This is a genomic window from Ketobacter sp. (genome assembly GCF_003671495.1).
In the GTDB taxonomy this organism is placed as follows: Bacteria; Pseudomonadota; Gammaproteobacteria; order Pseudomonadales; family Ketobacteraceae; genus Ketobacter.
On the sequence record NZ_RCHN01000009.1, the window covers coordinates 1 to 57,671 of the forward strand.

Annotated in this window: 48 protein-coding genes (1 of these 48 running past the window's edge); 14 read left to right on the top strand and 34 right to left on the bottom strand. The window is 58.3% G+C overall.

What is annotated here, in order from left to right; genetic code table 11:
• The first annotated feature begins 89 nt into the window (after positions 1–89).
• Positions 90–1,268, top strand: coding sequence for a pyridoxal phosphate-dependent aminotransferase (locus tag D9N14_RS03475; RefSeq protein WP_290576955.1), 1,179 nt, complete (start codon positions 90–92; stop codon positions 1,266–1,268).
• A gap of 76 nt (positions 1,269–1,344) precedes the next feature.
• A complete protein-coding gene (sfsA, locus tag D9N14_RS03480) occupies positions 1,345–2,055 on the top strand; it encodes a DNA/RNA nuclease SfsA (protein WP_290576957.1) in 711 nt (236 codons plus the stop codon).
• Here the strand turns inward: sfsA and D9N14_RS03485 are convergent.
• Genes D9N14_RS03485 through D9N14_RS03495 form a run of 3 tightly spaced genes read right to left on the bottom strand, consistent with a single transcriptional unit; the run spans position 2,021 to position 3,285 of the window.
• Entirely contained in the window at positions 2,021–2,815 is a 795-nt protein-coding gene (locus D9N14_RS03485; protein WP_290576959.1) for a trypsin-like peptidase domain-containing protein, read from the bottom strand. The two genes, sfsA and D9N14_RS03485, sit on opposite strands and share 35 nt — an antisense overlap.
• A gap of 49 nt (positions 2,816–2,864) precedes the next feature.
• Positions 2,865–3,068, bottom strand: a complete 204-nt coding sequence (locus tag D9N14_RS03490; RefSeq protein ID WP_290576962.1) for a bacterioferritin-associated ferredoxin — start codon at positions 3,066–3,068, stop codon at positions 2,865–2,867.
• 28 nt (positions 3,069–3,096) lie between these two features.
• Positions 3,097–3,285 carry a hypothetical protein gene (locus D9N14_RS03495; protein WP_290576964.1) on the bottom strand — a complete coding sequence of 63 codons (189 nt, stop codon included), beginning with the start codon at positions 3,283–3,285 and terminating at the stop codon, positions 3,097–3,099.
• 93 nt (positions 3,286–3,378) lie between these two features.
• Here D9N14_RS03495 and D9N14_RS03500 point away from each other — a divergent pair, with 93 nt between their 5' ends.
• The 3 genes from D9N14_RS03500 to D9N14_RS03510 all read left to right on the top strand — a co-directional run bounded on the left by D9N14_RS03500 (position 3,379) and on the right by D9N14_RS03510 (position 6,445).
• On the top strand, positions 3,379–3,753 hold the full coding sequence (locus D9N14_RS03500) for an MAPEG family protein (RefSeq protein ID WP_290576966.1): 375 nt from the start codon (positions 3,379–3,381) through the stop codon (positions 3,751–3,753).
• A gap of 249 nt (positions 3,754–4,002) precedes the next feature.
• Positions 4,003–5,610, top strand: a complete 1,608-nt coding sequence (locus D9N14_RS03505; RefSeq protein ID WP_290576968.1) for a GMC oxidoreductase — start codon at positions 4,003–4,005, stop codon at positions 5,608–5,610.
• A gap of 52 nt (positions 5,611–5,662) precedes the next feature.
• Complete coding sequence (locus D9N14_RS03510; RefSeq protein ID WP_290576970.1) at positions 5,663–6,445, top strand: hypothetical protein; 783 nt, start codon at positions 5,663–5,665, stop codon at positions 6,443–6,445.
• Here D9N14_RS03510 and D9N14_RS03515 read toward each other — a convergent pair.
• On the bottom strand, positions 6,438–9,047 hold the full coding sequence (locus D9N14_RS03515; RefSeq protein ID WP_290576973.1) for a methyl-accepting chemotaxis protein: 2,610 nt from the start codon (positions 9,045–9,047) through the stop codon (positions 6,438–6,440). The two genes, D9N14_RS03510 and D9N14_RS03515, sit on opposite strands and share 8 nt — an antisense overlap.
• A 175-nt stretch (positions 9,048–9,222) precedes the next feature.
• Positions 9,223–10,125 carry an alpha/beta fold hydrolase gene (locus D9N14_RS03520; RefSeq protein WP_290576975.1) on the bottom strand — a complete coding sequence of 301 codons (903 nt, stop codon included), beginning with the start codon at positions 10,123–10,125 and terminating at the stop codon, positions 9,223–9,225.
• Between the two features lie 256 nt (positions 10,126–10,381).
• Between D9N14_RS03520 and D9N14_RS03525 the strand changes: the two genes are divergently transcribed.
• The 4 genes from D9N14_RS03525 (at position 10,382) to D9N14_RS03540 (ending at position 15,475) form a co-directional block, all read left to right on the top strand.
• Positions 10,382–11,653, top strand: a complete 1,272-nt coding sequence (locus D9N14_RS03525; RefSeq protein ID WP_290576977.1) for a serine hydrolase domain-containing protein — start codon at positions 10,382–10,384, stop codon at positions 11,651–11,653.
• Positions 11,654–11,724: 71 nt separating this feature from the next.
• Positions 11,725–13,953, top strand: coding sequence for an ATP-binding protein (locus D9N14_RS03530; RefSeq protein ID WP_290576979.1), 2,229 nt, complete (start codon positions 11,725–11,727; stop codon positions 13,951–13,953).
• The gene (locus D9N14_RS03535) at positions 13,940–14,347 is read left to right on the top strand and encodes a response regulator (protein WP_290576985.1); all 408 of its coding nucleotides are present in this window, start codon (positions 13,940–13,942) and stop codon (positions 14,345–14,347) included. Before D9N14_RS03530 ends, D9N14_RS03535 begins: the two co-directional genes overlap by 14 nt.
• 60 nt (positions 14,348–14,407) lie before the next feature.
• Entirely contained in the window at positions 14,408–15,475 is a 1,068-nt protein-coding gene (locus D9N14_RS03540; RefSeq protein ID WP_290576987.1) for an ATP-binding protein, read from the top strand.
• 16 nt (positions 15,476–15,491) lie between these two features.
• Here the strand turns inward: D9N14_RS03540 and D9N14_RS03545 are convergent, their stop codons facing one another.
• From D9N14_RS03545 to D9N14_RS03670, 26 genes are all read right to left on the bottom strand, one after another.
• A complete protein-coding gene (locus D9N14_RS03545) occupies positions 15,492–18,512 on the bottom strand; it encodes a CheR family methyltransferase (RefSeq protein ID WP_290576989.1) in 3,021 nt (1,006 codons plus the stop codon).
• A gap of 74 nt (positions 18,513–18,586) precedes the next feature.
• A complete protein-coding gene (locus D9N14_RS03550; protein WP_290576991.1) occupies positions 18,587–21,247 on the bottom strand; it encodes a putative bifunctional diguanylate cyclase/phosphodiesterase in 2,661 nt (886 codons plus the stop codon).
• Positions 21,248–21,340: 93 nt separating this feature from the next.
• Positions 21,341–22,312, bottom strand: coding sequence for a lipase secretion chaperone (locus tag D9N14_RS03555; protein ID WP_290576993.1), 972 nt, complete (start codon positions 22,310–22,312; stop codon positions 21,341–21,343).
• A 95-nt stretch (positions 22,313–22,407) separates the two neighbouring features.
• Entirely contained in the window at positions 22,408–23,679 is a 1,272-nt protein-coding gene (locus D9N14_RS03560) for a GGDEF domain-containing protein (protein WP_290576995.1), read from the bottom strand.
• A 119-nt stretch (positions 23,680–23,798) separates the two neighbouring features.
• Positions 23,799–25,076, bottom strand: coding sequence for an HD-GYP domain-containing protein (locus tag D9N14_RS03565; protein WP_290576997.1), 1,278 nt, complete (start codon positions 25,074–25,076; stop codon positions 23,799–23,801).
• 321 nt (positions 25,077–25,397) lie between these two features.
• Positions 25,398–26,246, bottom strand: coding sequence for a DMT family transporter (locus D9N14_RS03570; RefSeq protein ID WP_290576999.1), 849 nt, complete (start codon positions 26,244–26,246; stop codon positions 25,398–25,400).
• Between the two features lie 28 nt (positions 26,247–26,274).
• Positions 26,275–27,630, bottom strand: coding sequence for a bifunctional DedA family/phosphatase PAP2 family protein (locus tag D9N14_RS03575; protein WP_290577001.1), 1,356 nt, complete (start codon positions 27,628–27,630; stop codon positions 26,275–26,277).
• Between the two features lie 4 nt (positions 27,631–27,634).
• Complete coding sequence (gene lipA / locus D9N14_RS03580; RefSeq protein WP_290577003.1) at positions 27,635–28,675, bottom strand: lipoyl synthase; 1,041 nt, start codon at positions 28,673–28,675, stop codon at positions 27,635–27,637.
• A complete protein-coding gene (gene lipB / locus D9N14_RS03585; protein WP_290577005.1) occupies positions 28,672–29,334 on the bottom strand; it encodes a lipoyl(octanoyl) transferase LipB in 663 nt (220 codons plus the stop codon). The genes lipA and lipB overlap by 4 nt, the downstream gene beginning before the upstream one ends.
• Before the next feature lie 2 nt (positions 29,335–29,336).
• The gene (locus tag D9N14_RS03590; RefSeq protein ID WP_290577007.1) at positions 29,337–29,603 is read right to left on the bottom strand and encodes a YbeD family protein; all 267 of its coding nucleotides are present in this window, start codon (positions 29,601–29,603) and stop codon (positions 29,337–29,339) included.
• A 227-nt stretch (positions 29,604–29,830) separates the two neighbouring features.
• Entirely contained in the window at positions 29,831–31,009 is a 1,179-nt protein-coding gene (locus D9N14_RS03595; RefSeq protein ID WP_290577009.1) for a D-alanyl-D-alanine carboxypeptidase family protein, read from the bottom strand.
• Between the two features lie 174 nt (positions 31,010–31,183).
• Positions 31,184–32,044: a septal ring lytic transglycosylase RlpA family protein gene (locus tag D9N14_RS03600; RefSeq protein WP_290577011.1), complete on the bottom strand. Its 861-nt coding sequence runs from the start codon at positions 32,042–32,044 to the stop codon at positions 31,184–31,186.
• Positions 32,041–33,108: a lytic murein transglycosylase B gene (mltB, locus tag D9N14_RS03605; RefSeq protein ID WP_290577012.1), complete on the bottom strand. Its 1,068-nt coding sequence runs from the start codon at positions 33,106–33,108 to the stop codon at positions 32,041–32,043. Before mltB ends, D9N14_RS03600 begins: the two co-directional genes overlap by 4 nt.
• Positions 33,109–33,134: 26 nt before the next feature.
• A complete protein-coding gene (rodA, locus tag D9N14_RS03610; RefSeq protein ID WP_317622567.1) occupies positions 33,135–34,283 on the bottom strand; it encodes a rod shape-determining protein RodA in 1,149 nt (382 codons plus the stop codon).
• Positions 34,280–36,160 carry a penicillin-binding protein 2 gene (gene mrdA / locus D9N14_RS03615; protein WP_290577013.1) on the bottom strand — a complete coding sequence of 627 codons (1,881 nt, stop codon included), beginning with the start codon at positions 36,158–36,160 and terminating at the stop codon, positions 34,280–34,282. Before mrdA ends, rodA begins: the two co-directional genes overlap by 4 nt.
• A 7-nt stretch (positions 36,161–36,167) precedes the next feature.
• Positions 36,168–36,635, bottom strand: a complete 468-nt coding sequence (gene rlmH, locus D9N14_RS03620; protein ID WP_290577014.1) for a 23S rRNA (pseudouridine(1915)-N(3))-methyltransferase RlmH — start codon at positions 36,633–36,635, stop codon at positions 36,168–36,170.
• 35 nt (positions 36,636–36,670) lie between these two features.
• Positions 36,671–37,003, bottom strand: a complete 333-nt coding sequence (gene rsfS / locus D9N14_RS03625) for a ribosome silencing factor (protein ID WP_317622572.1) — start codon at positions 37,001–37,003, stop codon at positions 36,671–36,673.
• Position 37,004: 1 nt separating this feature from the next.
• On the bottom strand, positions 37,005–37,682 hold the full coding sequence (nadD, locus tag D9N14_RS03630; RefSeq protein ID WP_290577018.1) for a nicotinate-nucleotide adenylyltransferase: 678 nt from the start codon (positions 37,680–37,682) through the stop codon (positions 37,005–37,007).
• Positions 37,663–38,916: a glutamate-5-semialdehyde dehydrogenase gene (locus D9N14_RS03635; RefSeq protein ID WP_290577020.1), complete on the bottom strand. Its 1,254-nt coding sequence runs from the start codon at positions 38,914–38,916 to the stop codon at positions 37,663–37,665. The genes nadD and D9N14_RS03635 overlap by 20 nt, the downstream gene beginning before the upstream one ends.
• Positions 38,917–39,037: 121 nt before the next feature.
• Entirely contained in the window at positions 39,038–40,501 is a 1,464-nt protein-coding gene (locus D9N14_RS03640; protein ID WP_290577022.1) for an HD domain-containing phosphohydrolase, read from the bottom strand.
• Positions 40,502–40,633: 132 nt separating this feature from the next.
• Positions 40,634–41,776, bottom strand: a complete 1,143-nt coding sequence (locus tag D9N14_RS03645; RefSeq protein WP_290577024.1) for a DUF3570 domain-containing protein — start codon at positions 41,774–41,776, stop codon at positions 40,634–40,636.
• Positions 41,763–42,014, bottom strand: coding sequence for a DUF4266 domain-containing protein (locus D9N14_RS03650; RefSeq protein WP_290577025.1), 252 nt, complete (start codon positions 42,012–42,014; stop codon positions 41,763–41,765). The genes D9N14_RS03645 and D9N14_RS03650 overlap by 14 nt, the downstream gene beginning before the upstream one ends.
• Positions 42,015–42,025: 11 nt before the next feature.
• Positions 42,026–42,544, bottom strand: coding sequence for a TlpA disulfide reductase family protein (locus D9N14_RS03655; RefSeq protein WP_290577027.1), 519 nt, complete (start codon positions 42,542–42,544; stop codon positions 42,026–42,028).
• A 58-nt stretch (positions 42,545–42,602) separates the two neighbouring features.
• Positions 42,603–43,265: an outer membrane beta-barrel domain-containing protein gene (locus D9N14_RS03660; protein WP_290577029.1), complete on the bottom strand. Its 663-nt coding sequence runs from the start codon at positions 43,263–43,265 to the stop codon at positions 42,603–42,605.
• Positions 43,235–43,975, bottom strand: a complete 741-nt coding sequence (locus tag D9N14_RS03665) for an SH3 domain-containing protein (RefSeq protein WP_290577031.1) — start codon at positions 43,973–43,975, stop codon at positions 43,235–43,237. Before D9N14_RS03665 ends, D9N14_RS03660 begins: the two co-directional genes overlap by 31 nt.
• Positions 43,976–44,079: 104 nt before the next feature.
• Positions 44,080–46,908, bottom strand: a complete 2,829-nt coding sequence (locus D9N14_RS03670) for a hypothetical protein (protein WP_290577033.1) — start codon at positions 46,906–46,908, stop codon at positions 44,080–44,082.
• A gap of 397 nt (positions 46,909–47,305) precedes the next feature.
• Here D9N14_RS03670 and D9N14_RS03675 point away from each other — a divergent pair, with 397 nt between their 5' ends.
• From D9N14_RS03675 to D9N14_RS03695, 5 genes are all read left to right on the top strand, one after another.
• A complete protein-coding gene (locus D9N14_RS03675; protein WP_290577035.1) occupies positions 47,306–48,526 on the top strand; it encodes a hypothetical protein in 1,221 nt (406 codons plus the stop codon).
• A gap of 61 nt (positions 48,527–48,587) precedes the next feature.
• Positions 48,588–51,212: a LamG domain-containing protein gene (locus D9N14_RS03680; protein ID WP_290577037.1), complete on the top strand. Its 2,625-nt coding sequence runs from the start codon at positions 48,588–48,590 to the stop codon at positions 51,210–51,212.
• A gap of 10 nt (positions 51,213–51,222) precedes the next feature.
• The gene (locus D9N14_RS03685; RefSeq protein WP_290577039.1) at positions 51,223–52,803 is read left to right on the top strand and encodes a general secretion pathway protein GspF; all 1,581 of its coding nucleotides are present in this window, start codon (positions 51,223–51,225) and stop codon (positions 52,801–52,803) included.
• A 302-nt stretch (positions 52,804–53,105) separates the two neighbouring features.
• Positions 53,106–54,653, top strand: a complete 1,548-nt coding sequence (locus tag D9N14_RS03690; protein ID WP_290577041.1) for a lipoprotein insertase outer membrane protein LolB — start codon at positions 53,106–53,108, stop codon at positions 54,651–54,653.
• A 1-nt stretch (position 54,654) separates the two neighbouring features.
• A complete protein-coding gene (locus tag D9N14_RS03695; RefSeq protein ID WP_290577043.1) occupies positions 54,655–55,194 on the top strand; it encodes an FMN-binding protein in 540 nt (179 codons plus the stop codon).
• Between the two features lie 127 nt (positions 55,195–55,321).
• Here D9N14_RS03695 and D9N14_RS03700 read toward each other — a convergent pair whose 3' ends face one another.
• The 3 genes from D9N14_RS03700 to D9N14_RS03710 form a co-directional block, all read right to left on the bottom strand.
• On the bottom strand, positions 55,322–56,116 hold the full coding sequence (locus tag D9N14_RS03700; protein WP_290577046.1) for an ABC transporter ATP-binding protein: 795 nt from the start codon (positions 56,114–56,116) through the stop codon (positions 55,322–55,324).
• A 27-nt stretch (positions 56,117–56,143) separates the two neighbouring features.
• Positions 56,144–57,166 (bottom strand): ABC transporter permease, encoded by a 1,023-nt coding sequence (locus tag D9N14_RS03705; RefSeq protein ID WP_317622568.1) that lies wholly within the window; start codon positions 57,164–57,166, stop codon positions 56,144–56,146.
• A gap of 74 nt (positions 57,167–57,240) precedes the next feature.
• Positions 57,241–57,671, bottom strand: partial view of a CmpA/NrtA family ABC transporter substrate-binding protein gene (locus D9N14_RS03710; protein ID WP_290577332.1) — the end only. It continues 880 nt past the right edge of the window; only the last 431 of its 1,311 coding nucleotides appear in the window; its start codon lies beyond the right edge, outside the window — the gene reads right to left on this strand; the stop codon is at positions 57,241–57,243.

Below are 57,671 nucleotides of genomic sequence, written 5' to 3' on the forward strand. Positions count from 1 at the left end.
GCGCCCGATCATAACCCCATTTTTCGGGCTATGGAATAGTAAGAGGGTGTGATCTTTTACCACTTTTATGAAAAAACAATGACAAGAGGATGGCAGCTTTGCGAAAACTGGCGGACAGACTGGAGCGGATCACCTCCTTTCATGTGATGGTACTGATGGAGCAGGCCCAGCAGCTGGAACAGCAGGGCCGGGACATTATCCATCTGGAAGTGGGTGAGCCGGACTTCGCCACCCCGCAGAATGTGGTGGCCGCCGGGGTTGATGCCATGCAGGCGGGCAAGACCCGCTACACCACCGCCCTGGGGTTGCCGGCCCTGCGGCAGGCGATCGCGGATTTTTACCAAAGCCGCTTTGGTGTGGAGGTGCCGGCCAGCCGCATTCTGATTACACCGGGTGCCTCTGGCGCCCTGGGCCTGTTGAATACGCTGCTGTTCAATCCCGGTGACGGTGTCTTGCTGAGCGATCCCGGATATCCCTGCAATGATAATTTTCTGCATCAGGTGGGGGCGCTTCCCCAACGCATTGCGGTGGGTGCGGAATCGGCGTATCAGCTGTCGGCTGAACTGGTGCGCCAACACTGGCAGCCGCACACCCGGGGCGCCTGGGTGGCATCCCCTTCCAATCCCACCGGCACTCTGATTCCCATGGCGGAGATGGCGGCCATGAAAGCCGAAGTGGATGCGCGGGGAGGGGCCCTGCTGGTGGATGAGATTTATCACAACCTGGTGTATGAGCAGCCGCCGGCAACCGCCCTGGCCCTGGCAGACGAACAGGACAGCCTGTTTGTGATCAACAGTTTCTCCAAATATTTCAACATGACCGGCTGGCGCCTGGGTTGGCTGGTGGCGCCGCAACAGCATGTGGCCGCACTGGAGAAACTGGCCCAGAACTATTACTTGGCGGCTTCCACCGTCGCCCAGCATGCGGCCCTGGCGGCGTTCTCTGCTCAGTCCATTGCGCTTTACGAGGAGCGTCGGATCATCCTGGGACAGCGTCGGGATTTCCTGCTGGAGCGGTTGCCCGGTTTGGGTATTTCCATTCCCTGTACTCCTCAGGGAGCGTTCTATCTGTACTGCGATGTGTCGGCCATCACCGACGACAGCTTTGCGCTCTGCCAGCAACTGTTGCATCGCTGCGGTGTGGCGGTGACGCCGGGGATCGACTTCGGTGTACACCAGGCCCAGCGTTATATCCGCATTGCCTACAGTGCCAGCCTGGAGCGTTTGCAGGAGGCGGTTGATCGCATTGCCCGATTTATCGGTCGTTAGCCGATGGTTGTTCAGGATTGGTAACCAAAGGTTGGTTATTCAATCTAAATTCATTCAGTAACAGCAGATTCCTCACATGAAGTTTGATCCTCCCTTACAGCAGGGCACCCTGGTAAAACGTTACAAGCGTTTTTTGGCGGACATCACCCTGGCCGATGGCGGCGAATTAACGTTGCACTGTCCCAACACCGGTTCCATGAAAAACTGTAATGATCCCGGCAGTACAGTCTGGTTTTCCGATAGCGGGAATCCCAAGCGCAAGTATCGACATACCTGGGAACTGGTGACGGTAGGCAAAGGGGCGGAGCAGGCACTGGCCGGGATCAATACCGGGCGCGCCAACGGGTTGGTGAAAGAGGCCATCGAGGCGGGTGTGATTGGTGAGCTGCAGGGTTACACCACGATTCGAAGTGAAGTGAAATACGGGGCGGAAAACAGCCGCATTGATCTGTTGTTGGAGTCACCGCAGCAGCGTTGCTATGTGGAAATCAAGAACCTGACGTTGGGGGAAGGCCGTGTCGGGTATTTTCCGGATGCGGTCACCGAGCGCGGGCGCAAGCATTTACGTGAACTGGAAGCCATGGTACAGCAGGGGCATCGGGCCGTGTTGTTGTTTTGTGTGCAGCACAGCGGAGTGATAGAGACCCGGCCGGCGGATCACATTGATGCACGCTACGGTGCCGCGTTGCGCCAGGCGCATGATGCGGGGGTGGAGGTGTTGGCCTGGCAGTGTGACCTCAGCGCCGAGGAAATCAGGATTGCCCGTCCGCTGCCGGTGGTATTGTAAGGGTCAGCAGAATATCCGCATACCAGGCACAATTCAGGCCCAGGGCCTCGTCCACCTGCCGATCCCGGTTGCCCATGTCCAGTCGCGAGGAATGGACGCCCAATAACTGCCAATGAAACCCGGGATTGGATGCGGGGCCGGTTGCCACCCGCATCACCACCGGGCCGCCGCTGATGCCGCGATGGGTGCGGGCGTCGGTAAGAAAATACCCCATGCCCTGAAAACGCAGGCCGAAGGAGGACGCCACGATGGCCTGGCGCGCCACCGGCAGGTTGTGCAGCGTATCCGCGAACCCCAGGGGGAAACCCAGCACCATCAACGGGGAGCCGACTTCCACCGGGGTGTCCGGCTGGCAGATGGTGTCCGGAGTGAAGGCTTCGTACACCACGCTGTCTGGCATGGCCTGGGGTTGTAATGCAATGGCCACCACATCGATGGTGCCGGAGCTGTCCTCCGCCTGAGTCCACAGTGCCGGTTGCGTTGCCGGGTCCGGGCCTGAAGAGGAGCCGGGTGCCGCCCCATACAAGGGTATTGAAAAGGCAACGGTTTCGGCCAGGTTGTCGTTGTCGGTGAACAGGTCGATCTGAAGGCTGTCGGGAAAATGCCCGGCGGCTTCGTCAATCACCACGTGACGGCTGGTGATCAGGTAGAGGCGCTGATCCCGCCGGAAGAAAAAGCCAGTGGCATTGGACAGGGACTGGTCGCGAAGGCGGGTGGTGATCTGGGCGATGGAAAGCAGAATCGGTTCGACGGCAGACATAGGCAGGGCTTGGCGTAGTGAACATCAGGCAGCCCACCTTAGCAGATTCTCAGCCGTTACCACAGCTCATGGGAGCACATTGATCCTGAATCGACAGTTCATTCTGCACAATCATTCTGGCCTCCTGCATGCATTTTCCGCATTTGGCGCCCACCTGGCAGCGACGCCGGACCTGGCTGAAATCGCAGGCGCCCTGGCGGATGGATTCCCGCAATTGATGGTCGGTAATGTCCTTGCATAGACAGATGTACATAATCTGCTCTCACTCTCACGGCTGGTCTTCACTGGCCTTGGCACTCAGCAAGAGCAGGAGCAAAACTCACGCCAATGGCAAGCATTCGCATTTGTAATTTTATATTGTTGAAATGTCTGTGTTTTTTGGCGAGTATTTTGGGCGCAGCAGTGAATCGCCGGGAAGCTTGTGTTGCAAAGCCGACAGGGGGATTCGCCTTCCACTGTTTGCTGCGCATTCTTGTCGCCTTTGTAACAAGGAAGCGGATCGTTGTCGCTGAAAACAAAAGCTCAAAACAAAAACCGAAATCACAATAGAACGAGGGAAACCCATGACCATTGCTTACTGGTGTGTTCTGGTGGCGATTCTGCTGCCGTATCCGTTTACCGTAATTGCCAAGGCCAGCAAACGGGGCTTTGACAACAACAAACCCCGCACCTGGTTGGGTGAATTGGAAGGGCGGGGGGCCCGGGCCAACTGGGCGCAGATGAATACCTTTGAAGCCCTGCCGGGTTTCATCGGCGCCGTGGTGGTGGCCCATCTGGTGAATGGCCCCCAGTTCTGGATTGACCTGCTGGCGGTGAATTTCATTGCCCTGCGCTTGGCCTATGGCTATGCCTATGTGGCGGATCATGCCACGCTGCGTTCGATCTGCTGGTTTGCGGCATTGGGTTGTGTGGTGGCCCTGTTCGTGGTCAGCGCCTAGATGTAAATAGCCTGATGTAAAGCGTGCGAGAAGGCGGCGGTGGTCGCCTTTTCCCGTGATAAAAAGTTCTCTCCCACACCGGACAGCATTTAATTGGCCGTTTTGGTTGTATCGGGCCAACGCCCTACCTTATTGCCCCTCTATTAACAATCGAATCCCGTTTTCCCTGAGTATGATTGGCCGATCTGCATCAGAACCTGAAGCAGAGAATCCTGATCCAGCCAATCAACCATACGGATAACAACAATAATGAAACGTCGTGATTTGTTTAAGGCCGGAGCCGCCCTTGGGGCCTGCGCCTCCCTCCCCAAACTGGCGGCCGCCACCACCCCGGAAGAGAAATACCGTTTGCAGGTGCCGGAGCTGTTTGCGCCGGTCAGTCGGCCCCCTGCCTACACCCCGGCCATTGTCATTGGTTCCGGCTTTGGCGGCGCCATCTCCGCCTGGCGCCTGGCCCAGGCCGGTATTCAAACCACGGTGTTGGAGCGGGGCTGCCGCTGGCCCATCGACCCCTGGCGCAAGATTCATCCCAATGATTTTTTTCCGGACGGACGCGCCTACTGGCATCGCACCCGGGCCAGGCAGCTGACGGGCTTGACGGTGTCGTTCGATTCCTTTGCCGGCCTGTTGGATGTCACCGAATACGAGCACATTGATGTGTGGCGGGGTGCCTGTGTGGGGGGCGGATCGAAAGTGTTCAGCGGGGTGATGATCGAACCGGAACGCCAATATTTCGAAGCCATTTTCGGCGATGTGGTGGACTACGATGAGATGCACAGTGTTTATTATCCCCGGGTGCGGGAGGTGTTACGTTTGAGCCCGCTGCCCAGGGATCTGTATTACAAGCCGTCCTTCGGTCATTCCCGGGTCTGGGACAAGCAGGTGCGGCTGGCGGGTTATGAGCCGCAGCCCATCGACGGCATCTGGAACTGGGATGTGGTGCGCAAGGAATTTCATTATCGCAGCCGGCCTTCGGCTTCCATTGGCGAAAGCAATCACGGCAACAGCAATGGCGCCAAGTTTGACCTGACTCAGAATTATCTGAAATACGCAGAAGACAGTGGCTATACCCGCATCTATCCCGGTATGCAGGTCACCAGCCTGGGGCAGGACAGTAACGGCCGCTACCTGATTCAGGTGGAGCAGATGGACCCCATGGGTGAAATCATTGATCGGTTCACCCTGGCCTGTGATTACCTGTTTATGGCCGCCGGCTCCATCGGCACCACCGAGTTGCTTTTGAAAGCCCGTGAGCTTGGGGATTTGCCGGACCTGAATGAGTTTATCGGCGCAGGCTGGGGTAGCAATGGTGATACTGCCGTGGTGCGCACCGCCAGTGAATTGCAGGGGCTGTATCAGGCATCGCCGTCCGCCGGCATGATTCACGATAGCGGCTTTGGTACACCGATCACCATGGAAAACTGGTATGCACTGCACGTGCCGGTGAACCTCTCTGCCATTGGCTCCCTGGGCATGGGTTTCGATATGACCAACCGTTGCCGTTTCCAATACGATCCGGCAACGGATTCCACCACGCTGTTGTGGCCGAAGGAGGGTAACGCCGATGTGGTGGCGGCCACCCGTGAAATGAACAATCGCATCGCTGAAGCCAGCCTGACCCTGCCCGGTTTGTTGGGGGTGGTGCCGGACGTGAACGATTCCTTCACCGCGCATCCCCTGGGGGGTGCCATTCTGGGGCAGGCGGCGGACGCCCACGGTCGGCTGCTGGGTTATGAGCGCCTGTACGTGATGGACGGCGCGATGGTCAATGGCAGCACCGGTGCGGTGAATCCTTCGTTGACCATCTCCGCTCTGGCGGAGCGCAATATCGAACACATTCTGCAGAACGATTTTTAACGGTAAGCCCGACAACAATAACAACGAAGGTTTTGCAATGATGAATACAACAATGAAACTGCGGTGGGCGTTGCCCCTGGTGGCCGCGACGCTGTCGGTAAGCATGCTGCCCGGTTGTGGTGGCGAACAACTACCGCCGGATGATGTGGTACGAAAAACCAACGGCAGTGCGAATACCCAGGGGCTGTGGCGCATGATGGAGAATTTTCAGGGGGAGACGTTCTATTCCACTGTGCTGGTGCAGGGCACCGGCAATAACGTCACCATGACCGACTGCAGCCGCGCGTTTGAGAAAGACAGCATGACCCGGCAGGGCAACGCCTTTGCCGGATACAACCATGACCTGGCATCCCTGGTGATACAGAACAACGACACACTGCATTGGAACTATGACAATCAAGTGCGCCGGTTCGAGAAGATGGACAGGGTCGCCCAGTTCAATATGGGTGAATTTGAAGTCAGTTCACCGCTGTTGCCGGATGTGGTGGCATCGAACCTGGTGTGTGTGCAGTATTCGGAAACGGAGCGGGGGGATTCGCTGGTGCTGACCACGCAAGTGCTGGGGCGACCGCTGTTGGTAACCATTCGCACCGAAGGTCGATTGCAGGAGGGCCGTTATGACATAGAGCCCTATGGCAATGCCGATGCCATGGTGATCTTTTCCGGTTCCCACTGGGCCAACACCACGCTCACCGCCTATGATGAGATTTCCAGTGGCCGTCTGACTATTCTATCCCGTGGCAACGTCTGGGTGGAAGGGGAGCTGGAAGGTGTGCTCCGCAATGGGATCACACCGATCCGGGTAAGCTTTAACGTGGAAACGCCACTCAACTGATTTTAAAGAACGCGATCTGTTCTCCCAGCCGGCGGGCCTGGTCAGCCATGGCCTCGCTGGCGGCGGAGGCTTCTTCCACCAGGGCTGCGTTCTGTTGTGTCATCTCATCCATCTGGCTCACCGCCACATTGACCTGCTCGATGCCGGAGGTCTGCTCGTGGGCTGACTGCGCCAGCTCGGAAATCAGGGTGCTGACGTCGTTGATGGAGGCAATGATCTCGTTGAGCATGCGGCCGGATTCCTGTACCTGGGTGGTGCCGTTCTCCACCTGAGTGACGCTGAGGCTGATCAATTCCTTGATCTCCCGGGCGGCGTTGGCGGAACGTTGTGCCAGGCTGCGTACCTCCCCGGCCACAACCGCAAAGCCGCGGCCCTGCTCGCCGGCGCGGGCCGCTTCCACGGCGGCGTTCAGCGCCAGCAGGTTGGTCTGGAACGCGATCTCGTCGATCACGCTGATGATGTCGGCAATTTTTTTGCTGCTCTCGTTCACTTCGTTGATGGCGGACACCGCTTTCTGTGCAACCTCTCCGCTGCGCAGGGCGTTCTTGCGGGTGGTGGTGGCCAGTTCCTCCACCTTGCGGGCGTTGTCGGCACTTTGTTTCACCACGCTGGTCATCTCCTCCATGCTGGACGCGGTTTCTTCCAGTGAGGAGGCCTGTTCCTCTGTGCGCTGGCTGAGGTCGGCGTTGCCGTGGGCGATTTCGTTGGCGCCCTGTAATACCGAGGCGGACGCTTCACTGATCTCGCCGACGATGGCGACCAGGCGATGGATGGTGTTGTTGACGTTATCCTTGAGGCGGCCAAACTCGCCTTCATAGTTTTTCTGGATGGAATCCCGCAGATCCCCTTCCGCCATCTTCTCCATGATGTTGACCATCTCGCCCACCACATCCTCGCAGATGTCCAGCAACTGGTTGATACCCTGGCTCAACCCCAGGAAGAAGCCACTGCGACCTTCGGTGGTGGCGCGGTGGGTGAGGTTGCCGATGGCCGCGGAACGAATCATGTGGTCCAGCTCTTTTTCAATGGCCACTTCTTCGGTGCGATCCTCCCATTCCACCACCGTGCCGATGGATTCACCCTGGCTGTTGCGTACCGGGCTGGCGTACACCGTAAGGTGACGGCCCCCCAGTACAAAGCTGGAACTCACCGGCTCTTTCAGGTTGGCCAACAGGCGCCGCTGGTGGCTGGGGTCCTTGTGGAACAGATCGATGTTGGTGCCCATCAGTTTGTCCACCTGAAAATTGGGCAACTCTTTTTGAATGTCGGTCTCGGCGTTGCCCATCATCTCCAGCACCGCATGGTTGGTGTAGACAATATTCAGATCCGGGTCGGCCACCATGACATTGGCGGAGACGCTGTCCAGGGCCTGGCGGATGCGCAGGTTTTCATTGGCCACCCGGCGTTCGGCATCCTGCCGCGCCTGTTCGTCCCGTTCTTCCTGTTCCTGCTTGCGCAGTGCCTCGGTGCGGTCCAGCCATTCAATCACGGTGCCCAGGCGGTTCTTGTGATCATCGAACACCGGGGTGGCGGTGATCACAATGTGCCGGCCGGCCACCTCAACCTCCTGACTGTGGGTGGTGGTGGCCTGGTCCAGAATCTTGCGCTGGTGGGCCGGGTTTTTATGGAAGATGTCCATATTGCAACCCATCAGTTTTTCCGCATCAAAATGGGTGAGCACGGTTTTCAGATCCGCCTCTGCGGTTTTCATCATGCGGTTCAGGGATTCGTTCATGTAGATGATGTTGTAGTCTTCATCGGCCAGCATCACGTTGGTGTTACACACATCCAGGGCATTTTTGACCCGCAGGGCTTCGCTGGCGATTTTCTGGGTGTTCTCCAGCTCAAAGTTCAATTTGATCTTCATGCACTGCATGCCCTGCAGCACCCGGCCGGGCTCGTCGCTCTGATCAATGGGCAGATTGACGTCGAAGTTGCCGCTGCTGATTTTCTGCAGGGCTGCCGACGCCACCTGCATCGGCTGGATGACACAGTGGTGCATGAACTGGAACAGCGCAAACACGGCCAGGGCCAGGGTGATCAGGTAGGGCCAGGGCAGGGGGCGTCCGCTCACCAGAAAATCCGCCACCATAACAGCAGCAAATGCCCCCAGTATCCAGCTCAGTTTGCTGTTGAGGGAACCCTGGCGGAAATCATTCATGATGCGCTCAGGCAGGGCCGGCTGCACCGACTCCCCGGCGTTCAGCCGGGCGTAGAGCGCCTCGGCAGCGTGGATCTGCTGGGCGCTGGCGGCGTGTCGCACCGACATGTATTCCACGATTTCGCCCTTGTCCCAGATGGGGGTGACGTTGGCCTCCACCCAATAGTGATCGCCGTTCTTGCAGCGGTTTTTGACGATGCCGCGCCAGGGCCGGCCGGCCTGCACAGTTTGCCAAAGATCCTGGAAGGCCGCCTGCGGCATGTCCGGGTGGCGGATCAGGTTGTGGGCCTGGCCGATCAGTTCCGGCTCGGTGTAGCCGCTGATCTCGACGAAGTCCCGGTTGATGTAGGTGATGACACCCTTGGGATTGGTTTTGGAAACAATGGTTTGGCCTGGGGCCAGCTTGACCTCAGTCTGGGTCACCGGCATGTTGACGCGCATGATCAGTCCTTTCTCAGCAAAGTGAGTTCAGCAATAAGAGTTCCCTGAGGAAACTCGGTCCCTGTGTATTCAGTGTAGAAAAGGATTGCTGATGGGGAAGCAGAATGCCGTCAGCGGACGATAAAAGCTGGACCAGCCCGTGGGTTATGCACGTTTGGTTCTAAAAACGGGGGGGTTAAGTCCGCAGGAAGCGCCCGAACTCCCTTTGGAACTTCAGCGGCTGATCCACCATGGGGGCGTGACCGGCTTTATCGAAGATGATGACTTTGGCGTGGGGAATGTGTTCCACCAGCTCGTGTTGGGCCGCCAGGCTGAAGTAGCGGGATTGACGGCCCATCATCAGGGTGGTGGGCACCCGTATGGCGGACAGGGCATCCCGGGTGTCGCGCCCGGACATGAACGCCTGCATCACGTTCAGGTAGGTCTGCCATTTCTCCACCGGCATCATGTGGCGGGTGAGCAGCGGCTCCGCGTAACGGGAGGCCAACTCCACCACCCAGCGGGCCAGCCCGCGGTACATGGCGATGCTGTAGATAAAGGCCACAGTGTCGCGGAATCGCACCCGCACTTCCGTGGGCAGCTGCCAGTATTCCACGCCGGCGCCGGCCTCCCGGGCCAGGGTCAGCAGCTCCGCAAAGCGCTGGAACAGTTCCTCCTGCTGCGCACCGAAGATGCCGTTAAGTTTGCCGGGGCAGTGCACACTGTTGGGGCCGTGTTCGATGTTCAGGTATTTGCTGACCCGCTCAAACCCGTGCACCTGGTTGTAGGTGAGGCAGGTGTAGGCGCCGGTGGAGATGCCTCCCAGGATCACCTGGTCCAGTTCAAAGTGGTCCAACAGGTCCTGCAGGTCGTTGGCATAGGTCTCAAACACATCCAGGCCTTCCAGGTTGGCGTGGTGGGAGCGGCCGAAGCCCCGCAGGTCCGGCAGAAAGAACTCAAACTGGCGGGTATAGGGGAGCACGTTATGGACCCAATGGGAGCCCCGGGAGCCGAACCCGTGGAGCAGGACCACCGGTTTGCCCCGACCCATGCGAATGACATTGAGTCGTTCACCATCCCGCAACGGCACTTTGGCCATACATTTTTCCCCTCGAATGTTTATGCTTTCTGTTTTTTTCGTTTGAGGAGGAAATTAACCTTGCGGTGATCAAAAAGGAATATCCGCAGTGTATTGATTCTGTAATATCGGGGGTGTTCGTACATTACTTGTCCAATGTGGCCATGGGCGGCAGTCTGTCGGGTGGCGGGTTGTGCTCGTTGTTTAATCTGTTTACAGTGAGCACTTCAAATTCGGGGAAGTGGCAACTGGGGATGTCATGTTACGAAAAACAGGGATGTTTTTACTTCTTGCCTGTGGCCTTGGCGGCTGCGATTACGCCAAGGATCTGCCTATGTTGGGGCGCTATGTGGCCAAGAACGTCTGTGCTTCTATCTGGCAGGAGGGTTATGATCAGGCTGCCGCCGTGGGTTATGTCACCAACGTGGCGCCCCTGGTGCAACCCAGCTGGAAGGTGCTGGTAGGCGATCGCAGTGTCCAGGTGGACAACTACTGGTTTCCCTGGCTGGCCAGCAAACAGGCCTCGGTGGTGGGTACCGAAGCGCCCCGTGAGGACTGCCGCAATCACTATCTGGATCGCCAACTCGCCTATTATTATGCCTTGCCGCCGGCGCCGTCCTCCGGGCTGGTGACCCAGGTGGATCCCACTTCCGCCCTGCAGCGCTACGTGCAGTCGGTGGTGGCGGTGGGAGCACCGGAACACTCCACTGCAATCCTGGTACTGAAGGGTAACACCGTGGTGGCGGAAGCCTACCGCGACGGCCTGGGGCCGGATTCGCCGCTCAAGGGGTTCTCCATGTCCAAGAGCTTTGCCAACCTGTTGATCGGGCGACTGGTGGGGCGGGGGGCAATGCATCAGGACGATGCCATGCTGCTGACAGGCTGGGAGCAGGATCAGCGTGCCCTGATCAGTTACGACCACAGCTTGCGGATGAACAGCGGCCTGCAATGGCACGAGGCCTCCCTGGGGGCGAACAACGACCAGGGGCAGATGTTGTATAATAGCGCCGATCCGGCGGGCTACGCCGCCACCAAACCCTATGCGCAGGACCCAGAGCAGGTCTTCAACTATTCCAGCGGCGATTATATGAACCTGGCCTCGGCCCTGGTGCGGTTGGATGACTGGTTTGATCCGGGCTGGGATCTGGAATCCGCCTTCCATATGGAGTTTTCACCGGATGGCGCCACACCCTTGTTGGGGGAGGGCGTCTATCTCACTACCCGTGGTTGGGCCGCCCTGGCCTCGATCTATATGCATGGGGGTGAGCTCAACGGGCACGCCATTCTGACGCCGGACTGGGTCAGCTATTCGCTGACGCCGGGGGCGACCAACTACGATTATGGCGCGGGAATCTGGCTTAACCTGGGGCAGAACCTGTTCCCGGAACTGCCGCCGGATGCGTTTGCCTTTGCCGGTTCCTATGACCGCTATGTGGTGGCAATTCCCACTGCAGATGTTGTGGTGGTGCGTATCGGCTTCAGCGCTCAGCCCGGCGACTTCGCCATGGGCCGCTTTGTTTCAAATGTGCTGGAGTTGGTGCCCCAATAGCGCACCGGTGCTGGACGCGGCCAGACCGGTCTTTATAATCGGAACACTGTTCTGGCCCGGGATCAATAGCGGTGAAGAGTCTTTATCTTGGCAACAAGGCGTTTGTGGCTGGCTTGGTGTTGCTGCTCAGCGGGTTTGTGTTGCTGAGTGCGGTGTCCTATCGCAACGCCGGACAAATTGTGTATCGCGAAGCCGGGGAAAGCCTGGTCAGCGTATCCCAGTTGCAGGCGGACCTGATCAGGGCAACGTTTGCCGGTGCCGAGCGCCACGTGCGCTTCCTGCACGACACGCCGCCGGTACAGGGGATTATCCGTGCCTTGCAACACGCCGGCGTCGATCCCAAAGATGCCACTCCGTATCGGGTCTGGGTGCAGCGGCTGGAAACCATCTTCGCGTCCTATATTCTGAATAATCCCTCCATCGTACAGATCCGTTATATCGGTTTGGCGCAACAGGGCAGAGAGCTGGTGCGGGTTCAACGCCAGGGCGAGGCCATCAGGGTTATCCCTTCCGATGCCATGCAGCAGAAAGGCGAACGGCCTTATTTTCAAAAAGCGCTGGACTTGGGCCCGAACCAGGTTTACCTGTCCGAAATCAATCTGAATCGGGAGTGGGGTGAAATTGAGCGCCCCAGTTGGCCCACCTATCGGGTTATCCAGGCTGTGTATACGGCAGCCGGGGACATGTTCGGGATGATCGTTGTCAATCTGGATGCCCGCCCACTGTTGTCCGCATTAACCGAGTCTGCGGTTGATCGCACGGGTGTGTTCCTGCTGAATGACCGGGAGCAGTTCCTGCTGCACCCGGATGCCTCGCGCAATTTTGAACATGAGTTTGGTCGGGAGCGGCCCTGGTCCCAGACCTATGTTGAGTCCCTGGACCCGTTCAATCAGGCGTTTACCGTCGCCAAAGGGCGCCAGGCCGGTGAGCAGGATTACCTGGTGCATAAGCAGATGCTGACGTTTCCACAGGCGCGATCGGAATGGGGGTTGCAACTGATTTCGGTGCTGGAGCTGGATAAGCTGCAAGTCCAACTACGTCAGAATCAGGTCGGTGCATTAATGATTGATTCGGTGATGCTGGTGGTCGCACTGGCCCTGTTGAGCCTGTACTGGCTGTTCAGTCGCAAAGGCTTGGCGGAGCTGGCCGCCAGGGCCCAGTTTGATGCTATTGTGCGGGGTTCCAACGACATTATTTTAGGGGTGGATCGTCGCGGCAGCGTGCTTTCCTGTAATGATGCCGCGTTGCAATCGTTGGGCTGGACCCTGGATTCGTTGAGCCAGCGCAACCTGTGGGACCTGGCAGATGACAGCGCAGATAAGACCCGCAAAGACAGCGGGCAGTGGGCACTGAAGACCGCCCTGGATACCGTATTGCAGGCCGGCACATCAGAAACAGTGGAAATAAAAATGCGTGCCGCCCCGGGTACGCGGGGGGATCGTTACGCATCGGTGGCACTCTCACCCATTGCGTTGAGTGAGCAAGTGGTTACCGGGGTCGCCGTCATCATGCGGGACATCACCATTGCGCGGGAATGGCAGGCACGCCTGCAGTTGGCCAATCAGGTGTTGCTGGATAAAAACGCTGAAATGGAGCGCTTTATTTATACTGTGTCCCATGATTTAAAATCCCCGCTGGTGACCATCAAAGGCTTTGCTGAAAGTGTGCTCAGAGACGCGGGGGATTCCCTCGATCAAAAAGCCAGGCACCGGCTGCAGCGCATACTGGCCAATGTGGAGAATATGGGGGCCCTGCTGAATGACCTGCTGGCGTTGTCGCGGTTGGTAACCTTGCCATTGCAGCGGGAACGCTGCGATGTGCATGATTGTATTGAGCAGGCCAAATCCACCCTCAGCGAAAAGCTGGTACAGTCAGCCTGTGAACTGGATTTCAAACTGGCTGCACCCTGGTTGTGTGCCAACAGGAAGATGCTGATTCAATGTGTACAGAATCTGCTGGAAAACGCAGTCAATTATCGAGCTGTCGACAGCGTGCCCAGAGTTGAGATTCGCTCGTGGGAGGCGGATGGGTTCGGAATGCTCAGTGTAAAAGATAATGGCCCGGGTATTGAACCCCGGTATCAGGATAAGATATTCCGCATTTTCGAGCGCCTGGATACCCAGGTGGAAGGCACCGGAGTCGGATTGGCCATCGTGAAAACCATCATGGAAAAGCACGGCGGAAACGTCACCCTGCAGTCCCAGGCGGGGCAGGGGGCGGAGTTCATACTGCGCTTTCCGACCCAGCCTTGTTCAGCAGAAGCATGCACATCAGAGGAGCCGCTCGATGCAGGCCATTAGTATTCTGTTGGTGGAAGATAATGATGACCATGCAGAGCTGATAGTCGAGTCCCTGCTGGCGTTCAACCCAGGCAATCAGGTATCGCGCCTGGCGAGCGGGTCCGAAATGATCGCGCTGCTCTCGGCAAACGCAGCGGGCGGTGCGGTGGAATATCCTGATTTGATCTTGTTGGATTTGAAAATGCCAAAAGTCGGTGGTCTGGAGGTGTTGGATTCCTTGAAAAGTAATGTTTTATGGCAGCGGGTTCCGGTGGTAATGCTCAGCACCAGCGACCTGGCCAGTGATGCGGAGCTGTGTCAGCAATCCGGGGCCAGTGGTTTTATTTCCAAGCCCCTGACGCAGGCAGTGTTCCTGGACACCCTCAAGCGGATTGATGCGGCCTGGGGTCAGTAACCAATGGAACGCAATGTTATCGAACAGACGGCTGCGCTGAACAGAACAGGGGGATAATACGTGAAGATTCTGATCCTGGAAGACAATCCCGATCATGCAGAACTGATTGAGGATGCCTGCCAGTCCGCCTTCAAAACCAACACTAACCTGCAGGCCTTCACCACCCTGGAAGCAGGGCTTGCGGCGTTGCAGGCGCAGGCGTTTGATGTTGCCTTGTTTGATCTGGATTTGCCGGATTCCAATGTGGTGGACACGGTGGAGACACTCACCACATTGGATACGCCGGTTCCGGTGGTGGTGTTGACGTCGCTGAATGATGTGGATGTGGCGATGCGGCTGATACATCGGGGTATACAGGATTACCTGCCGAAGGAGGAGCTGAGTCCGGTGTTGCTGGAGCGGGTATGCCGCTACGCCATTGAACGCAAAAAGCAGCAACTTCGGTTGGAGGCGAGGGCGCAGGCTCAACAGATGTTTTGTCAGAGCCTGTCCCATGATTTCAAATCGCCGATTCGGAATATCGGGCAGCTGGCCACCATGCTGAAAGACAATCTGGCGGAACGGGGCCAGTTGACGGATCACGATCAACATTTGCTGCAACTCATGGAACAGCGCCTGGACAGCATGGATGATCTGGTGAATGGGTTGTACGACTATTTAAGCGTGGACGGCATGGGGCTGCAGATGGACAGGGTGGATCTGGATGCGGTGCTCAATCGGGTGCTGTCCGGCAGTGAGTGGGTGCAGAACAAGCAGCCGGTGATCCGACGGCAGCCGCTGCCCGGTGTGCAGGGCAACGCCTCCTTGCTCTACATCCTGCTGTTGAATCTGATTGAGAATGCCATTAAATATTCGCAGGGCGAGCCGATCATCGACATAGCCTGGAGCCGGCAGGGTGAGCACGCCCAGCTGTGCGTGAAAGATAACGGCATCGGTATTGCCGCCGAATATCAGGAATTCGTGTTTCAACCGTTCAAACGCCTCAACACCGGCCGCAGCATTGGCAGCGGCCTGGGTTTGGCCATCGTGTCCCGGATTGTGGAACACCACAAAGGCCGTATTGTTCTGCAAAGCCGGCCTGGCGAGGGCAGCACATTTTACGTGAGCCTGCCGTTGGCCGGTGATTAGTGCTGCCGTTGGCCGCCTATTCCATGTTGGACAGGTAGGATTCGCTTAATCGGTGGCGTTGGGTGTAGCGGATGCTGCGCTCCAATAACGGGGCAGAGACATCACTCTTGTCGATCATGTCGTAGATGCCCAGGCGCAGCGCATCATCCTGCATGCCCATCTCGATGAACCCGGAAACCACGATAAATGCCGGTTGGGCACTGAAGTTGCGCAGTCGCTCCACCAGTTCAAAACCATTGTGTTCACCCAGCCGGTAGTCCACCAGGCACACATCGAACCGCTCCCGGCTCAGCAAATCACAGGCGTCGTCAAAGTTTGCGGCTTCGCTGATCTGGTACTGCAGTTCGCCCCGCTTGATTCTGTTGATGGTGCTGCGGATGGCCATGCGGTCCACTTCGTTGTCGTCCACCAGCAGCAACTTGAGTGGCGTTTCCTGTTTCCAGAACGCCGTGGCAATGGTGTCCCTGAGGCGCTGATTGCTTTCGCTGAGTTGGTCTTTGAGCTTTTTCAGCTCGCTGATGTCGCTGAGCGAAATAACGCAGCCCATGGCGACGTTGCTGTCGTCAAAGTAGGGTGAGACTTTTACCCACAAGGGCGTGCCGCTCTCATGCAGGATCTCGGATTCAATGGTGAGTTCGTCGCTGATGGCCTTTGAAATGTCACCCAGAATGCCGTCGTACTCGAGGGAATGGGAAATGTGGTGGAACGGGCGGCCAAGATCGCTGTCGATCAGGTTCAAGAGCTTTGCCGCCAGGGGCGAGAAGCGTCGAATCAAGAGAGCGTGATCGAGAAAAACAAAGCCGATTTCCGCAGACTTGATGATGTTGTCCAGGTCCAGGTTAACCTGGGTCAGCTCTTCAATTTTCTCATGATACTCGCTGTTAACCGAGTACAGCTCCTCGTTGACTGACTGCAACTCTTCGTTCGTGCTTTGCAACTCTTCGTTGGCGGCCATCAGCTCTTCATTGGAACTTTGCAGTTCCTCATTGGTGGTCTCCAGCTCTTCGACGGTGAGTTGCAGGTCTTCCTTGCTTTGCTTCAGCGCTTTTTCCAGATCCAATATGCGCCGTTGGTGTTCATTATTGGGGTCAAAGTGAATCACTTCGAGTTGTTCGGTGTCCGCATCCTGCTTCAGGGGCTCGAACACCAGAGCGATATAGGGCGGTGACGTGTTGGTGGTGCGCACATAAACCGCCTGGATATTCAGGAGCAGTTCTTCGTTCTTGTCGGTTTTCAGGCTGACCCGGTGATAGGTAATGTTCTTCTGCTCGTTCTGGGCCCGGTGCAGCAGGTTGGAAACCGGTATCTTCAGGTTGTCGATAATGAAATCGTCGATGTTGGAACTGAATCGCCCGGCTTTCAGTTTTTGGGTATAGGCTTCGGTGTTGCCGTACAGGTGCAGAACATCGAGGTTGTCATCCAGCACGATGCAGCCATGCACGTACAGGTTCACCAGCTCATCCAGCACGGGAAAGTAAACTGGAGCCCGGTGGGTTAACTGATAATTGCGTACCAGGTTTTCCACGCTGGGAATGCGGCTGCCGGCAGTGCGCCCGGATTGCGTGTTACGGGTTGCCGGCGCGATGGATTCCGGCAGCAGGCGCACTTTGGAATTTTTACGATAAATCCGGTTGCGTTCGTCAATGACATCAAAATGCCGGTCCAGGTTGCCCGGGCTTTCTGAACCGCCCAGGAACAGATAGCCCGAAGGCTGCAGCGCAAAATGCAACATGGACAGGATGCGTTGTTGCGCTTTGTTCTGGAAATAGATGAGCACGTTGCGGCAGATTGCCAATTGGCAGTTGGAGAACGGAGGGTCCCGCAACAGGTTATGGGTGGCGAACACCACCATTTGCCGCAACGAGGGAGTCACGGTATACCCCAGCTCGCTCTGCAGGAAATAGCGCTTCAGCCGAGCCTCGCTGATGTCGGCCGCAATGTTCAGGTCGTACTCGCCGTTGCTGGCCACCGCCAGGGAATCCGGATCCACGTCGGTAGCGAAGATTTTTATGGCCCGGGTGGTCGCCCGCTGTTGCAGGGCCTCGTCCAACAATATCGCAATGGAGTACGCCTCCTCCCCGGTGGAGCATCCCGCCAGCCAGACCCGGATGGGCGTGTTGACGTCGGTTCCCTCCAGAATTGAGGGAATGACATTCTGCTCCAGGCTTTCAAAGGCCTCCTGGTCCCGAAAAAAACGGGTCACACCGATCAGCATGTTTTTGGCCAGCAGATCCAGCTCAGCCCGGTCTTCCTTCAGTACTTTGTAATACTCTTTGATGTCCCGCAATCCACGCAGGCTGATCTGGCGCTCCAGGCGGCGGGACACCGTGCTGCCTTTGTACTGGCTGAAGTCAACCTGGCAACTTTCCCGTAACAGTTCAAAAATGCCGTGCAGGGCATCTTCGGCGCCCACCAGCAGGGTGCCGACCGGCTCGCCCTCACCTCGAATTACCGGGTGGGAAATATACTGGATGAGACGGGCGGGCAGCTCCACTACGGGGGCAATGATGTCCGCACAACCGGATTTTTCCGCGCACATGGGCATGCCATCGAATTTCGCGTCTATCGGGTCCTGCACCATCACCAGGCCGCCGGCTTCCTTGATGGATTTGATGCCACGACTGCCGTCGCTGCCGGTGCCGGAGAGGATGATCGCAACACTGCGCTTGCCTTGGTCTTCTGCCAGTGAGTTGAAAAAGCGGTCGATCGGGAAGTTGTTAACGCGATCCTGCTGCTGGTCTTCCAGGTTCAGCTTGCCTTGCACAATGGTCATGGTTTTGCGGGGCGGCATCAGGTAAATGGTATTGGCGTTGACCACGGTGCCATGGACAGCATGTTGAATGGGAATGTTGGTTTGCCGCGCCAGCAGTTCATCCATGACGCTTCTGAAATCGGGGGAAAGGTGCTGGATCACCACAAAGGCCAGGTCGCTGTCCGTGGGGATACGTTGGAAAAAAGTTTGCAGCGGCTCGAGCCCGCCCGCAGAAGCACCGATGGCGACGATGTGGGTCGGATCCTGGTCGTTGTGCGAAGGCATGGTGTCCCCTTGTTGGCCTAAGCCGGAATGGTGATGGCTATTCTATCTCAATTTGTCGGTATTTGATCCCGGCTTCAGCCTTTTAAAGCTTTGCCTTCCGGGGCGCTGGAATAGTTGCAAAGGAACTGGCTCATGTCGCTGCCCTGCATGGGGCGGTTGATCAGGTAGCCCTGATAGTGATCACAGTTCCATTCCTGCAGCTGCGCCAGTATCAGATCCGAATCCACGCCCTCAGCAATGACTTCGAGGCTTAACGAATGCGCCAGTGCAAGCACGGCCTGGACAATGGCAGCATCATCGCTGTCCACCAACAGGTCTTTGATAAAACTGCGATCAATTTTAATGATGTCGATGGGGTACTTCTTCAGATAACTGAGCGAGGAATAGCCGGTACCAAAATCGTCCAGGGCAACTTTCGCCCCCAGTTTCTTGATTTTCTCCAAGGCTTTGCGCGTTTGTTCGTGATCCTGCAGCAGGGTGGTTTCGGTGATTTCAACCACCAGGTTCTCGCCGCTCAAGCCGGCATCCCGGATGGCACCTTCAATGCTGGGTATCAGCATAGGGTCATGGAATTGCTTGGGACTGATGTTGACCGACATGACCGTGTTGGGCGCGACCAGTCCCTGGTCGATCCACTGCTTCAGCGTTTGCATGCAAACATGCAGTGTCCAGCGGCTGACGCCGTTAATCAATCCGGTTTCCTCCAGCAGATACACGAACTCATTGGGCGGCAGCAGGCCCTGCTCGGGGTGCTGCCAGCGCAGCAGAGCCTCAAAGCCCACCACCTGTTTGTGCTGCACAGAGGCCTGGGCCTGAAAGTGCACATCAAATTCGGTTTTAAGTAACGCCTGATGCAGGCTGTTGCCCAGCTCCAGTTTGCGTTTGGAAGCCAGCTCCAGCTCGGGGGAAAAATACTGGAAGTTATTGCGGCCGGCATCTTTGGCACGATAGAGCGCCATGTCCGCCTGTTTGATTAATGTTTTGGCATCGGAGCGCTTTCCTCCCAGGGCAAAACAGATGCCGATGCTGGTTGAGATATACACTTCTTTATTCTGCAGCGTAAACGGATGCTCCAGGGCTTTCAGGATTTTTTCCGAGACGCTGGCGGCGGTCATGGCGTCCTGCAGGTCTTCCAACAGAATCATGAACTCGTCCCCCCCCAGGCGGGCGACCGTATCTTCCTGGCGCACGCAGGATTGAATGCGCTTTGAAACCTCCACCAACATCTCATCGCCGGTGTCGTGGCCCAGGGTGTCGTTGATGTTTTTGAAACCATCCAGGTCCAGTGCCAGTAACGCCAGGGCGCCATGGCGACGCATGCGTTTCAGCGCGTGATCCAGGCGATCAAAAAACAGCATCCGATTGGCCAGGCCCGTCAGAATATCCCGCTCGGCAAGGTGGCGCAGTTTTTCCTCGGATTCGTGGTAGTAGCTGTTGTCCAGCAGGGTGGAGAGAAAGCCACAGATATCACCATCCCGATTGAGCAGAGGCCGGGCATGGAATTGTACCCAGACCTCATGCCCCCCTTCGCGCACGATCCGGCAGTCCTTGCGGAATTCCTTGCCGCTGGACAGGTGTTCATGCAATTCCGTCAGAACCTGTTCTGCATCTTCATCGTGCAGGACCCGGCTCCAGTTCAAACCGTCGATATGGGGTTCATCGGTTTGGGTAATGTCCAGCCAGCGTTTGTTGACGTAATCCGTGTGCCAGTTGCCATCGGTCTGCAGAATGCCCATGGGCGAGAGATCGGCCAGCACCCGGAAGCGTTCCAGTTCGGATTGGTGACGGGCCTGGGCATAATGCAGGTCGGTCCGGTCCCACATCATCAGGATGGTGCGTTTCTGCCCGTGCTCCTGACAGTGAAACACCGACAACTCCAGTTCTATGAGCGTTGCATCCGCCCGCAGCCCGTGGATGTGAACGCTCTCGCCGGTGGCGCTGCCGGTCACATGGGGGTTAAAGGTCTGGGATTGGTGTTCCTGGTTGAAGCGTTCCGGAATCAGGTGTTGGATGGGGCGCCGGATCATGGATTCCGCCTTGTGCCCGAAAATGCGCTCGGCGGCCGGGTTGAAGCGGAGAATGTGGTAGTCCTTGTCCAGGGTGACCATGGCCACCGGCGAGTGCGCCTCCAGCCGGCAGAAGTTTTCTTTCCAGGAATCCTTGATCAGCAGAAGACGTTTTTCTTCGGGGCTCAGGGACTGCTGGTTGTCCAGAATCCGAATCAGGCTGGCGCACAGCGACAGCAGGGGCCAGGCCCGTTTGCTGAAGTCGGAATGATAGGGCGTTGTACTGTTGGCCACACAAATGGAGATGGAATAGTCGATCCCGGCTGGGATCGGCATCAGCAATGCGCGGGTGAGACCGGGCAATTGCGGCACGGATTTCGACAACACAGCCAGTGATGCTTCATCAAGTACCGTTCCTCGGCTGCGGTTCAAGGCCTCATAGATGGTGCGGGTATCGGCGGTAATGGGAAGTGGAAACGGGCTGGGGTCAAATTCGGGCGAGGTGGTACGCTGCAGTACGCAGGAGCCGTTGATGAAGCGGGTGCCGCCGGGGTCGAATGCCCCTTCGAGTATGAAGGCCAGCGGCGAATCGGAAAGTCGACACAGCTCTTCCATCACCATGGAGTAGACCCGATGGCCGGAGGAAAGGTCCCACATATTGGACTGGATTCGTTCAATTGAACGGCGCAGGAGCACGTCCTTGCGTCGACTTCCGTGTACTTCACCCATGGTGTTGGCGTTTCCAGTTGTCTGTATTTTATTATCCAACGCTTAGTTTATAGCACAATTTACCAACAAGGGCGGTAAATCCAGGGGGCAGCATCAATACATTTCGGCCCGGTCCAGGGTTTTGACCCGCAACAATTCCGGGCCCGAAAAGTAACGTTGGCGCAACGCCGCCAGTTCAGGATCGTCTTCTGACTGAATGCGGCCGGTGGCCAGCAGGTTTTGCCTGGCGCTCGTGTAGCGGTTGTACTGGCTCATGAATTCAGCGCTGGGCTCGCCGAAGGTAAAGTCCGGCTGCATCAGCGCACGGGCCGCCATTTGCTCGGCAATACCCTGGATCAGGTCGCGGTCGGCCCCGGTTGAGGTCGACAGGGCATTGAACAGATCCTGACTCTGGTCCAGCACTTTCTGGGCATTGGCCTGCACGGTGACGGGCAGGGCATAGACCTGCTCCTGCAGGGCCTGTTGCAGTTGGGCGACGTCCTGGCTGCTGCTGGTGACCTGTTCCACAAACTGGCGGGTGAAGGTTTCCATTTGCTGCCAGTCCTGAAACATGGCCGCGTTGGCCTCACCCAGATACTCTTGCCGGATCTGGCCTACGTGATCCAGTGCGGCCCCCAGGCTGGCAACGCCGTCCATGGGCAACAACTGCAGCGCCAGGTTGTATTCGATGTAACGGTTCAGTAAGGCTTCCAGTTGCGTGTAGGCCGGTTCTCCCAGGCGCTGGCGATAGGATTCCAGGATATGGTCTTTCCACTGGTCTGCAGGCAGTGGCCCCTGTTGCCGGGCCAGGCTGTCGAACAGGGCCCGGGTTTCCGGGCCCGGCAGCAGATTACCCTGGCCATCCCGTCGCACGGCAAACCCTTCGATCTTCACGGCAGCGGGTTTGTCGATGGCGGCAGGCTCATGGGCAGTCTGCTGGTCAAGTTCAACCGGACGTTGGGGGCGCAGTTCAGAGGGGGTGGATGCGGCGCCCGGCGGCGGTGGGCTGTCCTCGATGCTGCCCCAGAACAGAATCGCCAGGGTCAGCAGGATAACGCTGGCGGCGATGGCCATGACTCGCTTCATACAGAAACCTCTTTGCTGCTTCTTGTTGTTTGGCGCGTGGTTTTTTGGCAGCAAATATTACTATGGGCAGCGCGCGATCACCAAGCTGGGTGGCATCAGTTGAGTTGAATGAGGGTTTGTTGTTCTGGCTCGCAATGGGAAATCTGAGTACTGGACCAGCCGTTGCGGCCGTTCTCCTTGGATTTGTAGAGCATCTGGTCGGCGGCGCTCACCAGTTTCTCCGGGTCCAGGCTTTTCACCGGGAACACGGTGGCGGCCCCGAGGCTGGCGGTGAGGACCTTTTTCACCTGGGAGCTCTCGTGGGGGATTTCAAGGTCGACGATGCGTTGCTGGATGCGCATCAGGGTATTTTTGATCTGGGTTGCGTCGATGTTGGGGTACAGCAGAATGAATTCCTCACCCCCGTAGCGCCCCACCAGTTCCGCCGGGCGGCTGGCCTCTTTCTTCAGGGCCCGGGCCACCTGCACCAGGCAGTGATCCCCGGCCATGTGGCCGTAGTGGTCGTTGTACTGTTTGAAGTAATCAATGTCCAGCAGAATCACCGACAGCGGCTTTTTCTCCCGCAGGCAGCGATGCCATTCCATTTTCAGCCGTTCATCAAAGTAGCGACGGTTGGCCAGACCGGTGAGAGAGTCCTCCCGCGACAGACGCTCCAGATACTGGTTCAACAGGTCCTTTTCCGCTTTGTCGATATCCAGCAGCAGGCCCTGCAGAAACATGGCCCGTTCCCGGTGCTCGATGATGTAAGCGATGCCCATGCCGATGATGTTGGCAAACACAAAGAACGCCTGAAACTCAAACTGGGTGTAGTGGAGCGAGGTCACCTTGCTGATGATCAGCGTGGCCAGGCCGGCCAGGTGGCACCAGATCACCGTATTGTAGAAGCGCATCTTCGACATGGCGTAAATGATGATGACCACATAGATGTTGATGGCATGAATGCCGGCCTGGCCCAGCGGATCGTGAATGGTGGTGGAGCTGACCATGATGGCGGTGAGGGCGATCATGGCGGCCGCACCGGTATACCAGTGGAAGGCGTGGTCCAGGGCGGGCAGGCGGGCGCAGACGTTGATGGACACCAGGCCGACGCCGGTAATCACGTAAGCTGCGGCAAACCAGCCCTTGTCCAGCTCCGCGAACTGCACGAAGGCCACGATCCCCAGCAACACATAGAGCCCCAGCAGGTACAGGGCGTTGGACAGCATGTTCTTAAGGGCCAGTTTGCGATAGGAGGCGGCGAAGTGACGTTCCAGAAAATCCGGAAAGCGCAGCAAGCGAAAACCGGACGCCAGCACATCCTCAATCTCATGTTTGAGGGCCGGGTCGGTGATGATCAGGTTGTCGGTGCGGAGAATCAGCTGGGACATTCGCGGTCAGGTATTACCTGGGGCATCTTTGATTATTTTTTTATTAGGTTTAGCAGACTTTGCGTCCACCTGCCTGCCCTGGCCGATGGGCGGTTGAAAAACGCACTGAAACGCCGCGTCTAGAGCGCACCGGCGTGGCGGAAATAGTAGCGGTCGCGGTGTTCGCTGTCCGGCGGCAGGGCCGGTTGGCTGGCCACGATAAAATCCTCACCGCCGGAGGCTTCCAGATCAAGAATGCGGCGCTTGAAGACTTGCCAGGGCTTACGCTGGTCTTCCAGGATCAGCAGCTTGGGTTTCAGCCGCGCCTTGTTCTGGCCGATCACCACCGCCAGCCGGTCATCGTTCAGCGTCACCACCGAGCCGGTGGGGTACAGTCCGATGGCCTGGATAAACTCCTCCACCAGGGTGGCATCAAACAGGATATCGCGCTGGGAGAACAGCTCCCGCACCGCATCAGCGGAGGATAGGGGTTCATCCCGAAAATCGTAACTGACCAGGCTTTCATAATAGTCGGACAGGCCGATCACCTGGGACAGGAAGGGAATGTGGCGGCCGGAAACACCGCGGGGAAAGCCACTGCCGTCATGGCGTTCCAGGTGATGGGACACCAGCTTCACGATGCGGCTGCTGAACTGGTCGCTGGCCCGCAGCAGTTTGACCCCCTTCATCAGGGACCACTTGAGCATCTCGTTCATGTGGGGCGTGGGGGTGCCTTTGACCCGCAGGATCTCCTGGGGAATGGTGGTGTAGCCGATCTTGCACAGCAGCGCCGCCAGGGCCAGGTCCGACATGGCATCCCGGGTCAGATCCAGGTGACGCCCGGTGAGCACGGCCCAGGAGGCTACCCGGATACTGTAATTGAGGACGTCTTCGCTGTGGGAATCAATGCGCGACAGGTAGGCAAAGGCGTCCGGGTTGCGGATCACACTGTTCACCAGCTCGTTGGAGACATCCCGCAGATCCTGGATGCTGAGGCGGCCTTCACCGGCCATGGCCCGCAGGGTGCGTTTGATGCGATCGCGGATGCGCCGGTGCACCTTGCGCGCCTGCCGCATTTCGGCGTTCAGGTTCGTCAGCCGTTTATAGGGCCGGTCATTCTGCATGGTGCGAATACGCAGGTTCAGCAGCTCGCGGCCGTTCCTGCGCTGCTTTTCTTCGAAATACCCGGAGACGAAGGTGAATTCCTGCGCCGGGGATACACTGTTCAGGGTTCGGGATTTCTGTACATCCACGTACACCCACTTGCACAGGTGCTGGATCTTCTCCAGCTGCGCCCGGTTCTCAATGTGAAAGCCCTGAATCGGAAACGGCGTTTCGCGCCATGGGCGATCAATGCCCGAGACGAACATGCCTATCTGTATATCATCCGTTATCAGTTTCTGAGTTCGAACGGCCATGGAGCAGTCAGTGGTCAGTGTGTCAGGTGGAAGTAGAACGGTTGTTTATTGTATAAATTTTATGAATTGTAATCCCCAAGTTACAAAAAATGCAAAGCGGTTCGCGGTCATTTCGTGTTGATTTATGTAACCGGTTCAAGGGCTTTGGTCACATTTTCAATGCAAAATGGCAGCTTTGTCTCAGTGTTTCGGCCAAACAGGGGAGAAAAGGAGGTTTGGTCTCCCTCACATCAGCCATACGCTTTCTAGTGAATAGTTTCGGTACGGCTGATCCGAGGGAGTGGCGCGATCATATATACAAACTGTTACAAACGCAAGACATCAGGAACGATAGGTTTCGAAGGCCGCCGTGCCGATGATGATGGCCCCTCCCAGCAGGGTCATCAGCCCCGGTTCCTCCGCCAGCAGCAGGAAGGCCAGCAGGGTGCCGTACACCGGCTGCAGGCAACCGATCAAGCCCACGGTTTTCGCTTTCAGGTAGCGCAGGCTGTTGGCAAAAAAGCTGTGGGGCAGGGCGGTGAAGAGGGCGCCCAGCAACAGCAACTTCAACAGGTCATCGGCTGCCACTGCCCGGGGATCGGTGGTCATGAACGGTATGATCACCAGTCCAGCCAATACCCCCTGATACAGAATACTGGTCTCGCCGCTGTAACCTTTCAGGTAATGACCCTGGATCACATTACGCAGGGCAAACAGGGCGGCGGAGAGCACGCCCCAGCACACGCCCTGGGTGATGTTGTTGTCCAGGTCGAATTCCGGTACCAGCAGCACAATGCCCGCCAGCATCACCAGGGCACACAGCACGTCTGAGCGGTGCGGTCGGTGGCCTTTGAAGAGGGGTTCCAGGAACACGATCATGATGGGGTAGGTGTACATAGCCACCATCCCCACCGCCACTCCGGCCACCTGCATGGCCTGGAAGTAAGTGGCCCAATGCAGGCCCAGCAGGCTGCCACCCAGCGCCATGATCAGTGCATCTCTGGGGCGCTGTAACGCCAACGGACGGCGCCGGATCAGCAACAGCGCCAGGATGACGCCCACCGCGATGAAACTGCGCCACACCGTGATGTCGGTGGCCGGCAATGCGATCAATTTGGCGAACAGACCGGTGCCGCCGAATATCAGGATGGCGCTGTGCAGGAACAGCAGGCCTTTGCGTTTATCGTCCACGGAGTACCCGTTGCTTGGCGGATGGGAATCAGGTCAGGGTGACTGGCAGGTAGCGATCCAGGATGTCACGGTAGTCCGGCAGCACCCAGAGCAGCAGGCTGATCACCCAGGCGGCCAGCGAAGCCAGGGCGACAGGCCATGGCCGTATGGTACGGAATGGCTGTTTCAGCACAAGGGTGTAGAGCAGGGCCAGCACCAGGCCGCCCAAGAGCAATCCGCCCACAACATCGGTCAACCAATGTACGGTCAAATACAGGCGGGTGCAGGCCATGGTGGTGACCAGGATACACAGCCCGCTGAGTACGGCTTTCTGCCGGCCGGCGCTCACTCCTGGCAGGCACAGGATGGCCAGGGTGCCGAGGAACACCAGGCTCATGGTGGTGTGGCCGCTGGGGAAGGCATAGGAATCCGGAGGGATTGCCACCAGGCTTGGCCGTGGCCAGGCGAACAGGTTTTTCAAACCGAACAACAGGGTTTGCGCCAGCAGCAGGGTGCCGGCCCAGAGCCCGGCAGCATAGGCGTTGCGCTGCAGCAACAGGGCCAGGGTCACCAGCACGCCCCACAGGGTCATGGGGGCACGATAGCCCAATTGGGTCAGGCCAATGAAGAAATCATCCAGCCAGCTGTGGCGCAGACTAAGTGCCCACAGGCTGAAGCGTTGGTTCAGGGCCATGACGGCGTCCAGTTGCATGAGCTGCGACACCATGACAAACAGGGCCAGGCAGGCCGTGCCTGACACCAGGGCCAGCAGCAGTTTGTTGCGTCGTTGCCGGATGTGGTCATGGCTCCACCACAACAACTGGGCCAGCAGCCAGCCACTGACCACCATGACCGCCAGGAACATCAGGTGACTGCCGGACAGCGCCCCTTCGCCCTCCAGGCTGGCCCCCACCAGGTAACCCGGCATCAGATAAAACGGTGCCCAGGCCAGTGCGCTCAGCATGTTGACGGTGAGGAACGAGGTCGGCTTCATCTGCATAAAGCCGGCCACCAGGGGCATGATCGGCCGAATCGGCCCCACGAAGCGCCCGATGACGATGCCCATTAATCCGTACTGGCGGAAGAAGCGTTCACCCTTGGCAATCCACTCCGGCCGGGTTTTGAAGGGGGGCACCTGGCGGATTTTGGTGTGATAGCGGTAACCCAGCAGAAAACTGAGGCCGTCCCCCGCCACGGCCCCTGCAAATGCCGCGAACAGCACCCACGCCGGATTGAGGCCGGTGCTGCCGGCGGCGGTGCCGGCGGCGAACAGCAGGGCCACCCCGGGTACCACGATGCCCACCAGGGCGAGGGATTCCAGAAACGACACCAGGGCGATGGCAATCAGAATCCAGTCCTGATGTTCCCCCAGCCAGTGGACCAGGGGCTCAAAGGAGGCTTCCATGGGATCAGGTGGTGGGTTTCAGGCTGGCTTTGTGGATCGCGTTGACGTCCTCGCCCTTGTGCTGCAGGTCGGCGTGGTAGGAGGAGCGGACCATGGGGCCGCTGGCCACGTTGACGAAGCCCAGTTCCTCACCAAAACGGCGGAATTCCTCGAACTCATCCGGGTGCACAAAGCGATCGACCGGGGCATGCTGCTTGCTGGGCTGCAGGTACTGACCGATGGTGACCATGTCCACATCGTGAGCCCGCAGATCCCGCATCACCTGCATGACCTCTGCGTTGGTTTCCCCCAGGCCCACCATCAGGCCGGACTTGGTGGCCACCTGGGGCATGCGCTGTTTGTAGCGCTGCAACAGGTCCAGGGACCATTGGTAGTCGGAGCCGGGGCGGATGGCCTTGTACAGGCGGGGCACGTTTTCCAGGTTGTGGTTGAACACGTCCGGTGGATCGGCGGCCAGCAGATCCAGGGCGATGTCCATGCGGCCGCGGAAGTCCGGCACCAGCACTTCAATCCGGGTGTTGGGGGAACGCTCCCGAATGGCGCGGATGCATTCCCCGAAGTGGGCGGCGCCGCCGTCCCGCAGGTCGTCTCGGTCCACTGAGGTGACCACCACGTATTTGAGATTCAGGGCTTCCACCGATTCCGCCAAATGGGCGGGTTCGTCCGGGTCGAGCGGATTGGGGCGGCCGTGGGCTACGTCACAGAAGGGGCAGCGGCGGGTGCAGATATCCCCCATGATCATGAAGGTGGCGGTGCCGCCGCCGAAGCATTCCGGCAGGTTGGGGCAGGAGGCCTCTTCACATACGGTATAGAGCTTTTGTTTGCGCAACAGGCTTTTGATGCGTTGCACCTCACCGTTGGCGGGCACCCGTACCCGAATCCAGTCCGGTTTGCGGGGCAACTCGGTGGTGGGAATCACCTTCACCGGGATGCGGGCCACCTTGTCGGCGCCCCGGAGTTTCTCCCCCTGGACGACTTTTTTGCGGGCTCCGGTGGGTTGGTTGGCTCCGGAGTGGCTGGCGTTGTCGGGTGTGTGCTGGCTCATACTGCGGTTTCGAATCCTGTTGAATGATGGCAGCCAGTATATCCCAGCTGCTGATGTAAATGGTGGGCCAATCGTGAGCTGATGTGTCCGAAGTCGGGGTTGGTGTGGTATTCCCGCACCTGGGTCATTTGCATGCCCTGATAGCCACAGGGGTTAATGCGCAAAAACGGCTCCAGGTCCATGTCGATGTTGAGGGCCAGGCCGTGGAAGGAGCGGCCCTTGCGGATGCGCAGTCCCAGGGACGCGATCTTTTTGCCATGAGTATACACGCCGGGGGCGTCCGCCCGGGGAGCGGCCTCAATGTCCAGCTCGGCCAGGGTGGCGACAATGGCATTTTCGATACGGGTTACCAGGTCGCGGGCCCCGAGCTTGCGGCGTTTGATGTCGATCATCAGGTAGCCCACCAGCTGGCCGGGGCCGTGGTAGGTCACCTGTCCGCCCCGGTCCACCTGGATCACGGGAATGTCCCCGGGGGCCAGTACGTGTTCCGCCTTGCCCGCCTGGCCCTGGGTAAAGACCCGGGGGTGCTGCAGCAACCAGATTTCATCCGGGGTCTGCTCCTGGCGGCTTTCGGTGAAGTCTTTCATGGCCTGCCAGGTGGTGGAGTAGTCCACTTCCCCCAGGTCCCGCAGAATGAGTGTGTCGGTTGCCTGGCTCATGCTCAAAGGGTCATGGCCACTTCTTCACGTTCGTGAAGTTCCAGGAACACTGCCTCCACCTGTTCTTTGTGGGTAAAGCGCACGGCGACGGTGACGGAGGTGTACTTACCGCTGCCGCTGGCTTTGCAGGTGATGCTGTCACGATCAAAATCCGGCGCGTGTTTGCCGATGATCTCGGTGACGATATCCACCATGGGATGGCTGGATAAGCCCATGATTTTCAACTTGTGAACACAGGGAAATTCCCACAGGTGTTCCTGAATGCCCATTGCGTTTACCTATTCCTGTCTGTGCTGTGACGGTGCTGTGCCTTGGTTGTGCTCGTCGGCCTGCGGTGGCCGCAAAACGCTATTGTACGTCAGCCACTGCTGGCAGGCCATCCGCGCATTAGCCGGGTAGCCGTTCTGTATAAGTGGGGGCGGCAGCGAACTAATGAAACTAGGGGGGGCAGGTGAAGGGGGAAGTCGGTGCCCGGCGGGCGGGCACCGAGTGGGGATCAGCTGAACAGCCCCTTGATCAACAGCAGCAGCCAGTGCCAGACGCGCTTGAAAATGCCGCCTTCTTCCACGTTCTCCAGGGCCACGAGGGGTTTGGTGGCGATGGTCTCACCGTTGAGGGAGAGGCGAATGGTACCCACCTTCTCACCTTTGACGATGGGTGCCATGATCAGCTCCGGTACTTCCAGCTCCGGCACGATGTCGGCGGCGGTGCCGCGGGGAATGGTGAGCCAGATGGCCTCTTCGGTGCCCAGCTTGACGGCGTTGTTGCGGCCTTTCCAGACTTCCGGCTCCAACAGTTCCTGGTTCGCCTGGTACTGATTGATGGTTTCATAGAAGCGGAAGCCGTAGGTGATCAGCTTCTGGCTCTCGGCGGCCCGGTCCTTCTCCGACCGGGTGCCCATCACCACTGAGATCAGCCGCATGTCGTCTTTCCTGGCGGACGCCACCAGGCAATAGCCGGCTTCTTCCGTGTGTCCGGTCTTGATACCATCCACGGCGTCATCCTGCCACAACAGCGTGTTGCGGTTGGGCTGGCGGATGTTGTTGAAGGTGAATTCCTTCTCGGAATAGATGGCGTAATCTTCCGGGTGATCGTTGATGATGGCACGTGCCAGCAGGGACAGGTCCCGTGCGGTGGTGTAGTGGTCGTCAGCCGGCCAGCCGGTGGCATTCTGGAAATGGCTGTTGCTCATTCCCAGGCTGTGGGCGGTCTGGTTCATCAGGTCGGCAAAGGCGTCCTCACTGCCGGCGATGTGTTCCGCCAGGGCGATGCTGGCGTCGTTGCCGGACTGGATGATGATACCGCGCATCAGGTCCTCCAGCTTGACCTCGGTGCCTTCACGGATATACATCTTGGAGCCGCCTTTGCGCCAGGCTTTCTCGCTCACCCGCACCATATCCTCGTAATGGATGTTGCCACTGGTCAACTGCTCAGAGGCAATGTAGGTGGTCATCATTTTGGTCAGGCTGGCGGGGGGCAGGCGCTGGTCGGCGTTGTATTCGGTGATGATGTGGCCGGTTTTGGCGTCCAGCAGCAGCCAGGATTTGGCCGACAGGGTGGGTGGCGCCGGAATCATGGGCGCGGACCAGGCCAAGGTGGAACAGAGGCTGAGGACAAGCAACGCCATGGCGATGAGGGCGTGCAGCCCCGTAATTCGTGGATTCGTTATAGTCATAGTTACGATAGTGTTGTGTTTAGTGTGTTGCGTTCAGAATTTTGCGTTCCGCGCTGTGGGTATGAACAGAGCGCTATGAACGGCACGTTGATTTACAGCAAATAGTGTTTACAGCAAAAAAGGGTCTTGAAATTCAAACAGTCAGGTTCCGCGGATGGTAACACACTCCCTGCATTAACGCCTGATCAATAAGGGTTCTGACACCGTGCCCTGCAGTTGGTTCTGCACCAGCAACGCAGCCTGTTCGGTGGTGAAGGGCCCGATGCGAACCCGGTGTACGCCGCTGCTGCCCCGCTCCGGAGAAGAGTGAATGCCCACCGGCGCGTTGGTTACCGTGATCATCTGCTGCTGCATGGATTTGGCGGTGCCCAGATCTTTATAGGCCCCCACCTGGATATAGTAACGTTCGTTGCTGTCCTGGTAGGGTTGCGGTGCCGTCGCGACAGTGGGTGCGTTGGAAGGTGTGCCGGATGGCATGCTGGCGGGTGTGCCGCCCTGCGTCACCGGAATGGCCTCCACCAGCACGCGGGCGGTGCCCTTGTTGGCGTACCCGATCTTGTGGGCGGCAGCGTAGGACAGGTCGATGATGCGGCCATCGTGGAACGGCCCACGATCGTTCACCCGTACGATGATCTGTTTGTTGTTCTCCAGGTTGGTGACCCGCACGTAACTGGGAATCGGCAGGGATTTGTGGGCGGCGGTCATGGCGTAGGGGTCGTAAGGCTCCTGGCTGGAGGTGGGCCGCCCGGCGAATTTCTTGCCGTACCAGCTGCCAATGCCGGTCTCCCGGTAGCCGCTGGCGCTCTTCATCACATAGTACGTCTTGCCGAACACTTCATAGGGCGAGTGGTTGCCATAACGGGCCCGCGGTTCCCATTTGGGCTCGGCGTCCGGAATGTTATGCCAGTCCAGCACCTGATGGGGGGCGCTGTCTTTTTCCTCGAAGGGGCCTGCATTATAGGGTTTATGGGAGGTGCAGGCCGCCAGCAGGGACAGCAGGGTCAAAGTGCTCAGGGGGCGGAGAAATGACATCATAATGACAAACGTTGTTTCAGCTCTTCACTCAGTTGGTAAACGGCCATGGCATACAGTGGGCTGTGATTGTAGCGGGTTATGACGTAGAAATTCTGCAGACCAATCCAGTATTCCACACCTTCGGCACCCTCGAACGCCATGGCGGTGGCCGGTTCCTGCCCGGCGAACTCCGCGTCCGCCACCAGGCCGGCCTGTTCGATCTCCAGTATAGTCAAATTGGGCTTCTGTGGCTTGGGGCCGGGGCTGATGACCTTGGCCAGTTGTGCCTGTTGTTGCTCGTCCCCCAGAAAGCGGGCCAGGCTGGCCACCGGCCGCCCCGGTTGCCAGCCGTGCCGCTTGAAATAATTGGCCACGCTGCCGATGGCGTCTACCGGGTTGTTGAGCAGGTCCCGGTGACCGTCGTTGTCGAAGTCCACCGCATAATGGCGGTAGCTGCTGGAAATGAACTGGCCATAGCCCATGGCGCCGGCGTAGGAGCCTTTGGCACTCATCAGGTCAATGCCGGCTTCCTGTTCCAGGTGCAGGAAGTGTTTCAGTTCGCTGCGAAAGAACCGGCTGCGGGGTGGGTAGTCGAAGGCCAGGGTGGCCAGGGCATCCACCACCCGGTAGTTACCCATGTGTTTGCCGTAGCGGGTTTCCACGCCCATGATGGCCAGAATCATAAAGCGCGAGACACCGAATGTCTGCTCCGCCTGCAGGAAGGTGTCCTGGTGTTGCTGGTAGAACGCCACCCCCTGGTCGATGCGATCCTGGGTCAGAAAGATGGGGCGGTACTCGGCCCAGGTTTTGGTTTTTTCTGCCGGGCGGGCAATGGCATCCAGAATGGACTGGCTCTTCTGTGCGCTGGCCAGCAGCGCTTCCAGCTTGGCTTTGGGGTAGGTCTGCTCCCCGGTGACCTCGGCCACGAACGCTTTGCCGGCAGGGTGCTCAAGGTAATAGCCCGCGGCCTGGGGTTCGCTGGCCTGGGTTGCAGAGGCCGCTTGCGCCTGCATGCAGGTCAGGCCGCCGACGTAGAGCAGGGCGCAGGTGCGGAACAGGGTGACGGAGATTCTGTTTATATACATGTCAGTACCTGGAATTCGGGGCCCGGTCAGGTGGAGACCAGTTTGCGATGGGTGTGAATGGACATCAGGATGCCGAAGCTGGACATCAGTGTGACGATGGAGGTGCCGCCGTAGGACACCATGGGCAGGGGCACGCCCACCACCGGCAGAATGCCGCTGACCATGCCGATGTTCACAAACACATAGACGAAAAACGTGAGGGTCAGCGATCCGGCCAGCAGGCGGGAATAGGTGTCCTGGGCGTTCATGGCGATGTACATGCCGCGGGCCACGATTGCAAAATAGATCAGTAGCAGGGCGCAGACCCCCAGCAACCCGAACTCTTCCGCCAGCACCGCAATGATGAAGTCGGTAGAGCTTTCCGGCAGAAAATCCAGGTGGGCCTGGGTGCCGTGCAGCCAGCCTTTGCCTTCCCAGCCGCCGGAACCGATGGCGGTCTTGGACTGGGTGATGTTCCAACCGGCGCCCCAGGGGTCGCGCTCCGGGTCCAGGAACGTCAGTACCCGTTGCCGCTGGTAGTCGTGCATCACCATCCAGACACCGGCTCCGGCAGGGACCGCCGCTGCGGCCAGCCCCACGATGTATTTCCAGTCCAGGCCCGACAGGAACAGCACCAGAAAACCGGAGCTGGCAATCAGCAGCGAGGTGCCCAGGTCGGGCTGCTTGGCGATGAGCAGGGTGGGCAGCAGGATCAACACCGCCGCCAGCAGCACCGGCTTCCAGCCCGGTGGCAGGGCCCGCTCCGCCAGGTACCAGGCCAGCATCATGGGCACCACCACTTTCATGATCTCCGACGGCTGGAAGCGCACACCGGTTCCCGGGATGGCCAGCCAGCGCTGGGCGCCTTTGGCCTCGGTACCGGTGACCAGAACGCCGATGAGGAGAATGATGCCGATGCCGAACAGCCAGGGGGTCCAGCGTTTGTAGGTGCGGGGCGGGATGAACGCCATCACCATCATGGCCGCGAAACCGGCCACAATCCGTAGCAGTTGCCGAAGCAGGGTATCGGTGCTCTGACCGCTGGCACTGTAGAGCACAAACAGGCCCACACACACCAGCACCAGCAGACCGCCCAGCAGGGGGGCGTCCAGGTGGATGGCCTGCATCAGGCTGATGCGGCGGGTGACGGGGGATTGGCTGGTGCCCAGCTGGTGTTTGTAGTCGTATCGGCTCATGGTGTTTGTACCGCCCTGGTGGTGGGCACATTGGCGTCCTGACGCAGGGATTCAAAATAGGCATCCAGTACCAGGCGGGCTACCGGTGCCGCGGTGGAACCACCACCACCGCCGTTCTCCACCAGTACCGCAATGGCAATCTTCGGATTCTGCACCGGGGCGAAACCCACGAACAGGGCATGGTCCCGGTGCCACTCCGCAATTTTCTCAGCGTCGTACTCTTCGTCCTGCTTGATGCCCAGCACCTGGGCGGTGCCGGTTTTGCCGGCGATGTCATAGCCCGGCAGGTCTTTGGCGATGCCCCGGGCGGTGCCTTTGGCGCTGTGCACCACATCCCGCATGGATTTGATGATCCGGTCCCAGTTTTCCGGGTTTTTCAGGGTGATCGGCGGGCCCACTTCCGGCGCCGGCAGCGGGGTGCCTCCGATGGCTTTCACCATCCGCGGCTGTACTTTATTGCCGTGGTTGGCGAGGATCGCGGTGGACAATGCCAGCTGCAGTGGTGTGGCCAGCATGTAGCCCTGGCCGATGCCGGTGATCAGTGTTTCACCCGGGAACCAGGGCATATTGCGGGTGGCCTTTTTCCAGAACCGGGATGGCAACAGTCCCTTGCTTTCGTTGATGAGATCCACCCCGGTGCGATCACCAAAACCGAAGGGCGCCATAAAGTCATGGATGCTGTCGACGCCCATATTGAATGCCAACTCATAGAAGTAGGTGTCGCAGGATTCAACGATGGCACTGTGCAGATTGACCACGCCGTGGCCCCATTTCTTCCAGTCCCGATAGAAGCGGGAGTCGTTCTCCAACTTGTAGAATCCGGGATCATAGATGGAATATTCCCAGGTGGTGGCGCCGGTTTCGATGCCCCCCAGTCCGACAATGGGCTTGATGGTGGAACCCGGTGGGTAGCGACCCTGCAGGGTGCGGTTGAACAGGGGGCGGGCCTTGGAATTCTGCAGCGCATTATAGGTGGCGTAGTCGATGCCGGTGACAAACAGGTTGGCGTTGAAACCGGGTACGCTGGCCAGCGCCAGGATGCCTCCGGTTTCCGGTTCAATGGCCACCACCGCGCCCCGGCGACCTTCCAGCGCCTGCATGGCCGCCAGTTGTGTGCTCAGATCCATGAACAGTTGCAGGTTTTCGCCGGGTACCGGGTCGGTGCGTTCCAGCACCTTGGTGATGCGGCCGCGAGCGTCGGTTTCAATGGTCTGAAATCCCACTTCGCCATGCAGTCGCTCTTCGTAGAAGGCTTCGACGCCGGTCTTGCCGATGTGTTCGGTGGCGCTGTAGCGGGTGGCATTGAGTTTCTGCAGTTCGCTTTCATTGATGCGCCCCACGTAGCCCACCGCATGGGACATGGCCTCGGCGTGGGGATAGTGGCGGACCAGGTTGGCACTCAGGCTCACCCCGGGCAACAGATGCTGGTTGACGGCAATGATGGCAATCTCGGCCTCGGTGAGTTTGAATTTCACCGCCACCGGAGTGAAGGGGCGTCGGCGTTGGGCCAGGCGTTTGTGAAAGTCATCCAGGCGGCTGTCGCTGATCTCCACCAGGCGGGACAGTTTTTCCAGGGTGTCGTCGATGTCCGGGCACAGTTCCCGGGTGATGCTGACGGAATAACTGGGGCGATTGTCTGCCAGCAGGTGGCCATTACGATCCACAATCAGGCCACGGGTGGGGGCCACCGGCTCCACGCTGACCCGGTTGTCATCGGACAGGCTGGAGTACTTTTCGTATTGCAGCACCTGCAAATACACCATGCGCGCAATCAACGCCACAATCAGCAGGATCACCACAAACACCGAGACCACGGCACGGCGTGCGAATACCCGGGTTTCGCGGTAATGGTCTTTGAGTGTGATGGGTTTTGGCATGGGTTATTTATCGATGATAAGGGTGGCCTTTTAAGATAGACCACGCCCGATACAATTGTTCCGCAATTAAAACACGAACCAGGGGATGAGGCAGCGTCAGATCCGATAAAGACCAGCTTTCCCGGGCGCTTTGCTTGCATTGCGGGGCCAGACCTTCCGGGCCACCGATCAGAATGGAGATGTGCTGCCCACCCTGCAACAGTTGCTCCAGGCGCGCAGCCAGGTGTTCGGTGCTGATGCGTTTGCCCGGCACATCCAGGCTAATGACATGATCCCCCTGGCCGATGGCGGCCAGCATGAGTTCACCTTCTTTGTGGGTGATGCGCTCCACGTCCGCGTTTTTGCCGCGCTTGCCGGCGGGAATCTCCACCAGTTCCAGGGTCACATCCTGGTTCAGGCGTTTGCTGTATTCTTCGTATCCCTGGGTAACCCAGTTGGGCATTTTGGTGCCCACGGCGATCAGGCGAACGCGCATGGCGAACTATCCTTGCAAGACATCACTGAATGGCATCAAACCTGTTGGTCCGGTGACATGCTCCAGAGCTTTTCCAGGTCGTAGAAGCGGCGGGTGTCCGGCAGCATGATGTGGACGATGATGTCGCCCAGATCCACCAGCACCCACTCAGCCACATCCTCACCCTCGACACCAAGGGGTTGGATGCCGTGCTGTTTGACTTTTTCACGCACGTTGTCGGCGATGGATTTGACGTGACGGTTGGAGGTACCGCTGGTGACGATCATCAGGTCGGCCACGCTGGTGAGGGGTTTGACATCCAGGGTGACGATGTCTTTGGCTTTCATATCCTCCAAAGCATTGATCACGATGTCTTTTAGTGTCTGCAGGTCAGTCATTGGATCTGTTGTCGTTCCTGTAACCGTAGAGTTTGTTTTGTTGAATATAGGCCCAAACCGCATCCGGTAACAGAAAGCGCGGGGTGATGCCTTCGGCGATCTGCTGGCGCAGTTTGGTGGCGGATATATCCAGGGCCGTGGTTTCGTGGACGTGGATCTTGCCGGACGGACAGCCTTTCAGCGCATCCGCCTCGGTTTGAAGTTGCTGTAGCAACTGGTGTTCGGTGGTGTCGTCCTCGGGTAACTTGTTACCGGGGCGGTGGGCCACCCAGAGGTGTGCGATCTGGAGGATGGTCTGCCATTCGTGCCAGCTGCTGAACTGGTTGAAGGCGTCCATCCCCATGATAAAGACCAGAGGTGCGTCGTCGCCAATCTGCTCCCGTACGTGCTGCAGGGTGCTGATGCTGTAGGACGGCTCATTGCGGGTGATTTCCCAGTTATCCACCTCAAAACCCGGCACCCCGATGCAGGACAGTTCCGCCATGGTCAGGCGATGCTTGGCGGTGGTGTCGGGGCTTTCCCGGTGGGTGGGCAGATGGCACGGCACCAGGCGCACAAAATCCAGGTCCAGGCGCGATTTCGCCTCCCAGGCCAGGCGCAGGTGGCCGGTGTGGATCGGGTCGAACGTGCCGCCCAGAACGCCGGTGGCGTTAGTTGCGGATATGACCATCGCCCAGCACTATGTATTTCTGCGAGGTAAGCCCCTCCAGGCCCACCGGGCCGCGGGCATGAATCTTATCCGTGGAAATGCCGATTTCCGCACCCAATCCGTATTCGAAGCCGTCGGCGAAACGGGTGGAGGCGTTCACCATCACCGAGCTGGAATCCACTTCCGTCAGGAAGCGGCGGGACAGGGTGTAGTTCTCGGTAACAATGCTTTCTGTGTGCTGGGAGCTGTAGGTGTTGATGTGTTCGATGGCCTGGTCGATGTCATCCACCACCCGAATGGCAAGAATGGGCGCCAGGTATTCGGTGCTCCAGTCGGCCTCCGTCGCGGCTACGCAATCGATGATGCGGCGGGTTTTATCGCAGCCCCGCAGTTCCACACCCTTTTCACCATAGAGCTCCGCCAGTTTGGGCAGGATCAGGTCGGCCACGGTATCGTGCACCAGCAGGGTTTCCATGGCGTTGCAGACGCCATAGCGGTGGGTTTTCGCGTTGACGGCGATGTTGATGGCTTTTTCCGGATCGGCTTCGGCATCGATGTAAACGTGGCAGATGCCGTCCAAATGTTTGATCACCGGCACCCGGGCGTCGTTGCTGATGCGCTCGATCAGCCCTTTGCCGCCACGGGGCACGATCACGTCCACGTACTGGGGCATGGTGATCAGTTCCCCCACGGCAGCGCGGTCGGTGGTTTCCACGATCTGCACAGCCGTTTGCGGTAAACCGGCCTGCTCCAGCCCGTCGGCGATGCAGCGGGCGATGGCCTGGTTGCTGTTGATGGCCTCGGAACCACCCCGCAGAATAGTGGCATTGCCGGCCTTCAGGCACAGGCTGGCGGCCTCCACGGTGACATTGGGGCGGGATTCGTAAATGATGCCGATGACCCCCAGGGGGACCCGCATTTTGCCCACCTGGATGCCGCTGGGGCGGTAATTCATGTCGGTGATGGCGCCCACCGGGTCGGGCAGGGCAGCCACCTGATGCAGGCCTTCAATCATGGTGTCGATGCGGGCTGGGGTCAGCTCCAGCCGATCCAGCATGGCGGGCTCCAGGCCATGGCTGCGGCCGTTGTCCAGGTCGATCTGATTGGCGGCCGTTAACGCCGCCCGATTGGCCTCAATGGCGTCGGCAATGGCGAGCAGCGCAGCGTTCTTCGCCCCAGTGTGGGCTTTCGCCATCGCACGGGACGCGGCGCGGGCCTGTTGACCCACCTGGGCCATGTAGGCTGTTACATCCATCTAATGGTAACCTTGTTTACGAAATGCAGGTGTCAAAGGCGGGATTATACCGCTAAAGCACGGGCACTGCTATGCGGTGCCTTGCTCGGTGAGCCCGGGGGTTTGCGGCTGGGATGGGGGTTTAGCTGGCCAGGGCGCAGCGCTGACTGATGCGCTCCAGCTCCCCGGACCGGCCCAGTTTCAGAAACTCGGCCACCAGAAAGGGGTCCAGGTGATGGCCCGACAGGTTGGTGAGCTCCTGAAATGCCTGCTCCAGCGGCCAGGCTTCCTTGTAGGGCCGGCGACTGGTGAGCGCATCGTAGATGTCCACAATGGCAACGATGCGGGCGCTTAAGGGAATCTGCTTGCCTTCGATGCCATAGGGGTAGCCGCTGCCGTCAAAACGCTCGTGGTGCGCCACCGCAATATCCGCGGCGTGTTTGTAGAACGGGCGTTGCCCCAACAACTCCTTGCCCTGGATGGGGTGGGTGCGCATGATCTCCCACTCTTCGTCGTTGAGGGGGCCGGGTTTGCGCAGAATCGCGTCCGGAATGCCCAGTTTGCCCACATCATGCATCATGCTGGAGTAACCGTACTCGCGGGCGGTCCGGGTGTCGATGCCCAAGTGCAGGGAGAAGGTCTCCACATAGTCTCTGACCCGGGCGATATGATGGGCGGTATCCACGTCTTTCAGGTCGCAGGCGGTGGCCAGTTTGTAAATGGTCTCCACATTGGCCTCGTAGATTTCCCGGGTGCGTTCTGCGATTTTTTCCTCCAGCAGTGCGCTCAGCTCGATCAGCTCCTGATTCAGATGAAACTGCTCCTGCACCAGCACCCGGTTACGCAGGTGGGCCTGCACCCGGCTGCGCAGCTCCATCTCCCGGAACGGCTTCTGGATAAAGTCACTGACCCCCAGGCTCAGCAGGTCATAGAGCACCGACTTTTCCTGTTCCGTGGTGATGACGATGATCGGCGTCTGGTCGTATTCGTGATGGGAGCGGATCAGGTTGCACAGCTCCTTGCCGTCCATCACGGGCATGAACAGGTCGGTGATCACCAGATCGAATTCCTGGCTGCCTTTCAGCTTCTGCCAGGCGCTGCGCCCGTTATCACAGAGGGTGACATGGCAGTTGAGTTCACCCAGCACGGCGGAGTAAAACTGCTGCAATGATGGACTGTCTTCAGCGATGAGTACCTGGTACTGATATTCATTCATACGATTGGTCAGGGAGTAACGTTGGCTTTCGTTGAGCACGCAGAGAATGCGTTCCCGGGTGAAAAAAGGTGAGCTGATACGCTGGATCAGGTCGATCGCCCCGGCGGCTGTGGCGCGCTGGCGCTGCTCCAGATTGGGGGCATCCGCCAGCATCAATACCGGGATCATCAGGGTTTGCCGGTTTTGCTTGAGCTGTTGGCAGAGCTGGTAACCGTTGTGGTTGAATTCGGTGTGCAGCAGAATCAGGTCGGGGTGCAGGTTGAGGGCCAGGGCGCGGGCTTTGCCGGGATCGTTGCAGCCGACGACTCTTATGGGCTCACCGGCCAGAATGTGGCTGAATATGCCCTGCAGTTCGCTGTCCCTGTCGTAGAGGAGAATGGTTTTGTCCATAAGCCGATCCATTGCGCACCCAACTGCCGCGTCCTGCGGCAGTTATTCCATTTAATGAATCAGTGTATGTCGTCGGTACTGAACTGTCAGCTTGGTGAGCGCTAAAACCCTTGTGTTATAGGGTATCGGTATTTAAAACCACGCTGATATGAAGAATCGGACTACATCTGCATCAAAGTTGTACAGCGGCTCCGTGCCGGGGGGAAGGTCATCCCGGCGCGCGTCGTGGAAGTTCTCGTAGTCCAGGCTCAGAATGTCCCAGGCCAGGGTCACTGAGGCTTTCTCCAGCCAGTCATGGCTCCAGCCAGTGTCGATCTCATAGCTGACTTTAAAGCCGATGGTGTTGTTGGTGAAGGTGCTGAGCTCCTTGTCCCGCCCCATGTAATTCTGGAAGTCGGCGCTGGGGAAGAGGTCGGAATAGAAATCCGCATCACTCTGGGAGTAATAGCGATAGTGCACATCGAAGATCCAATGCTCGCCCCAAGGATGGGTGTAGCTCAGGTCCATGTTGTAGGCATTGATGCCCCAGGTATCGTTAAAGCGTCGATATTCGAAGCCGAACGCTGCCCGGTAGGGCATAAAGTAGCGACCGCGCACCGCAAAGGCGTGACTGGTGCGGGTTTCCGGGTATTTCTCTGTCAGCCAGCCCACCGAGCCATTGTTCATAAACCGGTAGGAACGGTAGGGGTTGTTGAGATAGCCTTCGTCGGTGATGACGTGATAGATGAAGTTCATCAGCAGGTTTTTGGTCATCACCTGGGTCCAGCTGAACTGATAGGACTGGGTGGTTTTGTCCTCTTCGAACAAGGGGTCGGTGCTTTTCTTTACCGTGTCATTGCCCAGGGCAAAGCTCAGGCTCAGGGTGCTCAGATCCCCGAAAAAGTCCTGGCTGATGCCGAGGGAATAGGTATCCGCCTCGTAATCGTTTTCGGTACTGTTGGAGTAGCCCAGGCTGATGATGGTTTTATTCAGCAGGTAGTCGGCGCCCACGTCATACTGGGTGCGCTCCTCGGCGTATTCACTGGCCAGCACCTCCACGTCGATGGACGCCCCGGAAATTTCGTCCACATAATACTGGGCACTGACGGAGACATCGTCGGTGACGCTCTTGCGCACCAGCACCGCCGGGCCGTCGATTTTGACGCCGCCACCATCGTAGCTGTGGTACATCACATCGGCACGGTCCTCAGGCAGCACCGCTGCCCGGGCCGGGGTGAGCGCGCTCAGTAACAGGCTGATGCAGACCAGCAGGCCCAGGGGTTTAGTTACAGCCACAACCGCCTCCACCGCCGCCTTCTGCGCCCCGAGCCGCCTCACGGGCCTGATACACGTGATGCATGTAACCGGCTTCCACCGGGTCCATGCTGAAACTCATGATGGGATCGGCCAGGTTGTTGCGCTCATAGGGTTTGACCCAGGGCTTGATGGGGCTGCAGCCGGACAGGATCAGCAGCCCCAGCAATGCCAGCAGGGGATACAGGTGGGAATGTTTTATACGACGACGTGCAGGCATGGTGTTCAGCATCACTCGCGAATCAGTTGACGAATCTGTTTCTCGTAATCTTTCTCATAACCGGGCTTGTAGCCGCGATGCAGAAACCGCATGTTGCCTTTGCGGTCCACCATCACGGTACTGGGCATGGAGTCAACGGAATACAGTTGGCTCACCTTGTTCTTGGTGTCATAGCCCACCGGGAAGCTGACGCCGCTTTCTTTGAGCAGGGCCTGGGCATCCTGGGGGTTGGCGTCCACGTTCACGCCATAGACGACGAAGCCCAGTTTTTTGTATTTCTGGAACAGGTCTTCGATCAACGGCATTTCTTCACGGCAGGGCCCGCACCAGGAGGCCCAGAAGTTGATCATGACCACATTGCCCTGCAGTTGCGACAACTTGAGTTTTTTCTTGCCCGCCAGGGGCAGGGTGAAGTCCGGTGCGGCGCCACTCAGTGGCTCGGTTTTGGCAAAGCTTGCGGAAGTCACCAACAGACCGGGAATCATCATTGCGGCTGCTATCCAGCGGATCAGGTTGCGTCTCGTCATCATGGTATGCCTCATATGGTATGCCTAATACGGTATAGGGAGCCCCATTGCCTACTGGATGTCAGAAAAAGTACGTCAGGCTGGCGCTGTACTGCATGTTGTGTGCAGAGCCGTCACTGCCGTCGCTCAATTGTTTTAGTTTGTCGGTCATGATGTCCTGGAACGTCAGGTGCAGGGCCAGCGAATCGGTGGCCACCACCCTTAATCCCATTCCAATATTGAGGGCGAACTCCTTTTCACCCAGGAAGTCCACTGTGCCGCCCCCGGCCAGCAAATAGAACGATGAGTTGAAGGCCCAGTCGCTGGTCATGAAGACTTCGCCGGGCAGAATGTTGAAGCCCAGGGAGAGGTTGTAATAAATGAAATCCCGATCATCGTCGGTGAACAGGTTGAAGTCGCCGGCAGCGTATTCCGCCGGGGTTTGGTCCACGCTGGTCATGCCGTAGTTGGCTTCAAAGAACAGGTCTTCGTTAACGTGCCAGGCGCCGCGGATACCGTACACCTCGTGGGTGCCGAAATGCTCCACGCTCATGAAGCCGATGAACGCCCCCACCTCGAAATTCTCATCGTCAATGTCGGCGTCTTTCAGGCCCAGGCGCACCACATTGGGATCGATCACCGGAGGGTCCTCCAGGATGCTTTGCTCCTCTGCGAAGACAGCCCCGGTGGTGCCCATCGCCAATACCACTGCGCTCAGAAAAAGGCGGATAAACCGATTGTCCATTCGTCACTCTCTTCGTTTTGTTCTTGGTCGGTGAGTATCACGGTATTGCGATACTCCGCCCGGGCCATCAGTTGCCGGGTCAGGTACACGCGCAGCCCCAGGCCCGCGTGCAGGGTTTGATCGGTACGACTGCTGAGTTGTACTTCGGTGCTGGCATAGCTGGTCTGCTTGGCACCACCGCCCAGGGTGATGTAGGGGGAATAGCGCCACTGGGGCCAGGGCTGGTGGGTCAGGCTCAGGTTCAGGAACTGGAAGTCCACGCTGGTGCCGAAGGCTTCCCCCACGGTCACTTCCGCTGACAGGTTGTCGGTGAAATAGTAGCCCAGGTAGGCGTCGCTGGTGCGGGCCCCGGCGAAGGTGCCCACCTTGAAGCCCACTTCCCAGCGCCGGTGCACAAACTCGCCTTCCCCTACCGTGCTGATCTGGGTGGGTTCGCCGTCCGGGTCCAGGGTTTTGGCCATGTCATCCTGGTGCGCCCAGCCTTCAAAGCCTTTGCGGGTGCGTACTTTGATCCAGTCGGTGCGTCGCATCATGACTTCCACCCAGTCCCCCCGTTCCACAATCTGGGTCTTGGGGTAGCCACGGCCAGGGCCGGTGCGCAGATCCAGATAGGGCTCCGCCACTTTGACGGAAGGGTATTCTGCCGCCTGTACGTGCCCGGCGCCCGCGCAAAACAGGATTAAAATACTTAATAGAATCCGTACAGTCATGTTGTGGGTGGGACGCCTTCTTTATTGTCGGGAGGTTCTAAGGTCTTGTTTTGTCGCCATTCTATAGCATTGCGGTGGGAGCAGCTACCCACCGCAATGCATTCTCAGTTGGCTTCCGGCGCGGCAAAGAGGTCATTATAGTACTGCCCGCCAATGTCCAGCCACTCGGCGATCAGCCGCAATTCCGCCGGGGTCAGAAAGTCCTCATGACTGGCTCCCGGGGCGAACAGGTTAAAGAACCGGCTGCTGGCGAAGGCGCCGTTGGCGGAGACGTAGGGGCCTTCGGTGGCGGGACACTGAACGGGAACGTCCACAATTTCAGTGATCGGATTGCCATCGTCGTCAAAGGTGGGGTTACCGTCGCCATCCAGCACCGGTTGCTCCACTTGTTCGGTGCAGACAATATCCTGCAGCGAGTTTTCGTCGTTAATTTCCTGGGTAATATCCGCAAAAAACAGCTCCTCATAGGAGCGCATGCGGATGCCGGTGTCCACTTCGCTGGTCAGTTCCAGCTGGCCGGCCGGCACTTGTGGGGCTGCCATGGCATCCACACGGCTGTGACAGGTGGTGCACTCGGTGGGGGTGGCGGTCATGCCGTCGCCCCCCAGGCTGGCTGGTATGGTGAGGGTGCGGGTGAACTCCCACAGGGGCTGGATGTGGTTGGGGTAGTTGATGCGGATGCGGCAGCGGTAGTTCCAGTTGGCGCAATGATTATTGGTGGGCAGATTGTAGCCACCGGCCACGTAGGTGGGCAGGTTGCTGTACCAGGGGGCGGCCGCCAACCGGTCCACGCTGCTGCTTTCCAGCTCCATATCGGTTTCCGTGAGCGGGGTGCCGGGGTCGTCATCGCTGAGCCAGGTAAAGGTGAAGCGCGGATCCTGGTTCAGTTTGATGATGTCCTGGGCGGAGGAGTTCATCTGGTTTTCCACGTAATAGAATTTTGCCTCCGCCATGGTGGCGTTCAGGATCTCGCCGCTCACCGTGTAAGAGTAGGGTGACAATACCTCAGTGGTGGCGCCGGGGTAGGTACTGCCGTTGGTTGCACCCGGGTTGGTGGTGTCCGGCTGGGCATAGAAGCGGCCGTGGGGTTCGGTGCTGTTGCGGGTATGGCAACCTTTACACTCCAGGATCTCACCGGGGCGTACACTGAGCCAGTTCTGATGACGGGCGGTGAGGCGCTTGCCGTCGGCGTCGGTGATGCTCACCATCAGTGGCACGTTGGCAGGCACCCGCACCTTCACTGAACCATCGGGCTCAATGGGGGCGTAGCCGAGAATTTCCTTCATGCGCTGGGCGCCGGCCCGGCCGAAGGCGGCACCGTCCGGCTGGCGGATGTCCCGGTCCGGTTCCGGTACGCCTTTGACAATGCGCAGGAAGCGGGCGGGGCGACTGTCCGCGTCGGTGGTGGTCGGGTTGGCAACGTCGGCATAGGTGCCGCTCATGTCGGTGCCGGCAAAGCTCAGCAGGCCATCGGTTTCATAAATGTTGCGGATGTGGATCACCCCTTCCTGGCCCGCGCACATCTCGGTCTGGGTGGTGGCACCCAGCTTGAAATTGGCGCTCAGGCAGTTGTTGCTTTCAAACGGCTGTTCATCAAAGAAGGTGAGCGGTGCGGTGCGATCATAGCCCAGGGCCACGTCGGTGATCACTACACCGGAGCGGCCGGGAATGATGGGGGTTTGGGTGTCTTCGGAATAGTCCAGCATCCAGATGCCGTAGGCGGGCTCTGCCGGTCGGGCGCCACTGGCGTTCATGGTGTCGCTGTTGCAGGGCTGGATCAGCTCCCTGTTTTGCACCCGGCACAGGCTCCAGCTGGCCAGGGCCCGATTGGTGCCGTCCCACAGGGGATGGAAGTCCGCGTAGTAGCCACCGGTGGAATACTGTGCCCCGGTGTTCACGTTGGTGTCGGTGATGCTCTGCTGGGCAGGGCCACTGCCATTGGTGCGGGCTGTGGGGGTGGTGTTGTCCACGTAGGCGCCGATATCAATCGACATGAAATCACCGCCATAAAAGTCGCTGTCCATGGGGCGCGCCAGCACAAACAGATCCCCGTCGGGGAGGATGTTGGATTTCACAAACTGCAGATCGGAGCCGCCGCTGCCGGTGTCGTGGCTGTGCATGCCATAGATGATCTGGCTGCCGGTGCCATCCGGATTCACCCGGTACAGGTTCATGGCGTTGCGGCCAAAATTGTCCCAGCGCGTGTAGAGGATGCTGCCATCGGGCAGCACCACCGGATATGCATCGTGACTCATGTTGAAGGTGATCTGGCGGATGTTCTGGCCGCTGGCCGACATCACGTGCAGGTTCAGGGCGCGTTCGTTGCGATCCTCTTCCAGCCCGGAGTAGGCGCCACCGTTGGCGGTTTCCAGGTTGATTTCGCGGGTGGACTTCTGGCGCGTGGAGGCGAACACAATGTCCCCGGAAGGCAAATAGCGTGGGGTGATTTCGTGGTTGAACTTGGAGCTGTCATCGGTGGCGATAACTTTGCGCATGGAGTCCTCTTCGATGTCGTACTCGAACAGGTCCCAGGTGTATTGAACATTGTCGTCCGGCTCAGGGTCTTCCGCCCGCGCAGCGAAGATCACAAAGCGGCCATCAAAGGAGACATCCAGGTCACGGAAATCGCAGTTGCCGGAACAGGCGCGCTGCCCCAGGTTAACCTCTTTTGCATTGCGGTCGGCACGGGCTTTCATGATGAGGCGGCCACCCCCCACAAATTCCAATGGGTCGGTCAGGCTGGTGGTGTCTTCGGAAATCTGGCGTTCGATGTAGAACAGCGGAGTGCCCTCGGACAAAGGATCCTGGTCCCCCGGGTTGGTGCCGCCCGGCAGTTTGTCATCGCTGCCGCATCCGGCCAGCGCAATCCCACCCAGCAGTGCCATCAGCAGGGACCTGACCAGGTTTCGTTGAATAAAGTAATCACAATTCATTTTTTTATTCCAAAGTGAGTGGTGCCGCTGCGCTGTGCGCCGGTCATCACGCCGGTGTCTTCTCTTAGTATGCAAAGTTTTGCACGTTCCAAGGTGCTCTAAATTTGGACTGATTCACAATGTGGTTATTCCGCTGCTCACGAATTGTCAGTTTGCGATACCGGTCACGCATTATCCGCCTGTGTGCTGTTTAAACTGAGTCTGTAGCATCCGAAAATCTGCGTCGCTCTAAGTAAATATGGTTGAAGGCAACACGGTCAACAACAACACTAAGCCGTCAAAACGGCCCGTTTGTCTAATAATCAGCCAGTACTACAATTACAATGCTTAGCTTGATGGATATGGTCTGTAGGCGCTGTCGCAGTTTGGATTAGCCAGGAATGATAGGTGTAGAACCATGTTAATAACGAGAAAAGTAAACCGTGCGCTGAGCGTCAGTGCTGTGATTCTGGGAGTGGCGCTGGCCACCACCGGAAGCCTGGCTCAGGCCGGGGCGCGGGATCAAGCCAAGCGAATGTACGACCGCATTGCCGGCGTGCCTCCTACAGACACTGAACTGACCGCCATGCTGGCCATCATGGACGTGAACGACGACGACATCACTGACGGTGAGGCGGAAGCCAAAGCCGCGGCGGAGTTGGCGTTGGCGTCTTCCGGGTTTTACAACGTAACCCTGAAGAACATGGTGACCCCCTGGACCAATGAAGAACAGACCATGTTCGCCGACCTGAACGACTTCACCGCGACGGTGATTGGGCTGGTGCGGGATGGTGATGATTTTCGAAAGGTCCTCTACGATGACGTTTTGTACGTGGGTGTGTCCGGCGGGTTGCCGGCCTATTCCAACGACAATAACGACCACTATGCCGCCCTGGAAGACAGCGGGGCGAACCTGGGCAGCGAGAGTGTGCTGCAGCGCACCAGCCAGTCCAGCGTGACCGGGCTGGATTCCAACGCCACCGCCGGGGTGATGACCACCCGGGCCGCCGCCAAAGCCTATTTTGTGGCGGGGACCAACCGGGCCATGTTCCGCTTCACCCTGATGAACTTTATGTGCCGGGATCTGGAACAGGTGCAGGATACCACCCGCACGCCAGACCGGATTCGGCAGGATGTCTCGCGCAGCCCCGGCGGTGACAGCCGCATCTTCCTCAACCGCTGCGTGGGTTGCCACGCGGGCATGGACCCGCTGGCCCAGGCCTTCGCCTATTACAACTGGACCGGTGAAGAAGGGACTGAAGAAGGCCGCCTGCAATACACGGCCAACACGGTTCAGCCCAAATACCACATCAACGCGGACAACTTCCGTTACGGTTACTCCACACCCAACAATGACTGGATCAACTACTGGCGCGAAGGCCCCAACTCAGCCCTGGGCTGGGATGCCGGATTACCCGGCAGCGGTTCCGGCGCCAAGTCCATGGGGATGGAACTGTCCCACTCTGAAGCCTTTGCGGAATGCCAGGTCAAACAGGTATTCCAGACCGTTTGCTTGCACGAGCCCACCACCAGTGCGGATCACTCGCAAGTGTCGTCCATGGTGACCAACTTAGAAGCCAGCAACTACAACCTGCAGACTGCGTTCACCGATGCCGCAGTTTACTGTCGCGGCGACTGAGCCCCGGTTGTACAGGCCTAACAGGATACTGTGGAGAATTAAAATGAATGTGTTTAGCGAAATGAAATTAAGAAACGGGTTGATGCCGCTGCTGGCATCCCTGATGTTGGTGCTGGCCGGCTGTGGCGGCGGTGCCTCTACTGAAACCAACGCCCAGTACAACAACGGCTTGGGTGGTGACGGCAATACGGTGGTGGTGGATGACAGTCCCTATACCGGCGCCCAGTGCGGTCACAGCTATTCCGATGCGGATACCATCGCCGAAGTCTGCCGCTTCAAGCAGTTCTTCTATGATGAACTGCGTACCAAGGATTGCGGAGGCTGTCACAACAGCACCCAGGCACCGTTCTTCCTCAACAGCAGTGATGTGGATGCCGCTTACAATGCGGCCCGCAACCACATCAACCGCAACAATCCCGGGGATTCCAAGTTCGTGGAATACGCTGCGGCCAACCACCAGCAGGCCTGCTGGTTGTCGAGCCCGGCGGCCTGTGCCTCCGAGATGACGGATTTCATCGACCGTTGGTTGAATGGGGTGAGCTCCAGCAGCACCGAAATTCAGCTGTCGGCACCGGATGCCCACGTCATTACCGTGACCAAGCAATTGCCGGTATCCGGCACCGATGGCTACGATGCAGCGGTCACCGCGTTCCAGACGTACATCTATCCGCTGTTCTCGGATTACAACTGCGATAGCTGCCATCGCGCCGATGCGGTGACGGCTCAGCAGCCGTTCTTCACCAGCGATGACATTTACGAAGCCTATGACCTGTCCCGCAGCAAAATCGACATTGAAGACGGTGTGCAGGATCGCCCCCTGGCCGAGGCTCTGTCCCGCTTTGTGGTACGCCAGCGCAGTGAGTTCCATAACTGTGGCGAGGACTGCATGGCCAATGCCCAGGAGATGCTGAACGCGATCAAGCTGTTTGAAGCCGCGATTCCATCGCCCAGTGAAGTGCCTGAAAACTGGCTCACCAGTCGCGCCCTGATTCTGGAGCGGGATGGCATTCTGGCCAGCGGTGGCGGCCGGGTGGATACCGGAGCCATTGCCATGTGGGAGTTCTCGGAAGGGGACGGCACGTTGATTCTGGACAAGAGCGGCGTGGACCCGGCCATGAACCTGGATCTGGATGGCAATTACAACTGGGTGGGCGGTAACGGTATCCAGTTCCTGGCGGGCGGCAAGGCCCAGGCCAGCATCGTCTCCAGCCGTAAACTGGCCAATCGCATCCGCTCCAGCAATGCCTATTCCCTGGAAGCCTGGGTGGCTCCGGCCAACGTAACCCAGGAAGGCCCGGCCCGCATCATGACCTATTCTGATGGTAACAGCAGCCGTAACTTCACTCTGGGCCAGACCTTGTATAACTACGATTTCCTGCACCGCAGCTCCAGTACCGATGGCAATGGCCAGCCGGCCCTGTCCACGGCGGACGACGACGAGCGCCTGCAGGCCACCCTGCAGCATGTGGTGATGACCTTTGACCCCATTAACGGTCGCCGCATCTACGTGAACGGCGTCTTCACCGGTGATGAAGATCCCTCATCTGTCGGTAGCCTCAGTGGCTGGGATGACAGCTTTGTCTTCATCATGGGTAATGAGGCCTCCGGTGAGCACCCGTGGGAGGGCATTATCCGCTTTGCCGCGATCTATGACCGTGCACTCAACCAGGAGGAGATCACCACCAACTTTGACGCTGGTGTGGGTGAAAAATACTACCTGCTGTTCAAGCTGGAGCATTGCGATGCCAGCAACAACTGTGATGATCTGACGGGCATCGATGACGGCTTCGACAGCTATGTGGTGTTCGAGGCAGCGATCTTTGACAGCTACAGTTACCTGTTCAGCGATCCGTTCCTGTATCGCATTCGAGCCAACGGCACCGATTCCAGTGCCACGCCGGCCAGCTTCAGTGGCATTCCACTGCAAGGCATGCGGGTGGGCATTAATGGTAAGGAACCGGCTGTAGGCCAGGCCTATGCCAAGCTGCAAACCACGTTGGAAGCATCACTCTACAGCGAAGAAGAGGGGCAACCCCTGTCCAGCATCGGTACCATCCTGCCGCTGGAAGGCGGTTCCAACTCCGATGAGTTCTTCCTGACCTTTGAGCAGATTGGTAGCTACAGCGACGTGCGGGTGGAGGCTGTGGTCAGTCCCTCGGCTCCGGCAGTGTCAGCGCAGGAGCCGGATGTGGGCATGCGCAACTTTGCCGAGATCAATGCGTCTATGTCCAAAATCACCGGGGTGCCGGTCACCAACAGCAATGTGGTGTCCACCTATGAAACGGTGAAGCAGCAGTTGCCCACCACCACCTCAGCGGAGACGTTCCTGTCGTCCCATCAGATGGCGATTGCCCAGATGGCCATTGAGTACTGCAGTGAGCTGGTGGATGACACCGCCCTGCGTACCGCGTTCTTCCCGGCCTTTGGAAATTTCAACCTGGGTGTAACGCCGGCCTTTGACAGTTCGGTGGAGCGCGATGCCATCATTGATCCGCTGTACGCCAAAGCAGTGGGTACCGGTCTGGGATCGCAGCCCAACGAGCTGGATATGAAAACGGAACTGGATAATCTGATTACCTTACTGGCGGTGGATCGCCACAGCGGAGAAGGCGCTGATGTAACTCAGAAAATCGTTAAAGCAACCTGTGCCGCCGCGCTTGGCTCGGCCGCCGTACTGGTACAGTGAGGGTAGTGACATGAAAAAGAAACCAAATACTTTAGACCCCAATACCCCGCTGTTGTATGCCGACCACGAACGCCCCAAGACCCGCCGCGACTTTATTCGCCAGGGCATGATGACCGGTGCCGCCAGTGTGCTGGGACCGGGGATCATGGGGTTGTTTGCCAACCCCAAAGCGGCGTATGCGGCGTTGTCCGGAGACATTGCCACCCTGCGGGATGGCTGTGGCATCACTGTACAGGGCGCCGGAAAAATCCCCTTCATCTGCTTTGACCTGGCCGGTGGCGCCAATATTGCCGGCTCCAACGTATTGGTAGGGCAGCGCGGTGGTCAGGAGGATTTCATCAGCACCGCCGGTTACAACAAAATGGGACTGCCTGGGGATATGGTGCCCAGCATCATGAACCCGGACACCAGCGTCAGTGACTTTATCGATACCACCATGGGCTTGCTGTTCCACACCGACAGCGCCTTCGGTCGGGGCATTCGCGAGAAAGCCTCGGCGGCGGCTCTGGCTAATGTGGACGGCGCAGTGATTCCGGCGCGTTCCGAGAACGATACCGGCAATAACCCCCATAACCCCATGTACGGCATTGGCCGCGCGGGTGCCGATGGTGAGCTGCTCACCCTGATCGGTTCCCGCAGCTCGGAATCCGGTGGCAACTCCATGGCCCCGGCCATGATGATCGATCCGGGTATCCGTCCCACCAAGGTGGACCGCCCCAGCGACGTCACCGGGTTGGTGGACACTGGGAAGCTGGTGGGCTTGCTGGACCAGTCTGACGTGGTCAGTGTGATGGAATCCATTGCCCGCATCAGCGACCAGAAACTGGCGAACCAGGGCATTGTGACCCGGGAAGCGGTAATCGAGGACCTGATCCGTTGTGGCTATGTGAAGAGTGCGGATTTGGCGGATCGTTACGGCAACCCGGCCACCCTCAACCCGGAAGGTGACCCGGATATCGTCGGCCCGGCGGGCATCTTCAGCTCCGGTGAATTCTCCGACGGAGAATTCCGCAAAACTGCTTCAGTGATGAAGCTGGTGGTGAACGGCTTTGCTGGCGCCGGCACCGTCACCATGGGCGGTTTTGATTATCACACCGGTGATCGTTCCACGGGCGAGGTTCGTGACCTGCGGGCCGGGCGCTGCATGGGGGCCTGTATTGAGTATGCCCATCGGGTGGGTGTACCGCTGTTCCTTTACGTGTTCAGTGATGGCTCCGTGGCCAGTAACGGCATGATTGACGAGTCCATGAACGGTCGTGGCAAAGGCGTGTGGACGGGGGATAACTCTTCCACGGCGGCGTCTTTCTTCCTGGTCTACAACCCTAATGGTCGGGCGGCCATGACCGGCAATGTGGCGGGTCGCCAGATTGGCTGGTTCCGGGCGGATGGTTCCGTGGAGACGGCTTCCAGCCCTGCGGCCAACAACCCCAACCTGCTGGTGGAGACGGTGGTACTGAACTACATGGCACTGCATGGAGAACAGAACCTGTTCACCAATTCCGGTTATTTCCCCAGCCATGGCCTGGGGAATGCCAGTATGCGTGACAGCCTGGTGGTGTTTGATCGTATTGTGGATGGCACCATCAATTAGGTGTTGAGCTGAGTAGGCATCGGGCCAGGGCAAACACCGGGCCGGTACTTTGTGTACCGGCCTTTTTCATTCCCCGGGGTCAGTTACTTTCCTTAACAGAGCGGCTAAATTTCTTTTCCTGGGACAATATTGAAATAATGTCTCGTAGTCGCTAGGATGGGCCAGGTATAACAAATAGAACTGATGTACCTACCTGTGGAGGTGGCTCTATGCAAGCCCTTCGATCTCTCGCATTGCCCTGTTTGCTCCTATCTGGTGTGATCTTGCAGGGATGCTCTTCGATATTACCAAAAAAAGAATTTGTGCCCGCTGACCCGGAAAGCCTCAACGAGTGGTCTGTCGAAGGGCAGGTTTCCATCAAGAATGGCTCTGGAAAACAAAAGACCTGGTTCGAATACCGGCAGGTGGATGGTGAATACCAGCTGTCGCTGCGCCCCGATTCCCCGGTGGGGGAAGCCAAGGCCGTTATTTCCGGCTATGAAGGGGAGCCGGATGTCGCCCTGGAAGTGAAAGACCCCGAGGCCCGGGAGTTGGCCAACGCAGTGCGGGAAAACCTGCCCATGGACAACCTGAGCTTCTGGCTGCGGGCTCTGCCTGCGGGTGGCGACGCAAAAATCACCACCGAGGAAGACCGGGTGGAGCAGATCAAAGAAGCCAATTGGGATATCGAATACGACAACTACATGGAAGTGGGCCGTTATCGGATCCCGGACAAGATCTCCCTGAAAAAGCAGAAAACCAAAGTGGAAATGGAGTTGGTCCGGGCGGAAACCGGATATCTCAGCACGCCCTGCCCAACGGATTTCGATGTGGAGGCGGTGACTTCCCATGCGGATTCACACCCTGGCCAGCATTATGGTGCGACTATCGACCACCTGGTCCCCCGCAACGGGGAGGCGCCCCTGCCACGCTGGATCAACGATCAGGATTTCTGCAAACAACTCTATAAAGTGCACGGCTCCATACCGGATGCCCGCATTGGCCTCTACGGCCCGGATTCCATGATGTGGCGCCTCACCTCCCGGGTGACACCTGCCGCCATGGGCGCCGGTCGCGCCTTGTTGCTGCAGACCGCGCACCCCTGGATCACTGCCGGGATTGATGAGCATTCCATCGTGCGCTATGACCCACTGGAGCGCGCCCGCCGCACCTTCATTTACATCTCCACCATTGTTTACGGCAGCATGCCCCAGGTAATGGAAGCGGCCAATACGGTGCACAAGATTCACAATGCTATCGAGGGGCAGATTCCCTATCAGGCAGGGGCGTTCAAGGAAGGCAGCCATTACGGTGCGAACGAAGTCTCGGCCATGATCTGGGTGTCGGCCACCCTGTGGGATACGCTGGCAAAAATGTATGAGGAATACGAGGAGCCCCTGACCCCGGCTGAGCAGGATCAATTCTATGAAGAGATCAAGCTGTTCAATATGATTTTCGGCATACCTGAGAGTGCGAACCCACCGAACTGGACTGCATTTGAAGACTATGTGGAGACCATGGTCCACAGTCCGCAGTTGACCGTGACCGACAATGCCAAATTGCTGAAGGAAGACCTGTTTAATCAGGGCGGGATACTGGCACTGCCGCTCTGGGTACAGGAAGTGACGACGTCCATCAACCTGCCGGCGCCCATTCGCGAGCAATACGACATGGATTACGGTTTGTGGTACTCCATTAACTATTACGGTTGGATCAAGCCTTCTTCCAAACTGTACAACTGGCTGATGCCGGATTCGGTCAGCGTGAACCCGGTTTATCACGAGGCGCAGGCCCGCCTGCGGGGTGAGCGGGTCGGTTGGTATCAGCGCAAGGTGATCGAGGCTGCCGGTGTAGAACGTCTGGTGAACTAACGTGAAACGAGCAGTATTCGGTTTCGTACTCGCCATGTCTGTTGGAATCTCCGGTGCCTGGGCGCTGGGGATTCCACAGATTCAGCACCTGAGCAAAGAGGATTTCCTGGCGCAGGCATTTGCCGACGAGCCAGGTTGGAAAATGTTGCGGCTGAATCGCGACCTGAAAAAGCAAATCAAAGAGATACTTTCCCACCCCTATCCGGCGGGCCGCATCCGTTACTGGTATCAGGGTACCCGCACCGCCTGGATCATTGATGAGATCGGCAAAGACCAGCCCATCACCATGGGTGTGGTGGTGGAAAACGATGCCATCGTTGACATTAAAATCCTGGTGTATCGGGAAGAGCGGGGCGGTGAGGTGCACGAAGAGTACTTTACCCGTCAGTTTGCCAATGTACGGCTGCAGGGTGAAGGCTTGTCGAAATCCATTGATGGTATTACGGGGGCAACCCTGTCGGTGAATGCGGTGACCAAGGTGGCTGAGCTGGCGCTGGTGTTACATCGTCTGGTGCAACCTGATCAGGTGGCTCAACACTGATCTGATTTTTTTGTTATTCCTTTCCTGAAAAATCCTCCGATTTTACATCCGTTCAGAAAAAAACAAACGCAACCAGAAAGTGCATTTTGGTTGCGTTTGCGGTTCGGAGAACACCAAATCGTAATCGTTACGCCGCGTTGGGGTTGGAGTGGCGCTCGTGCAGGAAGCGCAGTACCTCTGCCCGATAATGGTTGTACTTGCTGTCGTCCGCCAGCTCCAGGCGATGGCGGGGGCGTGGCAAATCAATTTCCAGAATCTCACCAATGGTGGCGGCCGGACCGTTGGTCATCATCACGATGCGATCGGATAACAGCACCGCCTCATCCACGTCGTGGGTGATCATGATTACGGTGTTGTTCAACTCCGCCTGAATTTCCATGACGGAGTCCTGCAGGTGGGCGCGGGTCAATGCGTCCAGTGCACCGAAAGGCTCATCCATCAGCAACACTTTGGGTTTCATGGCCAGGGCCCGGGCAATCCCCACCCGCTGCTTCATGCCACCGGAGATCTCGCCGGGGCGTTTGTTCATGGCGTGGTCCATGTGCACCAGATGCAGGTTGTGCTTGATCCACTCGTCCATCTCTTTTTTGCTCATGCTGTTCTTGAACACCTGCTTCACCGCCAGCTCCACGTTTTGATAGGCAGTGAGCCAGGGCAGCAGGGAATGGTTCTGGAATACCACCGCCCGTTCCGGGCCAGGTTCGTTCACTTCTTTGCCGTCCAGTAATACGCTGCCCTGGGTGGATACCAGCAGCCCGGCCACGATATTCAGTACGGTGGACTTGCCACAACCAGAGTGCCCGATGAGGGATACAAATTCGCCCTTATCGATTTTCAGGGTCACGTTGTCCAGTGCCTTGAAGGTGCCCTTGGGGGTGTCGAAATCCATGTGCACTTGTTCAATGGTGAGATAGCCTTGCATGATTCAGTCCTCGTTTGTGCATCCGGATTAACGCACGATGGCGTCTTTATCCCAGGAGAAAGATTTCTGCAGTGACAGCATCAGTCGGTCCAGCAGGAAGCCGATAAAGCCGATGGTGAGCACTGCAACCATGATGCGGCCCAGTGATTGGGAGCTGCCGTTCTGGAACTCATCCCAGACGAATTTGCCCAGGCCGGGGTTTTGCGCCAGCATCTCTGCGGCGATCAATACCATCCAGCCCACACCCAATGACAGGCGCAACCCGGTGAAGATCATGGGCACGGAAGAGGGCAGCACAATCTTGGTGATTTTGGTCCACCAGTTCAGGCGCAGTACTTTGGAGACGTTCACCAGATCGTTGTCCAGTGAGGATACCCCGACGATGGTGTTGATCAGGGTGGGCCACAGGCAGCACAGGGTGACGGTGATGGCCGAGTTGACGAAAGACTTGGCGAACACCGGATCATCGCTCACGTACAGGGCACTGACCACCAGGGTCACGATGGGCAGCCAGGCCAGGGGCGATACCGGCTTGAACAGTTGAATGATGGGGTTCATGGCGGTGTACATGGTATTGCTCAGACCGCAAATGATGCCCAGTGGGATTGCGATGGCGCTGGCCAGCAGAAATCCGGCGAAAACCGTTTTCAGGCTGGTAAAAATCTGGTCGATGTAGGTGGGCTTACCGGTGTAATCCCGTATCTTGATTTTGGCGTCCGGGTTTTTCGCCAGCTTCTTGGCGTTGCGTTCTTCCTGGCGCTCATAGAATGCGGCTTCTTTCAGGCGTTCTGCTTTGTGCTCTTCCCACAGCCCTACCGTTTGGTCCCAAACCGCAACCGGGCCCGGTACTTTCCCGAGACTGGTCTCGATCTGCGAGGCGCCGGCGTGCCATATGCCAAGAAACACAGCGAATGCAAACAGAGGCACGCCTAAGGTGCGAAGGAGATTCTCGATCTGTTCTTTGGGATTTTGCAGTGTAAATAACTTCATGATAGACACCAGCCAGGAAAAACCAATGGATTCAAACAGATTCATTACCCGAGCAGTCATTGCATGTGCCTCCTTACAAGGGTGCCGGAGCCGTACTGCACTGGCTCCGGCGAGGGGTGACTTAAAAGGGTGACTTAAAGCTTGTCGGATTCTTTCAAGCCAATGGGGAACTTGGATAAGTATTCATTGGGCTTGGTACCGTCAAATGTAATGTTGTCGATGAATTCGGATTGCGGTGCGCGGAAGCCGTCTTCATCATCGGCGGGGAAATCGGCGGCGGACATTTTGCCTTCTTTCACCAGCAGTTTGGCAGCTTGCATGTAGATGTCCGGGCGATACACTTTCTTCGCTGTTTCCATGTACCAGCTGTCGGGCTTGTGCTCTGGAATCTGACCCCAACGACGCATTTGTGTCAGGTACCAGACGGCATCGCTGTAGTAGGGATAGGTGGCGTAGTAGCGGAAGAACACGTTGAAGTCCGGCAGAGAGCGTTTGTCGCCTTTCTCATATTCAAAGGTGCCGGTCATGCTGTTGGCAATTACTTCATAATCCGCGCCCACGTAGT

Bases quoted from the DNA above. Each gene is read 5' to 3' on its own strand.
- D9N14_RS03475 (WP_290576955.1), top strand. From the start codon at position 90: ATGGCAGCTTTGCGAAAACTGGCGGACAGACTGGAGCGGATCACCTCC.
- sfsA (WP_290576957.1), top strand. From the start codon at position 1,345: ATGAAGTTTGATCCTCCCTTACAGCAGGGCACCCTGGTAAAACGTTAC.
- D9N14_RS03485 (WP_290576959.1), bottom strand. From the start codon at position 2,815: ATGTCTGCCGTCGAACCGATTCTGCTTTCCATCGCCCAGATCACCACC.
- D9N14_RS03490 (WP_290576962.1), bottom strand. From the start codon at position 3,068: ATGTACATCTGTCTATGCAAGGACATTACCGACCATCAATTGCGGGAA.
- D9N14_RS03495 (WP_290576964.1), bottom strand. From the start codon at position 3,285: ATGCGCAGCAAACAGTGGAAGGCGAATCCCCCTGTCGGCTTTGCAACA.
- D9N14_RS03500 (WP_290576966.1), top strand. From the start codon at position 3,379: ATGACCATTGCTTACTGGTGTGTTCTGGTGGCGATTCTGCTGCCGTAT.
- D9N14_RS03505 (WP_290576968.1), top strand. From the start codon at position 4,003: ATGAAACGTCGTGATTTGTTTAAGGCCGGAGCCGCCCTTGGGGCCTGC.
- D9N14_RS03510 (WP_290576970.1), top strand. From the start codon at position 5,663: ATGAAACTGCGGTGGGCGTTGCCCCTGGTGGCCGCGACGCTGTCGGTA.
- D9N14_RS03515 (WP_290576973.1), bottom strand. From the start codon at position 9,047: ATGCGCGTCAACATGCCGGTGACCCAGACTGAGGTCAAGCTGGCCCCA.
- D9N14_RS03520 (WP_290576975.1), bottom strand. From the start codon at position 10,125: ATGGCCAAAGTGCCGTTGCGGGATGGTGAACGACTCAATGTCATTCGC.
- D9N14_RS03525 (WP_290576977.1), top strand. From the start codon at position 10,382: ATGTTTTTACTTCTTGCCTGTGGCCTTGGCGGCTGCGATTACGCCAAG.
- D9N14_RS03535 (WP_290576985.1), top strand. From the start codon at position 13,940: ATGCAGGCCATTAGTATTCTGTTGGTGGAAGATAATGATGACCATGCA.
- D9N14_RS03545 (WP_290576989.1), bottom strand. From the start codon at position 18,512: ATGCCTTCGCACAACGACCAGGATCCGACCCACATCGTCGCCATCGGT.
- D9N14_RS03550 (WP_290576991.1), bottom strand. From the start codon at position 21,247: ATGGGTGAAGTACACGGAAGTCGACGCAAGGACGTGCTCCTGCGCCGT.
- D9N14_RS03555 (WP_290576993.1), bottom strand. From the start codon at position 22,312: ATGAAGCGAGTCATGGCCATCGCCGCCAGCGTTATCCTGCTGACCCTG.
- D9N14_RS03560 (WP_290576995.1), bottom strand. From the start codon at position 23,679: ATGTCCCAGCTGATTCTCCGCACCGACAACCTGATCATCACCGACCCG.
- D9N14_RS03565 (WP_290576997.1), bottom strand. From the start codon at position 25,076: ATGGCCGTTCGAACTCAGAAACTGATAACGGATGATATACAGATAGGC.
- D9N14_RS03575 (WP_290577001.1), bottom strand. From the start codon at position 27,630: ATGGAAGCCTCCTTTGAGCCCCTGGTCCACTGGCTGGGGGAACATCAG.
- lipA (WP_290577003.1), bottom strand. From the start codon at position 28,675: ATGAGCCAGCACACACCCGACAACGCCAGCCACTCCGGAGCCAACCAA.
- lipB (WP_290577005.1), bottom strand. From the start codon at position 29,334: ATGAGCCAGGCAACCGACACACTCATTCTGCGGGACCTGGGGGAAGTG.
- D9N14_RS03590 (WP_290577007.1), bottom strand. From the start codon at position 29,603: ATGGGCATTCAGGAACACCTGTGGGAATTTCCCTGTGTTCACAAGTTG.
- D9N14_RS03595 (WP_290577009.1), bottom strand. From the start codon at position 31,009: ATGACTATAACGAATCCACGAATTACGGGGCTGCACGCCCTCATCGCC.
- D9N14_RS03600 (WP_290577011.1), bottom strand. From the start codon at position 32,044: ATGATGTCATTTCTCCGCCCCCTGAGCACTTTGACCCTGCTGTCCCTG.
- mltB (WP_290577012.1), bottom strand. From the start codon at position 33,108: ATGTATATAAACAGAATCTCCGTCACCCTGTTCCGCACCTGCGCCCTG.
- rodA (WP_317622567.1), bottom strand. From the start codon at position 34,283: ATGAGCCGATACGACTACAAACACCAGCTGGGCACCAGCCAATCCCCC.
- mrdA (WP_290577013.1), bottom strand. From the start codon at position 36,160: ATGCCAAAACCCATCACACTCAAAGACCATTACCGCGAAACCCGGGTA.
- rlmH (WP_290577014.1), bottom strand. From the start codon at position 36,635: ATGCGCGTTCGCCTGATCGCCGTGGGCACCAAAATGCCCAACTGGGTT.
- nadD (WP_290577018.1), bottom strand. From the start codon at position 37,682: ATGGTCATATCCGCAACTAACGCCACCGGCGTTCTGGGCGGCACGTTC.
- D9N14_RS03635 (WP_290577020.1), bottom strand. From the start codon at position 38,916: ATGGATGTAACAGCCTACATGGCCCAGGTGGGTCAACAGGCCCGCGCC.
- D9N14_RS03640 (WP_290577022.1), bottom strand. From the start codon at position 40,501: ATGGACAAAACCATTCTCCTCTACGACAGGGACAGCGAACTGCAGGGC.
- D9N14_RS03650 (WP_290577025.1), bottom strand. From the start codon at position 42,014: ATGCCTGCACGTCGTCGTATAAAACATTCCCACCTGTATCCCCTGCTG.
- D9N14_RS03655 (WP_290577027.1), bottom strand. From the start codon at position 42,544: ATGATGACGAGACGCAACCTGATCCGCTGGATAGCAGCCGCAATGATG.
- D9N14_RS03660 (WP_290577029.1), bottom strand. From the start codon at position 43,265: ATGGACAATCGGTTTATCCGCCTTTTTCTGAGCGCAGTGGTATTGGCG.
- D9N14_RS03665 (WP_290577031.1), bottom strand. From the start codon at position 43,975: ATGACTGTACGGATTCTATTAAGTATTTTAATCCTGTTTTGCGCGGGC.
- D9N14_RS03670 (WP_290577033.1), bottom strand. From the start codon at position 46,908: ATGAATTGTGATTACTTTATTCAACGAAACCTGGTCAGGTCCCTGCTG.
- D9N14_RS03675 (WP_290577035.1), top strand. From the start codon at position 47,306: ATGTTAATAACGAGAAAAGTAAACCGTGCGCTGAGCGTCAGTGCTGTG.
- D9N14_RS03680 (WP_290577037.1), top strand. From the start codon at position 48,588: ATGAAATTAAGAAACGGGTTGATGCCGCTGCTGGCATCCCTGATGTTG.
- D9N14_RS03685 (WP_290577039.1), top strand. From the start codon at position 51,223: ATGAAAAAGAAACCAAATACTTTAGACCCCAATACCCCGCTGTTGTAT.
- D9N14_RS03700 (WP_290577046.1), bottom strand. From the start codon at position 56,116: ATGCAAGGCTATCTCACCATTGAACAAGTGCACATGGATTTCGACACC.
- D9N14_RS03705 (WP_317622568.1), bottom strand. From the start codon at position 57,166: ATGACTGCTCGGGTAATGAATCTGTTTGAATCCATTGGTTTTTCCTGG.